At 72.2% G+C, this 57,671-nt stretch carries 53 protein-coding genes (1 of these 53 running past the window's edge); 32 read left to right on the top strand and 21 right to left on the bottom strand.

The features are described from left to right. From AB0I42_RS13835 to AB0I42_RS13805, 7 genes are all read right to left on the bottom strand, one after another. On the bottom strand, positions 1-550 hold the 5' portion of the coding sequence (locus AB0I42_RS13835) for an ABC transporter permease (protein WP_357537251.1). Its footprint begins 356 nt before the window's first position; 550 of the gene's 906 nt are visible here — the first part of the coding sequence; its start codon is at positions 548-550; its stop codon lies off the left edge, out of view. Beyond that, complete coding sequence (locus AB0I42_RS13830; RefSeq protein ID WP_357537507.1) at positions 540-1,325, bottom strand: ABC transporter ATP-binding protein; 786 nt, start codon at positions 1,323-1,325, stop codon at positions 540-542. Before AB0I42_RS13830 ends, AB0I42_RS13835 begins: the two co-directional genes overlap by 11 nt. Before the next feature lie 2 nt (positions 1,326-1,327). Further along, positions 1,328-2,386: an ABC transporter substrate-binding protein gene (locus AB0I42_RS13825; RefSeq protein WP_357537249.1), complete on the bottom strand. Its 1,059-nt coding sequence runs from the start codon at positions 2,384-2,386 to the stop codon at positions 1,328-1,330. Continuing rightward, complete coding sequence (locus AB0I42_RS13820; RefSeq protein ID WP_357537505.1) at positions 2,383-2,847, bottom strand: Rrf2 family transcriptional regulator; 465 nt, start codon at positions 2,845-2,847, stop codon at positions 2,383-2,385. The genes AB0I42_RS13825 and AB0I42_RS13820 overlap by 4 nt, the downstream gene beginning before the upstream one ends. Before the next feature lie 174 nt (positions 2,848-3,021). Beyond that, the gene (locus AB0I42_RS13815; protein WP_357537246.1) at positions 3,022-3,990 is read right to left on the bottom strand and encodes a nitroreductase; all 969 of its coding nucleotides are present in this window, start codon (positions 3,988-3,990) and stop codon (positions 3,022-3,024) included. 6 nt (positions 3,991-3,996) lie between these two features. Beyond that, positions 3,997-4,998: a nitroreductase gene (locus tag AB0I42_RS13810; protein WP_357537244.1), complete on the bottom strand. Its 1,002-nt coding sequence runs from the start codon at positions 4,996-4,998 to the stop codon at positions 3,997-3,999. 99 nt (positions 4,999-5,097) lie between these two features. Next, complete coding sequence (locus AB0I42_RS13805) at positions 5,098-6,231, bottom strand: cation diffusion facilitator family transporter (protein ID WP_357537242.1); 1,134 nt, start codon at positions 6,229-6,231, stop codon at positions 5,098-5,100. A 53-nt stretch (positions 6,232-6,284) separates the two neighbouring features. Between AB0I42_RS13805 and AB0I42_RS13800 the strand changes: the two genes are divergently transcribed. After that, complete coding sequence (locus tag AB0I42_RS13800; RefSeq protein ID WP_357537240.1) at positions 6,285-6,641, top strand: metalloregulator ArsR/SmtB family transcription factor; 357 nt, start codon at positions 6,285-6,287, stop codon at positions 6,639-6,641. A gap of 353 nt (positions 6,642-6,994) precedes the next feature. Here the strand turns inward: AB0I42_RS13800 and AB0I42_RS13795 are convergent, their stop codons facing one another. The 3 genes from AB0I42_RS13795 to AB0I42_RS13785 all read right to left on the bottom strand — a co-directional run bounded on the left by AB0I42_RS13795 (position 6,995) and on the right by AB0I42_RS13785 (position 10,933). Continuing rightward, positions 6,995-7,606, bottom strand: coding sequence for a DUF4328 domain-containing protein (locus AB0I42_RS13795; protein ID WP_357537238.1), 612 nt, complete (start codon positions 7,604-7,606; stop codon positions 6,995-6,997). 176 nt (positions 7,607-7,782) lie between these two features. After that, a complete protein-coding gene (locus AB0I42_RS13790) occupies positions 7,783-8,865 on the bottom strand; it encodes an N-acetylmuramoyl-L-alanine amidase (RefSeq protein ID WP_357537236.1) in 1,083 nt (360 codons plus the stop codon). 34 nt (positions 8,866-8,899) lie between these two features. Continuing rightward, positions 8,900-10,933, bottom strand: coding sequence for a family 10 glycosylhydrolase (locus AB0I42_RS13785; protein ID WP_357537234.1), 2,034 nt, complete (start codon positions 10,931-10,933; stop codon positions 8,900-8,902). A gap of 263 nt (positions 10,934-11,196) precedes the next feature. Here AB0I42_RS13785 and AB0I42_RS13780 point away from each other — a divergent pair, with 263 nt between their 5' ends. Further along, positions 11,197-11,733 carry a hypothetical protein gene (locus AB0I42_RS13780; RefSeq protein WP_357537232.1) on the top strand — a complete coding sequence of 179 codons (537 nt, stop codon included), beginning with the start codon at positions 11,197-11,199 and terminating at the stop codon, positions 11,731-11,733. Positions 11,734-11,789: 56 nt separating this feature from the next. Here AB0I42_RS13780 and AB0I42_RS13775 read toward each other — a convergent pair whose 3' ends face one another. Together AB0I42_RS13775 and AB0I42_RS13770 are read right to left on the bottom strand one after the other, a co-directional pair. Continuing rightward, positions 11,790-12,404, bottom strand: coding sequence for a DUF305 domain-containing protein (locus AB0I42_RS13775; protein WP_357537230.1), 615 nt, complete (start codon positions 12,402-12,404; stop codon positions 11,790-11,792). A 62-nt stretch (positions 12,405-12,466) separates the two neighbouring features. Further along, a complete protein-coding gene (locus tag AB0I42_RS13770; protein ID WP_357537229.1) occupies positions 12,467-13,204 on the bottom strand; it encodes a lytic polysaccharide monooxygenase in 738 nt (245 codons plus the stop codon). Positions 13,205-13,569: 365 nt separating this feature from the next. On the opposite strand from AB0I42_RS13770, the gene AB0I42_RS13765 reads away from it, so the two are divergent. Together AB0I42_RS13765 and AB0I42_RS13760 are read left to right on the top strand one after the other, a co-directional pair. Further along, positions 13,570-14,997, top strand: a complete 1,428-nt coding sequence (locus AB0I42_RS13765) for a PQQ-binding-like beta-propeller repeat protein (RefSeq protein WP_357537228.1) — start codon at positions 13,570-13,572, stop codon at positions 14,995-14,997. A gap of 66 nt (positions 14,998-15,063) precedes the next feature. Further along, positions 15,064-16,452, top strand: coding sequence for a PQQ-binding-like beta-propeller repeat protein (locus AB0I42_RS13760; protein WP_357537227.1), 1,389 nt, complete (start codon positions 15,064-15,066; stop codon positions 16,450-16,452). 305 nt (positions 16,453-16,757) lie between these two features. Here AB0I42_RS13760 and cydB read toward each other — a convergent pair whose 3' ends face one another. From cydB to AB0I42_RS13740, 4 genes are all read right to left on the bottom strand, one after another. Beyond that, positions 16,758-17,756, bottom strand: a complete 999-nt coding sequence (cydB, locus tag AB0I42_RS13755) for a cytochrome d ubiquinol oxidase subunit II (protein ID WP_357537226.1) — start codon at positions 17,754-17,756, stop codon at positions 16,758-16,760. Positions 17,757-17,770: 14 nt separating this feature from the next. Further along, positions 17,771-19,195 carry a cytochrome ubiquinol oxidase subunit I gene (locus tag AB0I42_RS13750; protein ID WP_357537224.1) on the bottom strand — a complete coding sequence of 475 codons (1,425 nt, stop codon included), beginning with the start codon at positions 19,193-19,195 and terminating at the stop codon, positions 17,771-17,773. Positions 19,196-19,304: 109 nt separating this feature from the next. Beyond that, the gene (locus AB0I42_RS13745) at positions 19,305-20,279 is read right to left on the bottom strand and encodes a pirin family protein (protein WP_357537502.1); all 975 of its coding nucleotides are present in this window, start codon (positions 20,277-20,279) and stop codon (positions 19,305-19,307) included. A 118-nt stretch (positions 20,280-20,397) separates the two neighbouring features. Then, a complete protein-coding gene (locus AB0I42_RS13740; RefSeq protein ID WP_357537222.1) occupies positions 20,398-20,799 on the bottom strand; it encodes a hypothetical protein in 402 nt (133 codons plus the stop codon). A 101-nt stretch (positions 20,800-20,900) separates the two neighbouring features. Between AB0I42_RS13740 and AB0I42_RS13735 the strand changes: the two genes are divergently transcribed. Further along, positions 20,901-21,356, top strand: a complete 456-nt coding sequence (locus AB0I42_RS13735; RefSeq protein WP_357537220.1) for a hypothetical protein — start codon at positions 20,901-20,903, stop codon at positions 21,354-21,356. A gap of 33 nt (positions 21,357-21,389) precedes the next feature. On the opposite strand, the gene AB0I42_RS13730 is transcribed toward AB0I42_RS13735, so the two are convergent. Then, positions 21,390-22,019, bottom strand: a complete 630-nt coding sequence (locus AB0I42_RS13730) for an NADPH-dependent F420 reductase (protein ID WP_357537218.1) — start codon at positions 22,017-22,019, stop codon at positions 21,390-21,392. 132 nt (positions 22,020-22,151) lie between these two features. Here AB0I42_RS13730 and AB0I42_RS13725 point away from each other — a divergent pair, with 132 nt between their 5' ends. Continuing rightward, positions 22,152-23,276 (top strand): acetate kinase, encoded by a 1,125-nt coding sequence (locus AB0I42_RS13725; RefSeq protein ID WP_357537216.1) that lies wholly within the window; start codon positions 22,152-22,154, stop codon positions 23,274-23,276. A gap of 3 nt (positions 23,277-23,279) precedes the next feature. Here AB0I42_RS13725 and AB0I42_RS13720 read toward each other — a convergent pair whose 3' ends face one another. After that, entirely contained in the window at positions 23,280-24,131 is an 852-nt protein-coding gene (locus AB0I42_RS13720; protein WP_357537214.1) for an amidohydrolase family protein, read from the bottom strand. A gap of 111 nt (positions 24,132-24,242) precedes the next feature. On the opposite strand from AB0I42_RS13720, the gene AB0I42_RS13715 reads away from it, so the two are divergent. The 19 genes from AB0I42_RS13715 (at position 24,243) to AB0I42_RS13625 (ending at position 46,957) form a co-directional block, all read left to right on the top strand. Then, positions 24,243-25,505: a M20 family metallopeptidase gene (locus tag AB0I42_RS13715; RefSeq protein WP_357537212.1), complete on the top strand. Its 1,263-nt coding sequence runs from the start codon at positions 24,243-24,245 to the stop codon at positions 25,503-25,505. After that, positions 25,502-26,485 carry a Gfo/Idh/MocA family oxidoreductase gene (locus AB0I42_RS13710; RefSeq protein ID WP_357537210.1) on the top strand — a complete coding sequence of 328 codons (984 nt, stop codon included), beginning with the start codon at positions 25,502-25,504 and terminating at the stop codon, positions 26,483-26,485. The genes AB0I42_RS13715 and AB0I42_RS13710 overlap by 4 nt, the downstream gene beginning before the upstream one ends. A gap of 26 nt (positions 26,486-26,511) precedes the next feature. Then, complete coding sequence (locus AB0I42_RS13705; RefSeq protein ID WP_357537209.1) at positions 26,512-27,807, top strand: extracellular solute-binding protein; 1,296 nt, start codon at positions 26,512-26,514, stop codon at positions 27,805-27,807. 56 nt (positions 27,808-27,863) lie between these two features. After that, the gene (locus AB0I42_RS13700; RefSeq protein ID WP_357537207.1) at positions 27,864-28,823 is read left to right on the top strand and encodes a sugar ABC transporter permease; all 960 of its coding nucleotides are present in this window, start codon (positions 27,864-27,866) and stop codon (positions 28,821-28,823) included. A gap of 70 nt (positions 28,824-28,893) precedes the next feature. Then, the gene (locus AB0I42_RS13695; protein WP_357537206.1) at positions 28,894-29,727 is read left to right on the top strand and encodes a carbohydrate ABC transporter permease; all 834 of its coding nucleotides are present in this window, start codon (positions 28,894-28,896) and stop codon (positions 29,725-29,727) included. 4 nt (positions 29,728-29,731) lie between these two features. Further along, positions 29,732-30,148, top strand: a complete 417-nt coding sequence (locus AB0I42_RS13690; protein WP_357537203.1) for an L-rhamnose mutarotase — start codon at positions 29,732-29,734, stop codon at positions 30,146-30,148. Between the two features lie 332 nt (positions 30,149-30,480). Next, on the top strand, positions 30,481-32,079 hold the full coding sequence (locus tag AB0I42_RS13685; RefSeq protein ID WP_357537202.1) for an ABC transporter substrate-binding protein: 1,599 nt from the start codon (positions 30,481-30,483) through the stop codon (positions 32,077-32,079). Positions 32,080-32,090: 11 nt separating this feature from the next. After that, the gene (locus AB0I42_RS13680; protein WP_357537200.1) at positions 32,091-33,101 is read left to right on the top strand and encodes an ABC transporter permease; all 1,011 of its coding nucleotides are present in this window, start codon (positions 32,091-32,093) and stop codon (positions 33,099-33,101) included. Further along, positions 33,101-33,994, top strand: coding sequence for an ABC transporter permease (locus AB0I42_RS13675; protein WP_357537199.1), 894 nt, complete (start codon positions 33,101-33,103; stop codon positions 33,992-33,994). Before AB0I42_RS13680 ends, AB0I42_RS13675 begins: the two co-directional genes overlap by 1 nt. A 2-nt stretch (positions 33,995-33,996) precedes the next feature. Further along, complete coding sequence (locus AB0I42_RS13670) at positions 33,997-36,051, top strand: dipeptide ABC transporter ATP-binding protein (protein ID WP_357537197.1); 2,055 nt, start codon at positions 33,997-33,999, stop codon at positions 36,049-36,051. Continuing rightward, positions 36,044-38,098, top strand: a complete 2,055-nt coding sequence (locus AB0I42_RS13665; protein ID WP_357537195.1) for a hydantoinase/oxoprolinase family protein — start codon at positions 36,044-36,046, stop codon at positions 38,096-38,098. Before AB0I42_RS13670 ends, AB0I42_RS13665 begins: the two co-directional genes overlap by 8 nt. Before the next feature lie 73 nt (positions 38,099-38,171). Further along, positions 38,172-39,857 (top strand): hydantoinase B/oxoprolinase family protein, encoded by a 1,686-nt coding sequence (locus AB0I42_RS13660; protein ID WP_357537194.1) that lies wholly within the window; start codon positions 38,172-38,174, stop codon positions 39,855-39,857. Continuing rightward, positions 39,850-41,529 (top strand): hydantoinase B/oxoprolinase family protein, encoded by a 1,680-nt coding sequence (locus AB0I42_RS13655; protein ID WP_357537192.1) that lies wholly within the window; start codon positions 39,850-39,852, stop codon positions 41,527-41,529. Before AB0I42_RS13660 ends, AB0I42_RS13655 begins: the two co-directional genes overlap by 8 nt. After that, positions 41,526-42,788, top strand: coding sequence for an amidohydrolase family protein (locus AB0I42_RS13650; protein ID WP_357537190.1), 1,263 nt, complete (start codon positions 41,526-41,528; stop codon positions 42,786-42,788). Before AB0I42_RS13655 ends, AB0I42_RS13650 begins: the two co-directional genes overlap by 4 nt. Next, complete coding sequence (locus AB0I42_RS13645; protein WP_357537188.1) at positions 42,785-43,204, top strand: nuclear transport factor 2 family protein; 420 nt, start codon at positions 42,785-42,787, stop codon at positions 43,202-43,204. The genes AB0I42_RS13650 and AB0I42_RS13645 overlap by 4 nt, the downstream gene beginning before the upstream one ends. After that, positions 43,201-44,196: an NADPH:quinone oxidoreductase family protein gene (locus tag AB0I42_RS13640; RefSeq protein ID WP_357537186.1), complete on the top strand. Its 996-nt coding sequence runs from the start codon at positions 43,201-43,203 to the stop codon at positions 44,194-44,196. The genes AB0I42_RS13645 and AB0I42_RS13640 overlap by 4 nt, the downstream gene beginning before the upstream one ends. 2 nt (positions 44,197-44,198) lie before the next feature. Beyond that, positions 44,199-44,537, top strand: a complete 339-nt coding sequence (locus AB0I42_RS13635) for a TIGR04076 family protein (RefSeq protein ID WP_357537184.1) — start codon at positions 44,199-44,201, stop codon at positions 44,535-44,537. Positions 44,538-44,672: 135 nt separating this feature from the next. Then, entirely contained in the window at positions 44,673-45,722 is a 1,050-nt protein-coding gene (locus AB0I42_RS13630; protein WP_357537183.1) for an LLM class flavin-dependent oxidoreductase, read from the top strand. After that, entirely contained in the window at positions 45,719-46,957 is a 1,239-nt protein-coding gene (locus AB0I42_RS13625; RefSeq protein ID WP_357537181.1) for an alpha/beta hydrolase, read from the top strand. The genes AB0I42_RS13630 and AB0I42_RS13625 overlap by 4 nt, the downstream gene beginning before the upstream one ends. Positions 46,958-46,996: 39 nt before the next feature. Here AB0I42_RS13625 and AB0I42_RS13620 read toward each other — a convergent pair whose 3' ends face one another. Continuing rightward, positions 46,997-47,614, bottom strand: a complete 618-nt coding sequence (locus AB0I42_RS13620; protein WP_357537179.1) for a cupin domain-containing protein — start codon at positions 47,612-47,614, stop codon at positions 46,997-46,999. A 239-nt stretch (positions 47,615-47,853) separates the two neighbouring features. Continuing rightward, a complete protein-coding gene (locus tag AB0I42_RS13615; protein ID WP_357537177.1) occupies positions 47,854-49,173 on the bottom strand; it encodes a condensation domain-containing protein in 1,320 nt (439 codons plus the stop codon). 132 nt (positions 49,174-49,305) lie between these two features. Here AB0I42_RS13615 and AB0I42_RS13610 point away from each other — a divergent pair, with 132 nt between their 5' ends. Further along, positions 49,306-50,157 carry a hypothetical protein gene (locus AB0I42_RS13610; RefSeq protein WP_357537176.1) on the top strand — a complete coding sequence of 284 codons (852 nt, stop codon included), beginning with the start codon at positions 49,306-49,308 and terminating at the stop codon, positions 50,155-50,157. A 15-nt stretch (positions 50,158-50,172) separates the two neighbouring features. On the opposite strand, the gene AB0I42_RS13605 is transcribed toward AB0I42_RS13610, so the two are convergent. Continuing rightward, a complete protein-coding gene (locus AB0I42_RS13605) occupies positions 50,173-50,622 on the bottom strand; it encodes an Lrp/AsnC family transcriptional regulator (RefSeq protein ID WP_357537174.1) in 450 nt (149 codons plus the stop codon). Positions 50,623-50,768: 146 nt separating this feature from the next. Here AB0I42_RS13605 and AB0I42_RS13600 point away from each other — a divergent pair, with 146 nt between their 5' ends. From AB0I42_RS13600 to AB0I42_RS13575, 6 genes are all read left to right on the top strand, one after another. Continuing rightward, positions 50,769-51,689: a tryptophan 2,3-dioxygenase family protein gene (locus AB0I42_RS13600; protein ID WP_357537172.1), complete on the top strand. Its 921-nt coding sequence runs from the start codon at positions 50,769-50,771 to the stop codon at positions 51,687-51,689. Between the two features lie 88 nt (positions 51,690-51,777). Beyond that, complete coding sequence (gene kynU / locus AB0I42_RS13595) at positions 51,778-53,061, top strand: kynureninase (protein WP_357537170.1); 1,284 nt, start codon at positions 51,778-51,780, stop codon at positions 53,059-53,061. Beyond that, positions 53,054-54,430, top strand: a complete 1,377-nt coding sequence (locus tag AB0I42_RS13590; protein ID WP_357537169.1) for an NAD(P)/FAD-dependent oxidoreductase — start codon at positions 53,054-53,056, stop codon at positions 54,428-54,430. The genes kynU and AB0I42_RS13590 overlap by 8 nt, the downstream gene beginning before the upstream one ends. 20 nt (positions 54,431-54,450) lie before the next feature. Then, on the top strand, positions 54,451-55,932 hold the full coding sequence (locus AB0I42_RS13585) for a 2-hydroxymuconic semialdehyde dehydrogenase (protein ID WP_357537501.1): 1,482 nt from the start codon (positions 54,451-54,453) through the stop codon (positions 55,930-55,932). Beyond that, complete coding sequence (locus AB0I42_RS13580) at positions 55,929-56,717, top strand: fumarylacetoacetate hydrolase family protein (RefSeq protein WP_357537167.1); 789 nt, start codon at positions 55,929-55,931, stop codon at positions 56,715-56,717. The genes AB0I42_RS13585 and AB0I42_RS13580 overlap by 4 nt, the downstream gene beginning before the upstream one ends. Positions 56,718-56,790: 73 nt before the next feature. Continuing rightward, positions 56,791-57,671 (top strand): acetaldehyde dehydrogenase (acetylating) (locus AB0I42_RS13575; RefSeq protein ID WP_357537165.1); only part of this gene is annotated, 881 nt, incomplete at its 3' end.

Raw genomic sequence — 57,671 nt, 5'->3', positions numbered from 1 at the left:
TCAGGCCGTTGGCGATCGACGGGGTGGCGCCGATGATGACCACGAACATGATCGTCGTCTCGCTGATCTGGAAGAGCAGGATCGCGAACGGGAACCAGATGATCGACGGCATGGTCTGCAGGCCGGTGATCAGCGAGCCGATCGCGGCCCGCAGCGGCCGGAACCGGGCCACCGCCGCGCCGATCAGGGTGCCGATCACGACCGCGATCAGGAAGCCGATCACGGCCCGTTGCATGGTGATGCCGATGGCCCGGGCGAACTCGGCGGTCGGGATCAGCTCCCGCATGTCCGCGAAGACGGTCAGCGGGTCGGGCAGCGCGAACGGCGGCTTCCACTCGGTGAGGTAGACGATCTGCCAGCCGGCGATGACCAGCGCGACGGCCAGGAGTTTGGGCCACAGCGAGTCCCAGACCCGGCGGCCGAGCCGGGCCGCCCGGCCCTCCTTGCTGGCCGGTCCGAGTTCGAGGGCGTCGAGACCGGCGACCTCGTCGGTGGTGGCGGTCCGGGCGGCCGGCGGCTTCGCCAGTTCCGTACGGGACTCAGTGGGCATGGCGGGACACCTCCGTACGCAGCCGGTCGGTGATCGTCGCCGCGAGTTCGGCCACCTCGGCGGAGTCGATGCGGCGCGGCCGGGGCTGGTCGACCGGGAAGTCCTCGATGATCCGGCCGGGCCGGCTGCTGAGCAGGATGACCCGGTCGCCGAGCCGTACCGCCTCGCGGACGTTGTGGGTGACGAACAGGACGGTCAGCGACCGTTCCCGCCAGATCCGTTCCAGTTCGTCGTGCAGGATGTCGCGGGTCATCGCGTCCAGCGCGCCGAACGGCTCGTCCATCAGCAGGACGTCGGCGTCCTGGGCCAGGGCCCGGGCGAGCGCGACCCGCTGCCGCATGCCGCCGGAGAGTTCGTGCGGCCGCTTGCGGGCGAAGCCGGACAGCCGCACCGTCTCCAGCAGTTCCTCGGCCCGGCGGCGGCGTTCGTCGCGGCCGACGCCGCGCAGCCGCATGGCGATCTCGACGTTCTTCGCCACGGTCAGCCAGGGGAACAGGGCCGGTTCCTGGAACATCAGCGACACCCGGTGGCCACCGGCGTCGATGCTCCCGCCGGAGGCGGCGTCGAGCCCGGCGACCAGTGACAGCAGCGTGCTCTTGCCGCAGCCGGAGGCGCCGAGCAGGCAGACGAACTCGCCACGCCGTACGTCGAGGGAGACCCGGTCCAGCGCGAGCAGCGCGGAGCGGCCCCGACCGTATGCCTTGGACACACCGTCGAGACGGACGGCCACGTCGGTGTGGCGGCCGTCCGTCCCCACGGCGGTCTGGTCGACCAGACTCACGAAGCTGTTCCCTCTCCGCTGACCTCGGGCTTGCCGCCCGCCTTGAGCAGTTCGTTGAGCGGGCCGAGGTGGTAGATCCCGGCCAGGTCGACCGGGTCGAGCAGCCCGACCTCCTCGGCGTGCTTGGCGCTGCCGTACAACGAGGGGGCGATCGGGTCGACGGTGAACGTGAGGTTGGCGAACGACGCGGCCAGGATGTCGTCCTTGAGCGCGCTGCCGGACAGGGCCTTGAGGTGCTCGTTGGCGGCGGTCGCGGCGGCGTCGCGGTTGGTGTTGACGTAGTCGACCGCGGCGATGTGGCCCTCGAGGAGCTTCTTGACCGTCTCGGGGTTGGCGTCGAGGAACTTCTTGCTGACGATCAGGTGGGTGGTGACGAACTCGCCGCCGGGCCACTCCTCCTTCTCGTCCTTGAGCACCTTCGCCCCGTGCTCGATGATCAGCCGGCTCAGGTGCGGTTCGGGCACCCAGGCGCCGTCGAGCGCGCCGCTGCCGTACCCGGTGATGATCTCCGAGTTGGGGGTCGGCAGGATCGAGACGTCGCCGCCGCCCTGGGTGTCGGCGTTGAGCCCCTGCTGCTTGAGCCAGTAGCGCAGCGCCACGTCCTGGGTGTTGCCGAGCTGCGGCGTGGCGATCTTCTTGCCGCGCAGGTCCTGCACGCTGGTGATCTCGGGCTTGACGACCAGGGCCGCGCCGCCGGAGGTGGTGCCGGCGATGACGTGCAGCGCGCTGCCCTTGGACTGGGCCCAGCCGTTGATGGCCGGGTTCGGGCCGATGTAGGTGGCGTCGATGGCGCCGGAGAAGAGCGCCTCGATCGCCGACGGGCCGGCGTTGAAGGTGGTCGTCTCCAATGTGGTGTCGCCGAGCTTGTCGGCGAAGATCCCGTTCTGCACCCCCACCAGCGCCGGCGCGTGGGTGATGTTGGGGAAGTAGCCCAGCCGCAGCTTGGTGGCGGCGGCACCGGACCCCTCCGAGTCGCCGCCGCAGGCCGCGAGGGCGGTGGTCGCCAGTATCGCGGCCGCGGTCGCGGCGAGCAGGCGAATGCTGCGCGGAGTCATTCCATCTCCTGTTTCGTCATTGGTACGGGGGTGTCGTGCCCGCCCGGGGGAGCGGGTACGGAACGTCCGGTGAGCAGGTCGGCGAGGCTGGTGCGGTCGACGATCGCCTCGATCGCGCCGTTGACCGCGAGCCAGACGCCGCCGAGACGGGCCGCGACCCCGTGGTACGTGGCGCTCTCGGCGGGCAGACCGCGCACGGTGGTCAGCGTGCCGCCGACGGCGCGCAGCACGTCGCCGACCGAGATCGCGGTGGACGGCCGGGCCAGGGTGTAGCCGCCGTCGACCCCGCGCTGGCTGTGCAGGAGTCCGGCCCGACGCAGGTCGAGCAGGATGCCCTGCAGGAAGCTCAGCGGGATGGCCTGGTCGGCCGCGAGGTCCGCGGCCTTGGCCAGGTGTTCCGGGGCGGCGGCCACGGAGAGCATCGCCCGTAGGGCGTAGTCGCTGCGGGCCGAGACATGCACGGCGCTGGGCTCCTTCTTGCGCGATGCCCGCACCGCCATGGCTAGCGCTGACATCGCATCGCCGGTCCAATCCCTGTTTTCCCTACTTGATTGATAGGAACAGTGGACTGGGTGGGTGATCGGGTCAAGAAGGCGTTCAAATGGTGGGACGGCCGGCCCGGCCGAGGGTGACCGCTACCGCTCGTCGACGACCTCGTCGACGCCGCGCCGCGGGGTCGGCCAGCCCGGCTGGCCGTACCCGACCCGCAACACCATCTGCGGCACGCCGACCCGCCCGCCGAGCGCCAGCCGTAGCTGCTCGCGGGCACCGGGCACCTCGATCGGCTGGGACAGCAGCGACACGGCCAGCCCGGCGTCGGTGGCGGTCAGCAGCACCCGTTGCAGCGCCGCGCCGGCGGCGATCTGGTCGGTCGCGGTGTCCCGGGGCGAGCCGAGCACCGCCACCACCGGCTCGGGCTCGAAGTCGCGGCCCGGCGCGCGGGTCCGCACCCCGAACGGGCGGCCGGGCAGCAGGTCCTGCGGCTCGGTGGCCGGCCCGCCGGAACCGACCGGAACCCCGTCGTCGGCGTCGGCGTACCGGGTCCAGCTCCGCACCTCGGCCGTGTAGCCGGGCGCCGCCGTCAGCACCCGGTTGGCGGTGTGCGCGATCTCGGCCAGCGCGCCGACCGGCGCGGCCCCGACGAGCAGTTCCAGCTGGGCGTTCTCGGCCCGGGCCGCCTCGACCAGCTTCCAGCGCTGCCGGGGCGAGACCGGCACCGGCCAGAACGGGGCCCGGTTGCTGTGCCGGCGCGGGACCGCGGCGAACAGCGCCTGCTCGGCGACGGTCGGCGGGCGCGGCGGGCCGGCCCCCACCCGGGCCACGACCAGCGGCTGCGCCGGGTACGGCCGCAGCCGCACCGTACCGGGACGACCCGCCACCGCCAGCGCGAGCCGCAGGTTGAACAGCGCCGCCCCGCACCCGATCCGGGCCGCCCAACCGGTCGGGTCACCGACCGGCAGCCGCCGCGCCGGATCGAGGAGCAGTTCGATCGCCCCGTCGCGCAGCCGGAACCGCCACGGCTGGGTGTTGTGCATCGACGGCGCCCGGATCGCGGCGGCCGCCGCCGCCCGCAGGTCCGCACCGGTGTAGGTCGTGGTCGGCACGGCCGCCTACCCGCTGATCTCGATGACGTCGGCCGGATCGCGGCGCGGCGTGGCCGGCAGCGGTGCCGCCTCGACCGGCAGCCCGATCCGGACCGCCAGGTACGGCGTACCGACCGCGGAAAGCAGTTCGCCCAGCAGGTGCCGGGGCCACTCCCGCTCGACCGGGTCACTGAGGACCGCCGCGGCCAGACCCGCGTCGGTGGCGGTCAGCAGCAGCGCCGACAGCGCCTCGCCGGCCCGCAGCCACGCCTCCGGCTCGTCGGTGCTGCCGAAGAGGATCCCGTACGACGCGCCCCGGTCGGTGCCCGCGCCGACCTCGAGCCCGGCCGGGTGGTGGCCGATCGTGTGGTCGCGTACCGGGACCCGGCGCGGTGCCTGCCGGACCGCCGACGCCGCCGGCACACCGTCGCCGCTGCCCGCCGGCCGGGTGGTCCACCGGATCAGTTCGGCGCGGTAGTCCGGGTCGGCCAACTCGTCGGCGGCCGCGCTGGCGGTCGCGATGGCCAGCATCGGCAACTGGTCGGGCCGGACCAGGTGCAGGTAGGTCCCGTGCAGTTCGACCGCCCGGCGCAGCCGGTCGAGCAGGACGGCCGGGACCGGGGTGTCGGCGAACGCCCGGCGGTCGGTGCGCCGGCGGCCGATCGCGTCCCGCAGCGCGGTCGCGGTCGCGCCCGGCATGCCCCGGCCGATCAGGGTGATCCGGGCCAGCAGCTCCGGGTCGCTGGCCGGGTCCGGCCGCAGCGCGATCCGCACCTGCCAGCCGTCGGCGAGCAGCGCGACGTACGCGTGGTGCAGGGCGGCACCGCACGCCAGGTGCAGCAGCCGGCCGTCCCGGTCGGTCGTGCCGAGCCGCCGGCCGGGGTCGGCGCGCAGTTCCAGCGTCCGGGCCGCCGCCCGCCATCGCCAGGGCTGGGTGTTCAGCGCCGACGGTGCGCGCAGGGCGTGCCATGCCGCGGTGGCGAGCACCTGTGCGGTGGCGCTGCCGGGAAGGTCGACAGGCTCGAACATCGTGGCCTCCTGCGGGTGGACGTGCCTCCACCATCGCGCCGGCGGCCGGTTCCCGGCAGGGCCGGAAGACCTTTCCTCGTCGTACCTCCCGGCCCCCGTTTAGTTACTCCCGGTGAGCGTGAGCCGGTCCGGGTGGTCGGTGCCGGCCGGGTGCGGGTGCACGGTCGCGGCCGTCAACCGCGGTACGGCGTGCGTCAGCGCGTGCTCGACGTCGTGCGCGATCCGGTGCGCCGCCGCGACCCGCAGTCCGCCGTCGACGGCGACCTCCACCTCGGCCCGCAACGTGTGGCCGACCCAGCGCAGCCGCAGCCCGTCGAGGCGTACCACGCCGGGGGTGGCGGTGACGGCCCGCTCCGCGGCCGCCGTCACCGCCGGGTCGACGCCGTCGAGGAGCCGGCCGGCGACCTCGCGTACCGCCGACCAGAGCACCGCCACGATCGCCGCGGTGATCCCGAGCCCGACGACCGGGTCCGCCCACCACCAGCCGACCGCGACCCCGCCGGCCCCGACGAGTACGGCCAGCGACGTGAACCCGTCGGTACGCGCGTGCAGCCCGTCCGCGACCAGCGCGGCCGACCCGATCTCCCGGCCGACCCGGATCCGCCACCGGGCCACCAGTTCGTTGCCGACGAAGCCGACGAGGCCGGCGAGGGCCACCCAGCCGGGATAGCGCACCGGCCGCGGGTCGAGCAGGCGGTCGACCGCCTCCCAGCCGGCGTAGACCGCCGACCCGGCGATGACCAGCACCACGAACAGGCCGGCCAGGTCTTCCGCCCGGCCCAGCCCGTACGTGAACCGCCGGGTCGCCACGCGGCGGCCGAGCAGGAACGCGATCGCCAGCGGTACGGCGGTCAGCGCGTCGGCGAAGTTGTGCACGGTGTCGCCGAGCAGGGCCACCGAGGCGGTCGGGATCACGACGGCGACCTGGGCCAGCGCGGTCACCATCAGGGCCGCGAACGACCACCAGAGCACCCGCATCCCGCGCCGGCTGGCGGCGAGCGCCGGGTCGACGACGTCGCCGGAGTCGTGGCTGTGCGGGGTCGCGGCGTGCCGGACCCGCCCCCACCACCCGCCGTGGTCGTGCTTGTGGTCGTGGTCGCCGGGCCGGTCGTGGTCGCCGTGCTGGTGGTGGTCGTGGTGCCGATCGTGCTTGTGGTCGCCTTGCGGGGCGGGGGCGCCGTGGCGGTCGGGGGCGGTCCGCTCGTTTGGTGCGTGGGTGTGGTCGTGGTGCATCGGGTGCCTCCCGGCGTCGTACCCGTGTGGCGACCGTGACACCATATGTGCTCATGTACGCACGCGACAACGCGGCAACTGCCAACGACGGGCATCAGGAGCCGACCGAAGCCCAGTTCGAGGCGGCGGCGACCGCCTTCCGGATGCTCGCCGACCCGACCCGGCTGCGCCTGATGTGGCTGCTCCGAAAGGGCGAACACGACGTCGCCACGCTCACCGCGGCGCTCGGTGTCGCCCGGCCGGCGGTTTCGCAGCATCTGGCGAAACTGCGCCTGGCCGGCCTGGTGGCATCCCGCCGCGACGGCCGCCGGGTGCTCTACCGGACCCGGGGCGGCCACGTCCGGGCGGTGATCGCCGAAGCCCTCTTCCAGGCCGACCACCAGCTCGCCAACCACCCCGACCACGACTGACCGTGAGCATGGCGGGGTCGGTTCATCGGTGGTGAGCTGATGCGGGTGGTAGTGGGCGTGCCCTTTGCTCCGACTGGCCTCGTGCCTTGGGCTCGACTTGTCCGCCCGGCCCGATACCACTGTCCCGCCCCACAGCGAATTCGCTGTGCGTACGCCGAATTCGCTGTGGACCACAACACCAGAGTCCTTCCCCGGCGAACCACCAGGGCACCCGTGATCGTCTGCTGTCCAGCAGTTCGACACGCCGTACCTGCAGCGGCGGAACAGCTAACGATCGCCACACACCGCCACGTCACGAGGGGCGCGCGGGTGGCGGCCGGTTGACGCGCCATAGGAGCGTCCCGCCCCCGACGTCACCGCTGCGCGGTGTGCCGGGACAGGACGACATGCATGGCGACGAACAGGCCGCCGGCGACGAACTGGATCAGGAGCAGCGGGCCGGCGCCGGCGGCCCGGCCGAGGGCGAACAGCAGTGTCGCGGCCACGAACCCGGCCCACCAGGCCCAGACCAGCACCGCCGGAAGACGGGTCCCTGACGCCCGCGTGGCGATCCGGGCCAGGGCCAACGGACCCAGCACCAGGTTCGCCACCGGGACGAGCCAGCCGAGCGGCGTGGTCCAGACCGGCCGGCGGGGATCCGCGCCCCGCACCGCGTCGACGTACCGGTGCAGCCGGTACGCCCAGACCAGGTGCAGCACGATCGCGGCGGGCCCAGCGGACACGACACCGACCGTCGCCACGGCCAGGAGCGCCATCGCGAGCCGTCGCAGGGGTGGGTTGTCGAGGAAGTCGTTTACGAGATTCCCGTGCAGGTGCGGCTCGGGCAGTAGCGTGAACGCGGCGCCCGCGACCATCGACACCGTGAGCGCCACCCCGGACGCCAGGGCGAACCGGCCGAGGATCCGTGGCGGCCGTGGCCGGGCGGGCGGGGCGGCGGGTTCGGCGCTGGGGACGGTGGCGGTCATCGGGACTCCACTTCGGACGGCGTGGTCGTGCGTACCGCACGCTAGGCACGCCCGCCCCCCGTCGCCCGGGTGCATCGGATACCGGACACCCGCCAACCCTCCCGCGATCTTGCACTTGTCGCCCGGCAGAACCGGCGAATGGAGGAGACAAGCGCAAGATCGCGGAGGAGGGTGGGTCAGTTGCGGATGCGGACGGCGTCGGCGATGACGTAGCCGGCGGCCGAGGTCCAGCGGCTGACCCCGACCACGTTGTAGTCGCCGGCGTTCAGGTGGAAGCTGCCCAGGTTGCGCCACTGGCCGCCGTTGATCTGCTGGTTCATCCGGATCGTCTGGTTGCCGCTGCTGGTGGCCACGATGTACGGCGTGGAGCTGTTGTAGCCGGCGTTCGCCGCCCACCAGGCGTCGACCTGGTACGTCCCGGCGCTGGGGATGTTCACCTTGAACCAGGCGGTGTCGCTGGCCAGCACCGGGTCGGCGAAGCGGTAGTCGGTGCCGTGCCGCTGGGTGGAGAAGCTCGACGTGCCCCAGTTGCCGCTGGCGGTGAACCGGCCGGCGGTGGTGTTGTCGACGATCGCGGTGAACCCGCCGCTCCCACCGGACAGCCGCGCCGCCACGTCGGCGCGCAGCTGCGGCAGCCGGGCGTAGAGCACGTCGCCGGGGCAGGCGGTCGCCATGAAGTCGCGGTGGCCGTAGATCTGGCTGGCCGGGATCGAGTACTGCTGGCAGGTGTAGGCGACCAGGTTGACCAGCGAGTTGTACAGGGCGGTCGTCGGGCCGACCGTCATGTACGTCCCCTCGTTCTCGATGCCGATCGACTGGTTGTTCTGCGCCCCGGCGTGGGTGCCGAAGACGAAGCTGCTACCACCGTTGAGGGTCTCGATGCTGCGGTGCCGGCCCTCCATGATGTGCCCGCCCCGGCTGACGGTGAACTGCTGCCCGCTGTCGATCCAGCCGTTGCTGTCCATGTGGAAGTTCTGCACCGCGCGGGCCAGCGACTGGGCGCGGGCCAGCGAGTAGTCGGTCTGGTTGGCGGTCGCGGTGTGGTGGATGATCACCTTGTTCGGCCGGCCGCTGATCAGGCTGACCGGGGTACGCGGCGCCCGGGCGCCCCAGGAGGCGGTGCCGTGCATCGTCGGGCGGGCGACGGCGGCGTGGGCCGGGCTCGAGGTCAGGGTGTGCAGGCCACCGGTGGCGGCACCGACACCGACCAGCACCGCGCCGCGCATCATGGCACGCCGGGACAGCGGGGGAAGGGACATCGATTCTCCTTGCCGTGGGGGTGGGGGTGGGGGATCAGACCTTGGTGATGCGTACGGCGTCGGCGACGACGTAGCCGGTGCCGGTGGTCCAGCGGCTGACGCCGACGACGTTGCGGTCACCGGCGGCGAGGGTGAACGTGCCGAGGCTGCGCCACTGGCCGCCGCCGGCGCGCTGGTCGACGGTCACCGACTGGTTGCCGGCCGTGGTGGCGACCAGGTATGGGGTGGCGCTGTTGTAGCCGGGGTCGGCCGGATACCAGACCTCGACCCGGTAGCTGCCGGCGCTGGGCAGGTTGGCCGAGAACCAGGCCGGGTCGCTGGCCGCGACCGGGTTCGCGAACCGGTAGTTGGCGCCGTGCCGCTGGGCCGAGAAGCTCGACGTGCCCCAGTTGCCGCTGGCGGTGAACCGGCCGGCGGTGGCGTTGTCGACGGTGACGGTGAACGCGCCGCCGCTGCCCGGGTTCACCACCCGGCCGGCACTGGCCGCGCTCTCGTGGTGGCGCCGGTCGAGCGCGGTCACGACGTACGTGTACGTGCCGCCGGCCGCCGCGGTGGTGTCGGTGTACGTACCGGTGGTGCCGCTGGCGCGTACGGTGGCCAGCAGGTTGCCGCCGTCGGCCAGGTCGCACGGGTCGGTCGTGGTGCCGTCGACCCGGTAGACCGCGTACGCGGCCGGGGTGGTGGTGCCGCCACGCTGGAAGGTCAGCGAGACGCCGTTGCTCACCCGGGTGGCGGCGGTGATGGTCGGCGCGGGCGGGGCGGCGCCGCCGCGACCGGCGGCGACCGGCACCAGCGCGGGCCGCCGGTAGTGGTCGTTCGCGACCCGGTCCATGCCGCCGAGCCGGTTGGCGCGGACGTCCTTGGCGCTGAAGTGGATGTCGCCGACGACCTGCGGGTGGGCGCGGTTGAGGGTGAGGTGGTTGGTGAGTTCGGCGGCGTTCTGCCACGCGGCGTCCTGCCCGGACGCGCCGACCCGGTAGGTGGCCTGCCCGATGACCAGTTGCACGTTGGTGCCGGCGACGACGTTCGACCACCAGGGCACGAGTCTGGCGTAGTCGGCGGTGGCGAACCCGATGTGCCAGTAGACCTGCGGCGCGACGTAGTCGATCCAGTTCTGCTTCACCCAGCGCCGGGTGTCGGCGTAGATGGCGTCGTACGACTGGAGGCCGGAGGTGGGGGAGCCGAGCGGGTCGGTCGAGGCGTTGCGCCAGATGCCGAACGGGCTGATGCCGAACTTGACCCACGGCTTGGCGGCCCGGATCTTCTGGCTCATCTCCTGCACCAGCCGGTCGACGTTGTTGCGCCGCCAGTCGCCGATGTTGGCGAAGCCGGACCCGTGCTGGGCGTAGGTGGCCTGGTCGGGGATCTGGGTGCTGCCCGACGGGTACGGGTAGAAGTAGTCGTCCCAGTGCACCGCGTCGATGTCGTACCGGTTGACGGCGTCCATCATGGCGTCCTGGACGAACGCGCGGACGGCGGGGATGCCGGGGTTGTAGTAGAGCTGGCCGTTGTAGGGGAAGACCCAGCTCGGGTTGCGGCGGGCCGGGTGGCTGGCGACCAGCCGGGACGGGTCGGCGTGGGTGGCGACCCGGTACGGGTTGAACCAGGCGTGGAACTCGATGTTGCGGGCGTGCGCCTCGGCGACCATGAAGGCCAGCGGGTCGTAGCCGGGGTTGCCGCCCTGGGTGCCGGTCAGGTATTGCGACCAGGGTTCGAGGGTCGACGGCCAGAAGGCGTCGGCGGTCGGCCGGACCTGCACGACGACGGCGTTCATCTTCCGCTGCTGGGCCAGGTCGAGCCAGGACCGGAACTCGGCCTGCTGGGCGGCGACCGACAGCCCGGTGCGGCTGGGCCAGTCGATGTTGGCGACGCTGGAGATCCACATCGCGCGGAACTGCCGCTTGGGGGTGGCGGGGTCGGTGGTGCAGGCGGCCGTGACGACGGTCCCCGCGGCGGTGGCGCCCTGGCCCGCGCCGGCCGGCGCCGCCGGGCCGAGCACGGTCGGGAGCATGACGGCGGCCAGTACGGCGGCCGCGAGTCGGAACGATGATTCTCGATTCGTCCGCATGGGAGGAAATCTTCATCATCGCCCCTGGCGTTGGCAAGACTTTTCCATGACAAAGTTTCGGCGCCCGCCCGACGCCGCGTCACCGCCCCGTGATCTTGCAGATATCTCCTCCCTTCGTCGGATTTGTCGGGCGACAAGCGCAAGATCGCGGGATGCCGGTGCGACACACCGATCCGGCCGGACCTGCCGACGCGTTCGCACACCTGTCGGGTAGCTTCGTCTCCGGTCTTGACCGCAGCGTTCGACAGGAGAAGTTCTTTCGCATGGGTAAGAAGACGGTTCATGTCTCCGACTTCAGTGGCGAGGTCATCCAGCCCGGCGACCGGGTGGTGTCACTCGTCGTCCTGGAGCATCCCGACCTGGTCGCCGGACCCGTGCGGTTGGACGCCCGACCGGTCGAGATCGAGAGCATCGACGACGCGGCCCTCGACGTCGCCGTCGTCGAGATCCACGACGGTCCCGAGGGCAGCGAGCCGCGCCGGATCGTACTGACCGCGAGCGAGTTCGACGAACTGGCGACCGACACCCCGATGGCGCAACTGCTGCGGACCGCCGAGCGGGTCCGGCCGGCGAAGACGACCCGCCGGACCGAGCGGATCGAATACGGCACCCTCGAACACGCCGGCAAGCCGCACCGCGGCAAGGTCACCGACGAGGAGGCCCGGCTGGTCCGCGAGCACCTGGACGAGGTCAACAAGCGGCTCGCCGACGAGGGCGTACGGCAGATCGACCCGGACGACCCGGACCTCGCCGCCCGCTACGGCTTCCCGGCCCCGCCGCCGGCCGCCGTCGTGGCCTGACCCGGTTCACGATCGCCCGCGGGTGCCTCCCCGACCGGGAAGGCACCCGCGACGGTTCAGTCCAGGTACGCCAGCATCTGCTGGATCTGTGCCGTACGCGACAGGTCGACCCGCTCGGCCAACTGGCGGGCCTCCGGGTTGGTCCCGTACTTGGTCTGGTTGCGGGCCATCTCGACCGCGTTGTGCTGGTGACCGATCAGCAGGTTGAGGAACCGCTTCTCGAACTCCGCGCCGGAGACGGTGTCCAGCGCCCCGATCAGGTCCTCGCTGGTCAGCGGCAGGCCGCCGTGGTCGGCGTGCAGATGCTCGGCCGGATCCGCCTCCGTCGCCTCGCCCCAGCCGCGCAGCCACGACCGCATCGTCTCCACCTCGGCGGCCTGCGTCACCTCGATGGCCGCGGCGAGGGTGCGTACCTCGTTCCGGGTCGCCCGTTCGACGGCGAGCCGTACCATCGTCAGGCCCTGCTCGTGATGGGTGACCAGCATCTGCAGGAACATGACGTCGGCCGCGTTGTGCGGCCCGGTGTTCGGCGCCTGCGTGGCTGCCGCCGGTGCCGACGCGGCCGGCGGTGGCGCGGCGGCGGGCCGGCCGGCCGGGGCCGCGGTGCCCATGCAGCCGGCGAGCAGCAGCAGCGCCGCGACGGCGGCGGTTCCTCGCGCGAGCGCGTACATCGGTGTCTCCTTCCGGACCGGCGAACCGGGTGGGTCCACCGTGGACCCACCCGGTCACGGGGTCAGACCTGCTGCCAGAGGGCGGCCACGTGCGGCGGCTCCCAGCCGGCGATGGCGGTGTGCGCCTGCCGGCAGCGGTAGGTGACGCCGTTGTAGGTCACCTGGTCGCCGACGCTGTAGGCGGTGCCGGCCCGCCAGGTGCCGCCGGTCTGCGGCGGGTTGGTCGGGGTCGGGCCCGTCGTGGGCGGCGGGTTGGTCGGCGGCGGCGTGGTGGGCGGCGGGTTGCCGCCACCACCGATCTGGAGGTCGACGCAGACGTAGAACGCCATCGGGGTGTCGGCGACGTTCCAGACGGCGAGCAGCTTCTGCCGGCCGGAGAAGCCGCTCAGGTTGACCTGGTGCGTCACGGTCGGACCGGGCTGCCGGCCGCCGTCGTTGAACTGGGCCACCCGGGTGTTGCCGATGTAGTACTCCCAGGTGCTGGTGGCGTGCCGGGCGGTGATGACCCAGTTGAACGTGGTCGTGCCGCTGACGTTGGTCACCCGCCAGCCCTTGCTGTCGTTGTCGAGGACGGAGAAGCGGGCGTTGCCGCCGCTGCAGCTGCGCAGGCCCTTCGGGCCCTCGACGCTCTGCGGCTCCCACTGGATGTCACCGCAGTTGGTGACGATGCCCTGCGCGCACTGGGCCTGACGGCTCGGTGGCGAGGAGATGTAGCCGTGCGCCTGGGCCGGCGCGGCGATCGCCAGTGAGGTGAGCACGGTGCCCACCACCAGGATCGGTAGTGCGATCAGTCTTCGCATGGACGAACTCCTTCTCCGCGGGGGTACGGACCCTCCTCGGCGCGGTGGCCGACGCGCCGGGAGGGCTTCCAAAGGGTGTCGAGAGCCGTTCGGCCGGAATGCGTCACCCAACCGGCTATCGATCGCCATGCATCACAACATAAAGTAAACAATCTTAACAGTAAATACCCATTTCTGTTTGCCGCCGCTGCGCTGCTCCGTGGATCGCGGGGCTCTTCGCGTTGATCAAGGAGTTGTTGTGCGGCAAAGCGGTCAGAACGGGCACGGTTGCTCCTAGATCGACGCCCGCGCCGGGCGGCGGACGGAGGGGCGGCGCGGGTGGGTGCGGCGCGGCTAGGCTGCGGATCGGGAAGGCGGAGGGCGGGATGAGCAGCGGAACTGTGATCGACCTCGGGACGCGTGACCACGAACTCCCGGCCGAGCCCGAGCCACCCCGCCCGGTGCTGCTCCGACATCTGCGTACGGCCGTGGCGGCGCTCGCCGCGTTGCTCGTGCTCGCCACCGCCGGCTCCGGACCGCTGCCGGAACCGGCCCTCGTCGAGGTCGCGGTGCTGACGACCGCCGGTACGCACCAGCAGTTCCTGGTCGGTGACCGCCTCTACGTCCTCGCCCCCGAGGCCGGCGGGGTGCGGCTGGTCCTGACCGCGTACGACCTCGACCGGGACACCGTACTGTGGACGGCCCCGGTCGGGCCCGAGGTCCGGGTCACCGACTATCCGCGGCCGGCGGCGCAACTGCGGCCGGTCGACGGCCAGCTACTGGTCCACATCAACGACGGAACCACTGCGGTCGACGACGCCACCGGCCGTACCCGCTGGTCGGTGCCACACCCGATCACCGACGTCAGGGGCGGCGGCGTGGGGCTGAGCAGCCGGCCGGTCTGGTCGTCCACCATGACTCCCGCCGACCGGCGACCGGCCGTCGTCGGGGTGTTCGACCCGGCGACCGGTGCCGTGACCGAGTCGGCGCCGCCGCCCGACGAACCCCGACGCTTCCAGCTCGACCCGGCCACCGGCACGGTGATCGCGATACCACCGGCCGGCATGTCCGTGCGCGCCTTCGACCTCGCCGACGGCGCCGAGCTGTGGACCGCCGACCTCGTACGCTCCGGGGTGCTCCTGGCCGGGGCGGCCACACCGACCGCCGCCGTGGTGACGATGGACGGCGGGATCGAGTTGCGCGACGCGCGTACCGGGGCGACCCGGCACCGGCGACCCGCCGAGCCCGACCGCCCGGCGACCAGCGCCGTCGGTGCCGGCGGTCTGGTCCTGGTCCGCGACACCTCGCCGGCCGTCAACGCGTACGACGCCGAGACCCTGGAACCCGTCTGGCGTACGCCGGTGCGCCCGGACGAGGAATGGGCCCTGGTCTGCGGCACCCGAATCTGTGTCCGCAGCGAGGTCCAGACGTCGTTGCTCGACCCGATGACCGGGGTGCTGCTCGGCCGGGTGGCGCTCGACGGGCACCTGACCAGCCGGGGCGGGCACCTGATCGCGCTCGCCTCGCTCGGCGAGGGCTTCGTGGACCACACCGTCGACCCGGCCACCGGGGAGCGCCTGGTCAGCCTGTCGGCGTGGCCGAAGCTGGCCGTGGCCCTCGACGACTCGCCGGCCGTGCTGACCAGGTTCGCCGGCGGGCCGCGGCGGCTGTGGTTCGCCGTACTCGATCCCGGCGCGACCGCCGTCCGCCCGCTCGGCGTGGTCGCGCACCGGTCGTACGGCTGCCAGTCGTCGCGTACCCACATCGTCTGCCGGACCCGCACCGACGAACTACGCGCCTGGCGCTACCGCTGACCGCCGGGGCACCGCGCGCCCGGCCCGCGTTCTAGGCTGCCCACGTCGTCGGCGGAGGGGGAGCGGATGAGCGCCGGACCGGTAGTGATCGACCTCGGGGTACGGACCAACGAACCGCCGGCCGAGCCCGCACCGTCCCGCCCGGCGCTGGCCAGACACCTGCGTACGGCGGTGACCGCGCTCGTCGTCGCGCTCGTGCTCGCGGTCGGTGGGTCGGCACCACAGCCCGGGCCGGCCCTGGTCGAGGTCGCGGCACCACCGACCTCGATCTGGCAGCAGGAACTACTCGTCGGTGACCGGCTCTACGTCGTCCACCCGCCGACGGACCGGTCGTTCCGGCGCACCGTCACCGCGTACGACCTGACCCGTGGCGCCGATCTCTGGACCACCCCGATCGGCGTCGAGACCCGTGCCCTCGGTCCCGAGGGTGAGGCGTCGCTGTCGATCGCCGGAGAGCGTCTGCTGGTCCACACCGAGGACCGGACCTTCGTCCTCGACACCGCCAGCGGTCGGCTCCGGGCGTCGGTGCCGCACCACGTCACCGGTGGCGACGCCGGAAACGTCGGCCTGGTCCGCGAGCCGATCTGGAGTTTCGTTTCCGATGACCCGGCCGTGAACGCCACCGTCCGGGTCGTCGCCGGTGCCAGCGGCGAGGTCGTGCACGTGACCGCCGTCGAGCCCGGCGAAGCCCCACGGGTCAGCGTGCAGGTCGACGGTGTGTCGGTGCGGGCATTCGACCTGGACACCGGTGCCGAGCTGTGGGCCACCGGATCGGTCACCGCCGGGGAGTTGCTGCCGGGGGAGCCGCCGTCGGTGGCGGTGCTGACCCGCGACGGCGTCCTGGAGGTACGCGACGCGCGGACCGGGGCGGTACGGCACTCTCGCGCCAGAGCCGTGGACGGGTCGATGGGCTGGCTGGGGGTCGTCGGCGACCTGGTTCTGGTGCAGACCGGATTGTCGGAGGCGACCGCGTACGCCGCCGGCACGCTGGAAACCGTCTGGCGGGCGGCGCTGCCCCGGCACGGGGCCGCTTACGACTGCGGTGCCGTGCTCTGTGTCGCGATGGCGGGCCGGAGCCTGCTGATCGACGCCGGCAACGGCCGCCCGCTCGGCGAGGTCGTCGCCAACGGCCATCTCGACAGCCGGGGCGGGCACCTGCTCCGGCTCGGCCCACGCGAGGGGGAACTTGACCACACGGTGGATCCGTACTCCGGCCGGCCGCTGGTCGACCTGTCGGACTGGCCGGATCCGGTCACCGGCGCCGAGGGTTCACCGCTCGTCCTGACCCGGCCCGACCAGCTGCCGGACCGGGCCTGGTTCGCCGTCCTCGAACCGGGGGCGACGCGGATCCAGGTGCTCGGGCCGGTGCCGCACCGGGTCTCCCAGTGCCAGTCGTCGGATACCCACCTCGCCTGCCGGACCGGGAACGGGCTCCGCGTGTGGACCTACCGCTGACCCACGCCGTTCCTTGATCGACGCGCGGCCCGCCCGTCTGTGCGGCCCGCCCGTCTGTGCGGCCCTCCGCGAGCGCTGATCAAGGAGAAAGCGTGCCCGTCTCGTGCGGATATGTCGCGCAACTTCTCCTCGATCAGCGCCGCCCGCCCGCGCCCGCGCCTACCCGCCGCCCCTGCCGCCCCGCCCCGGTCCTCCGTGAGCGCTGATCAAGGAGAAAGCGTGCCCGTCTCGTGCGGATATGTCGCGTAACTTCTCCTTGATCAACGCGGCCGGGTGCCGGCACCGCCCCGCCTGCGTTCGGGTGGTCAGTGGGTGGGGATGTGGGTGGTGTCCAGGCGCTTGCGGAAGACCCAGTAGGTCCAGCCCTGGTAGAGAAGCACGATCGGGGTGAAGACCGCCGCCACCCAGGTCATGATCGTCAGCGTGTACGGCGTCGACGACGCGTTCGCCGTGGTCAGCGTCCCGGCCGGGTCCAGTGTGGACGGCATCACCTCCGGGAACAGGGCGGTGAACAGGGTCGCCACGGTCAGCGCGATCGCGGTCGCCGTACCGGCGAAGGCCCAGCCCTCCCGGCGTACCCGGTTGGCGGTCAGGCCGGCGACCAGGGCGACGGCGGCGAGCACCGCGAGCACGACGGCGGCCGGGTTGGCCCGCAGCACCAGTGACCAGACCAGGAACGTGCCGGCGAGCAGCACCGCCACCAGGCCGGCCCGGCCGGCCAGCCGGTTCGCCCGCTCGCGGATGTCGCCGGCGGTCTTCAGCGCCAGGAACAGCGCGCCGTGCGTGACGAAGACCGCGAGGAACGTCGCCCCGCCGAGCAGCCCGTACGGGTTGAGCAGGGTGAGCAGGCCGCCGGCGTACTCGTGGTCGGCGGTCAGCGGCACGCCCCGGAAGATGTTCGCGAAGGCGACGCCCCACAGCAGCGCCGGCACGACCGAGCCGATCGTGATCGCCCAGTCCCAGCGGTCCTTCCAGCCGGCGTGGTCGCGGCCGTGCCGGTATTCGAACGCGACCCCGCGCACGATCAGCGCGAGCAGGATCAGCAGCAGGGGCAGGTAGAAGCCGGAGAACAGGGTCGCGTACCACTCCGGGAACGCGGCGAACATGGCGCCGCCGGCGGTGATCAGCCAGACCTCGTTGCCGTCCCAGACCGGGCCGATGGTGTTGATCAGGACGCGGCGTTCGCGGTCGTCGCGGCCGAGCACACGCAGTAGTACGCCGACGCCGAAGTCGAAGCCCTCCAGGACGAAGTAGCCGGTGAACAGGACGGCGATCAGCAGGAACCAGAAGGTGGACAGTTCCACGGGATGCTCCGGGGTCAGTAGGCGAAGGCGAGCGGGCGGTCCTCGTCGGCGTCACGGTCGCCGTCGTGGTCGTCGTCGGGCGGCGGCGCGACCGCCGGCAGCCCGCGCTTGGCGTACGTCAGCAGCAGCCGGACCTCGACGACGGCGAGGATCGCGTAGATCAGGGTGAACGCGGTGAACGAGGTCAGCACCTCGGTCAGCGACACGCTGCGGGACACCCCGTCGCGGGTCAGCATCTCGCCGAAGACGATCCAGGGCTGGCGGCCCATCTCGGTGAAGATCCAGCCGAAGGCGTTGGCGGCCAGCGGCAGCAGCGGCAGGACCAGGCCGGCCCGCAGCAGCCACTTCGACGACGGCGTACGCCCGCGCCGCTGGGCCCAGAGCACCAGCAGCGCCACCAGTGCCGCCGCGAGCCCGAAGCCGATCATCAGGCGGAAGCTCCAGTACGCGACCGGGATCATCGGCGCGTAGTCGCCGGGCCCGTACTGGGCGGCGTACTGCGCCTGGAGGTCGTTGATGCCGTGCACCTCGCCGTTCACGTCACCGGTCGACAGCCAGGAGAGCAGGTACGGGATCTTCAGCGCGAACACCTCGCGCCCGCCGTCCAGGCTGCCGACGGTCAGTACCGAGAAGGCGGCCGGCGACTCGGTGTCGTACAGCCCTTCGGCGGCGGCCATCTTCATCGGCTGCACCTGCGTCATGATCTTGCTCTGGATGTCGCCGGTGACCAGTACGGCCACGGTGGCGACCAGGGTGACGACCGCGCCGAATTTCGTCGCGAACCGGTGCGCCGGCGTCTCGTCGGTCACGCCCCGGCGCATCACGTGCCACAGCGACACGCTGACGATCAGCGACCCGGCGACCAGGAACGCCCCGGCGATCGTGTGCGGGAAGGTGATCAGCGCGACCTTGTTGGTCAGCACCGCCACGAAGTCGGTGAGTTCGGCCCGGCCGCTCTCCGGGTCGATCCGGTAGCCGACCGGGTTCTGCATGAACGAGTTCGCGGCCAGGATGAAGTACGCGCTCAGCACACTCCCGATCGCCGCCGCCCAGATGGTGGCCAGGTGTACGCGTTTCGGCAGCCGGTCCCAGCCGAAGATCCACAGGCCGAGGAAGGTGGATTCGAGGAAGAACGCGAGCAGGGCCTCGATGGCGAGGGGGGCGCCGAAGATGTCGCCGACGAAGCGGGAGTAGTCGCTCCAGTTCATCCCGAACTGGAACTCCTGCACGATGCCGGTGACGATCCCCATCGCGAAGTTGATCAGGAAGAGCTTGCCGTAGAACTTCGTCAACCGTAGGTACTTCTCGTCGCCGGTGCGCAGCCACATCGTCTGGAGCACCGCGACCAGCGGACCGAGTCCGATGGTCAGCGGCACGAACAGGAAGTGGTAGACCGTGGTGACCCCGAACTGCCAGCGGGCCACGTCCAACGCGTCCATGCCTTCGAAACCCCTCGTCGCGCGACCGGCCACCTGCCGGCGATCCTCAGCGATCGTCCGCGCGGCGGGCGGTCACCCGGCAGGGCCGAAGGTCACCCACCCGAGGGACTCAGGCCCCCGGTGTGCGCCCGTCCCGGTCACGGGCCTTGAGTCGGGTGGTCGGCATCTCCGGCGCGGGCAGCGGGTCGCCGGCGTATCCGTGGACGGTGCCGAAGCGCCGCCCGGCGGCCCAGTCGTCGCGGGCCGCCACGATCTCCTCGTGCGACCGCCCGACGAAGTTCCACCACATGACCAGCGGCTCGTCGAACGGCTCGCCGCCGAGCAGGAACAGCCGCGTCGGGCCGTCGGCGCCCGGCGCGTCGGCGGTCACGGTCAGGTCGCGGCGACCCCGGCCCAGGTGAAGCAGGTCACCGGGCGTCAACTCGGCGCCGGCGACGCGCGCGGTGCCGGACATCACCACGGCCGCGTACTCGAAATCCGGCTCCAACGGCAGGCCGACCCGGCCGCCTGACCCGGCGTCGAAGGTGATCTGCGCGCCGACCAGCGGCGTGTACGTCACCGCAGGCGACGTCACCCCGGCCAGCGTCCCCACCACCACCGACACCTCCGTGCCGTCCTCCCGCCACCCCGGTACCGACGGGTGGTGGGCGAAGTCGGCCGCGCCGTGCCGGGCGCTGTCCGGCAGCGCCACCCACAGTTGCAGGCCGTGCATCGACGGCGGATGGGCGGCCGGCGACTCCTCGGAGTGGGCGATGCCGTGACCGGCCGTCATCAGGTTCAGTTGCCCCGGCAGGATCGTCTGGAGGCTGCCGAGGCTGTCCCGGTGCAGGATCTCGCCCTCGACGAGCCAGCTCACCGTCTGCAGCCCGGTGTGCGGATGCGGTGGCACCTGCATCCCCGGCCGGCCGGCGACGTCGTCCGGCCCGAAGTGGTCGACGAAGCACCAGGCGCCGATCATCCGCCGCTGCCGCTGCGGAAGCAGGCGGCGCACCGTCGTGTAGCGGCCCAGCGGCACGTCGTGCCCGGGCAGCAGCACGCTGGTCGGCTCGGCGGTGTCCGCCGGGCCGGTGGGTTGTGCGGCCACCGTCGTGGCCCCGGTGAGGACGGTGCGTTCCGGCTCGCGTGGTTCGGTCACGACCCCGACTGTACGACCGATCTCGCCGACCGGGAGTCGCGCAGGCCCGGCCGGATTCGCGGTGGCCCTAGACCGTTACCCGGTAGTTGAGGTCCACCGCCGCGACCGAGGAGATCGGGACCTGTAGGGAAATTTGCAGCCACCGATGCTCGCCGCCGCGCGGATCCGGTGCGATGAATGCCCGTTCCTCGTACGGGCCGAAGGTCACGAGGTTGGGATTGCCAGTGGTTCGGATCCGCCGGAGGCTCATTTCGAGTTCGATGCTTTCCGGATCGGTCGGAAACGTGGCGCTGTCCGGCACGAAGAACGATATCGGCTGACGGTCGTCCGGTCGGACGGCGCCCCGGAAGGAAGGGTTCGCGATGAGACTCAGTACTCCGCTGTAGAACGTGTAGGAGCCGGCGCCGTCGGCGCGGACAACCTGCAGGCGCCGCCTCGCGGTCACCCCGGCAATCTCCAGATAGAGCATGGCGGGGAGTGTAGGTAGCCGGACGGTCCGGGCCGTGCCTTGTGTCGGGTTGGCTACCGGGCGCTGGCGACCATGGTGATCCGGCAGTTCAATTTACGGGCATGGGTCTGCTCGGTCGTGCCGCCGGATACTTCTGGTGCGTCATGTCGATGGCTGTCGGCGGCCTCGCGTTCCTCTTCTACGATCGCGCGGACGAAGAGTGGGTGATCGGCCCCATCGGGGTCGGCGTCGGTCTGCTGGGCATCGTGCTCATCTCGGTCGCCGGCCGGTTCGAGCGCGGCCGGACCTTCATTCTGCGGCACGGAATCGCGGGTGTGGGCACGGTCACCGCGGTTTCGAAGACCATGCGCGGTGAAACCGAAGCCCGGTATCTGAAGCTCACCCTCACGGTGGTGGTGCCCGGGCGCAGCCCGTATCAGGCGACCACCCGAAAGGCGTACGGTCTTTCCGTCATCGACCGCGTCCAGCCGGGCCTGGTGCTGCCGGTCCGGGTCCATCCGACCCGGCCGGAGAAGGTCCTCGTCGCAGGCGATCGGTACCACCGGCCGCTGGTCTAGCTCCGACGGTGGCGGGTGGGGCCCTGGGGCGGGTCAGGGGGCGGAGAGGGTGGCCTGGAGTTGATCCGCCGTCTGGTCGGCGAGGAAGGCCGGGGAGCCGGGTTGCTGCTTGCGGCCGCCGGTGGCCAGGTCGCCGGAGTCGACCGGCGCGAAGCCGATCTCCTCGATCAGCTGCTGTACGCAGCGTTTGGCCTGGACGTCGTCGCCGGCCAACGGGATCCCGTAACGCACCTGCGCCCCGGCCTCGTGGTGGTAGTCGCGTAGATGGTCCCAGCGCATCGTGTTGAACGCCTTGACCACGTGCGCGTCCCGTAGGTGTGCCTGCACCATCTCGCTGGAGGTGGTGCGGTCCTCGTCCAGTTCCGGGATGTGGCCGTCGCGGTCCGGCATGTAGTTCGTGGTGTCGATGACCGTCTTGCCGGCCAGCCCGCCGGTCGGCAGGTCGGCGTACGCGCGGAACGGCACCGAGACGACGACGACCTCGCCGATCCGGGCCGCCTCGGCCGGGCTGACCGCCTCGCCGCACCCGCGCAGGTCGGCGAGGAGCGGGTCGAGGCCGGCCGGGTCGCCGGAGTGGGCGACCGCGACGTGGTGTTCGGCCGACGCGAAATGCCGGGCCAGGGTGCCGCCGATGTGGCCGGTGCCGATGACGCTGATCTGCACGATCCGCTCCCTCCGTCCGCGGAACGGTCGACTTCCCGTGCCATCCCGCACCAAACCCGGCCGCTCGCCGGCGTCCGCCCCGGGCAGCGGACGGCCGGGCATGGGCCGGGGCCGACCGGGTACGAGCGGTCAATGACCATCGTGCTCACCGTGAACGCCGGATCGTCCAGCCTGCACCTGGCATACGTCGACGTCACCGCCGGCACCGGCGGCGCCGGCGGCATCGCCGGCGACGGTGCCGGGGCCCGGCTGGACCGGTCCACGCCGCCGGCCGACGCCGAGGCGGCGGTGCGGGACTTCGTCGCCGGCCGGTCCGCCCCGGACATGGTCGCGCACCGGCTCGTGCACGGCGGGGAACTCGTCTTCCGGCCCACCGTCGTCGACGACGGGCTGCGCCGTGCGCTGGACGACGTGGCCGCGCTCGCCCCGCTGCACCTGCCGCCGGCGCTGGCCCTGCTCGACCAGTTGCGGCGGCTGCTGCCGGACGTGCCGCACCTGGTCTGCCCGGACTCGGCGTTCCACGCCGGGCTGCCGGAGCCGGCGCGGACGTACCCGGTGCCGGCCCGCTGGCGGGAGCGGTTCGGGTTGCGCCGGTACGGCTTCCACGGCCTGTCGTACGCGTACGCGACCCGCCGGGCCGGCGAGCTGCTCGGCCGGCCGGTCGCCGACCTGCACCTGCTCCTGGCGCACCTGGGCGGCGGGGCGTCGGTGTGTGCCGTACGCGGCGGGCGCAGCGTCGACACGTCGATGGGCTTCACCCCGCTCGACGGGGTGCCGATGAGCAAGCGCAGCGGCGCCGTCGACCCCGGCATGCTGTTGTGGCTGCTCGACGGGCGGCTGACGTACGACGAGGTGTTCGACGGCCTGTACCACCGGTCCGGGCTGCTCGGCCTGTCCGGCGGCCGGTCCGGCGACACCCGCGACCTGGTCGCGGCGGCGCCCGGCGACCCGGCCGCCGCGCTGGCCATGGAGACCTTCGACCACCGGGTACGCCGGGAGATGGCGGCCGCGGCGACCAGCCTGGACCGGATCGACGCGGTGGTCTTCACCGGCGAGATCGGCTGGGACCAGCCGGAGGTGCGCCACGACGTCTGTGCCGGCCTGCGGCTGCTCGGCGTGGTGCCGCCGACCGGCGGGAACCGCGACGACGACGGGCCGGTCAGCGCGCCCGGGGCGGCGGTGCCGGTGCTGGTGGTGCGGCCGCGCGAGGAGTTCGAGCTGGCCCGCGAGGCCGCCGGGGCGCTGGTGCGGGCCTGAGGATCAGCCGCCCGCGGCGGGCAGGACCACCCGGTCCAGGGCGCGTACCAGGTTGCCGCCGTACACGGCGTCGCGCTCGGCGGGGGAGAGGGCGGCCAGGGTGGGCAGGTCGAGGGTCTGCGGGAACGACACCGCGTCGAGGCTGGGCGCGAAGTCGGACCCCCAGTAGAGCCGCCCGGGGCCGAACGAGTCGAGCAGTACCCGGACGAACGGCGCCGCCGCGGCGTGTGGCCAGGCGTGCGACGGGTCGCTGACCGCGTACAGGCCGGAGATCTTGACCCCGACGTGCGGGAGGCCGGCCAGCGCGCGCAGCGGGGCGAGGACTTCGGCGGCCCGGTCGACGGACGGCGGTTCGGGATGCGGGCCGGGCAGGCCGAGGTGGCTGAACAGCACGGTGCAGCCGTCGAGCCGGGCGACGGCGTCGGCGAGGCCGGCGGTCGCGGCGGGGGTGGCGTTGAGGCTGACCACCGCCGCGGCGGCGTTGAGCGTGGCGGCGGTTCCGGCGGGCCAGCCGGCGAGGGCGGCCGCCTCGGCGGGGCCGGGCAGGTATGCCGACAGCCCCACGAAGCCCTGCCCGAGCCGGACCCGTAGCTCGTCGACAGTGGACGGTCCGGTGGGTGGTACGTAGGCGACCGGCGCGATCCACGGCTGCCGGGCGGCCAGCGCGGCGAGGTGGTCGTTGTTGCCGACGAACCGTGGCCCGCCCTCGTAGCCGACCACGAGCGCCCGGTCGATGTCGTGGGCCTCCCGCAGCCGCAGGTACGCGGCGAGTTCGTCGCCCCCGGCGGGGGAGTGTCCGTAACGGCCGGGATAGCCCCCGGCGAAGAGGTGGATGTGCGCGTCGCTGGCGGTCATGGCCGGCAACCCTAGCCGAATCCTGAACTGGTTATTGACGCCACACACCCACTCACCTAAGTTCTGTCTTAATTAGGGCCGGATTACCGGCGAGAGCGAGGGGCGCGACACGTGGAGTTGGTTGGCGACGGGATTGACCGGCTTGTCGAGCTGCGCCGGCATCTGCACCAGTACCCCGAGCTGCGGTTTACCGAGCACGGGACGGCCAAGGTGCTGGCCGACCGGATGGTCGGTCTGGGCGAGATCCGGACCGAGGTGGCGCGTACGGGTCTCGTCGTGCACCTTCCGGGCATCGCTCCGGGGCCGGCAGTCTTGCTTCGGGCCGATATGGATGCCTATCCCGTCCAGGACACCAAGGACGTCCCGTACGCCTCGGTCCACCCCGGCGTCTGCCACGCCTGCGGACACGACGTGCACATGACCGTGGCGGTCGGCGTCGCCCGCCGCTTCGCCGCCGACCCGCCGCCGCGCGGCTCGCTGACCGTGCTGTTCCAGCCGGCCGAGGAGATCCCGTTCGGCGAGGAGTCCGGCGCCGCCCTGGTGCTGGCGGAGGAGCCGTTCGGCCGCCCCCGGTTCGACGCCGTACTCGGACTGCACTGCTGGCCGGAACTGCCGGCCGGCACGATCGGCGTCGACCGCGAGACGGCGATGGCCGCCAAGGACGCCTTCCGGGTGCTGCTGCGCGGCCGGCCGGCGCACGCCGCCACCCCGGCCCGCGGACGCGACGCCATCCTCGGCCTGACCACCCTGGTCAGCAGCCTGCACGCCGCCGTCGCCCGGTCCCGCGACCCGCACGACCTGGTCGCCTTCAACGTCGGCACGATCGCCGGCGGCCGGACCCAGAGCCTGGTCGCCGACCGGGCCGAGGCGACCGGGACGCTGCGTACCCACGACCCGGCCGTCCGGGCCCGGCTCAAGGAGGTCGTCGAGCGGGTGGCCCGCCAGCAGGCCGCCGCCTTCGACCTCGGCATCGAGTTCACCTGGGCCAACGAGATGCCGGCGATCCGCAACGCCCCCGAACTGGTGGCGCTGGCCCACCGCGAACTGCCCGGCCACGTCGAGGTCGCCGACCTCGCCGAACCGCCACTGACCACCGACGACTTCGCGCTGCTCGGCGCGCTCGGCCCGAGCCTCTACGTCAAGCTCGGGGTACGCGGCGCGGCCGGCGGCGCCCCGCTGCACTCCGCCGAGTTCGACGTCGACGAACGGTGCCTCCACACCGGGGTCACCGCCCTGGACCGGCTCACCCGCGCCGTGCTCGCCGGCGCCCTGAGCGCCGCCGCCCCGCAGGCCGGCACGCCGGCAGGAGACGGCCGGAGCGGCGGTGCCGCCGACGCCGGTGCCACCGGCCCGCTCCCGGCGGTGGGCGCGTGAACCCGGTCGCGGTCGTCGGCGCCGGCGCCTTCGGCGCCCGGCACGTGGCGGCCTACCGCTCGCTGGACGTGCCGGTCGCCGCCCTGGTCGACCCGGACCGCGCCGCCCGGGAACGGCTCGCCGCCGAGTACGGCGTACCGCACACCCACGCCACCGTCGACGAACTGCTCGCCGCCGGTCCCGTCGCCGCCGCCTCGGTCTGCACCCCCGGCCCGACCCACCGGGCCGTCGCGACCGCGCTGCTGACCGCCGGCGTACCGGTGCTGGTCGAGAAGCCGCTGGCCACCACCGTCGCCGACGCCGAGGCGATCGTCGCCGTCGCCGAGTCGACCGGCGTCCTCTGCCAGCCCGGCCACATCCTGCGCTTCAGCGCCCCGCACCGGGCGCTGCACGACGCCGTACGCGCCGGGCAGCTCGGCGACGTCCTCGCGGTCTCGTCGCGCCGCGACCGGCCCCGCACCCTGAGCCGGCTCTTCCCGGGCGAACACCCCGCCCTGCTCACCGCCGTCCACGACGTCGACCTCGCGCTCTGGTACGCCGGCGCGCCCGTGGTCGAGGTGCGGGCCACCGCCCGTACCCGTACCGGGGCCGAAGTACCGGTCCTGGTCTTCGCGGAACTGCGGCACGCCAATGGCGTCGTGTCGTCGATCCGCAACAGCTACCTGCTCCCCGAAGACGCTCCCAACCACACCTCGGACCTGGTCGAGGTGTACGGCACCGGCGGGGTCGGTCACGTCGACCTCGCCCAACCCACCCTGCTCGTCCAGGCCGAGCAGGCGCAGGCGCCCGACTGGCTGCTCTCCCCGTCCGGAGGCGGTGGGGCGCTCGCTGCCGAACTGCGGCACTTCCTGGCCCGGGTCACCGGCGCGCACCCGACGGCGGTGGTTCCGCTGGCCGACGGGCTGCACGTGGTGCGGGTGGCCGCCGCCATGGTCGACAGCGCCACCGCCGGCGGCGAGACCCGCCGGATCACTTCCTGAACCACCCTCGACAGGAGCTTCAACCGATGTTGCGACGCAAGATAGCGGGCGCGCTCGCCGCCGGTCTGGCAGCCGCCACGCTGCTGACCGCGTGCGGCGGCGACGACGCCGCCGACGGTCCGGTCACCCTCAAGGTGCTGACCTGGGAGCCGGGCGGCACCGAGTACTGGGCCCAGGTCAAGACCGCGTTCGAGGCCGGCCACCCGGACATCAAGCTGGACATGGAGGCGGTGCCGTTCGACCGCTACCCCGAGGTGCAGGGTCCGTACATCACCTCGCAGTCCGGCCCGGACGTGATGGCCAACAACGCCGGCCTCGAACTGTTCGACCGGCGCGGGGCGTACGAGCCGCTCGGCGAGCGGGCCGCCGAGATCAACAAGGATCTCGTCACCTACAGCGGCGCCTGCGAGGGCTTCGACACCAGCAAGCCCTGCTACGGGGTGCCGTTCTCCTACCAGGGCAACGTCCTCTACTACAACAAGTCGGTGCTGACCGCCGCCGGCCTCGACCCGGAGAACCCGCCGGCGACGTGGGCCGACTTCGCCGCCGCCTGCGACGCGGTCAAGAAGTCCGGCAAGACCTGCCTCGCCCTCGGCCTGTCCGGCACGTTCCCGGCGTACTGGGACTTCCCGGAGATCGCCCGCAACTACCTGACCGAGGACGACATCCGCGGCCTGCTCGCCGGCACGCTGTCGTGGACCGACCCGAAGCTGGTCGCCAGCCTGGAGAAGCTCGCCGAGATCACCACCAGCGGCTGGACGAACAGCAACGCCCCGTCGATCACGATGCTGCCCGACGGCGCCGACATCTTCCAGCGCGGCGACGCCGCCTTCGCCGGCACGATCATCTCCGACGCCGTCAACTGGGAGGCGTTCGGCAAGGCCCTCGGCGACGACAACCTCGGCGTCACCCGCTGGCCGGTGATCAACCCCGACGCGCCGCTGGCGCAGAAGTTCTCCGGCATCGAGGGCGCCGTCTACGGCGTCACCAAGTGGAGCGAGAAGAAGCAGGCCGGCCTGGAGTTCATCAGCTGGCTCGCCGGCAAGGAGAACGGCGAGCTGTGGGTCCGCTACGGCAAGGGCCAGCCGCTCAACAACACCGTCGACAAGGCGCTGCTGCCGACCTCGCCGTCCTTCCTGAAGATCCAGGAGTTCGTCGCCCAGCCCACGCTGCACGCCGGCGTGATGCTCTCCGGCCCGGAGACCGACGCGCTGGCCCGCGGCTGGCAGCAGGTCACCCTCGGCCAGTTGACCGTCGACAAGTGGGCCGAGCAGATGCAGCAGGCCCTCGAACGCAGCCCGACCAAGCGGCAGGGCAGGTGATCCCGCCGGGCGGGGCGGTCCCGCCGCCCGGCCCGGCGCCGATCGGAGGGAAGAGAATGTCGATCTCCACCGCACCGGTGGCGAAGACCGACCCGACCACCGCGACGCCCGGCCCGTCCGGCCGGGCCGCGATCCGGACCGCCCGGGTACGCCAGTGGTGGTTCGCCGCCGCCCTGGTCTTCCCGGCGGTGGCGCTCGCCGTCACGTTCAAGTTCGTGCCGCTCGGCCGGGGCGTGGCGACCAGCCTGGAGACGTCCAGCGGCTTCGACGGCACCTCGTTCGCCGGTGCCGACAACTACACCCGGATGCTCGACGACCCGATGGTCCTCACCAGCTTCCGCAACGCGCTGATGGTGGTGGCGACCCTGCCGGTGTGGGTGGTGCTGCCGCTGGTGCTGGCCCTGCTGATCCACCAGCGCACCCCGGGCTGGAAGCTGTTCCGGGCGGTCTACTTCATCCCGTACACGATCGCGCCGATCGTCGTCGGCATCATGTTCCGGCAGATCCTGGCCCCGGAGGGGCCGCTCAACGCCGGGCTGCGCGCGGTCGGGCTCGACCCGCTGGCCACCGAGTGGCTCAACGGCCGCTACAGCGCCCTGTTCTCGCTGGTGGCGGTCGCCCTGTGGAGCTTCTTCGGGCTCGGCGTGATGACCTACCTGGCCGGGCTGGCCACCATCCCCGGCGAGGTGCTGGAGGCCGCGTACCTCGACGGGGCCGGCTTCTGGCGGCGGCTGGTGTCGGTGGTCGTGCCGATGCTGCGCCCGACCGTGGCGTACTGGACCGTGCTCTGCGCGTCCGGCGTCCTGATCTGGCTGTTCCCGCTGATCTACGCGCTGACCCAGGGCGGGCCCGGCGACGCCACCATGCTGCCGGAGTACCTGGTCTTCCTGACCACGTTCCAGTTCCTCGACCGCGGCTACGGCTCGGCGATCGGCGTGGCGCTGTTCGTCTTCGTCGCCCTGATCTCGGTGTTCAGCGTGCGGCACATGTTCAAGGAAGGAACGAGGAAGGCATGACCGAGCGCAGCGAGGGAATCAGTCGGCGCGGGTCAGGGTCATGGCCGGCCGAGCGGAGCGAGGTCGGACCATGACCGGGCGTTCCGCGGCGCGGGCCGGCCGCTACCTGCTCACCTTCGTGCTCGTCGTGGTGGCGGTCGCGGCGATCTATCCGCTGCTGTTCACCATCGTCAGCTCGCTGAAGACCCAGGGCGGATTCGCGCAGGACCCGCTCGGCCTGCCGACGTCGATCACCCTCGGCAACTACGTCGAGGCGTTCAACCGGATGAACATGCCCCGGCTGCTGCTCAACTCGCTGATCGCGACGCTGGGCGGGCTGGTGCTGTCGGTGCTCGCCGCCCTGCTGGCCGCGTACGCGGTCACCAAGCTGCGGTTCCGGGGCGGCAAGCTGGTCTTCCTGCTGATCATCGTCACGCTGACCATCCCGAGCCAGGCGATCATCTACCCGCTCTACCAGACCGTGCTCGACCTCGGGATGTCCGGCCAGTACCAGGGGCTGATCCTGGCGTTCGCCGCGTTCGGCCTGCCGCTGGGGACGTACCAGCTCGCCGGCTACTTCCAGCAGGTGCCCGACGAGCTGATCGAGGCGGCCCGGGTCGACGGGGCCGGCCACTTCACGATCCTGTTCCGGCTGCTGACCCCGATCGCGGCACCCGCGCTGTCGGCGCTCGGCATCTTCAACTTCGTCTGGATGTGGAACGACCTGCTGCTGCCCCTGGTGATCATGGGCGGGTCGGACCGGAAGACCCTGATGGTCGGGGTCTCGCTGCTCACCGGCCAGTACGACGTGTCGGTGCCGCTGGTCAGCGCCGGCCTCATCGTCGCGCTGCTGCCGGTGCTGATCATCTACCTGGTGTTCCAGCGGCAGCTCGTCTCCGGGGCGCTCGCCGGCTCCGGCAAGTGAACCCGTGACCAGCGAGCCTTCACGGCCGGCCCCGGAGGACTCCTCCGGGGCCGGCCCGGCGCGTCCCGGCGTCGGACAATCGGACCCGGCCCCGGGCGAGCAGTTCTGCTACCTCTACCGGCTGCGCGACGGCGCCGGCCCCGAGTACGACCGCCGGCACGCCGAGATCTGGCCGGAGCTGTCGCGGCTGCTCGACGAGGCCGGCATGTACGACTACTCCATCTTCCGCCGCGACACCCTGGTGATCTGCGTGCTGCGTACCCGGGACGGGTTCGACCGGGCACGTACGGTCACCGCCGGCTCCGCCGTGCAGGCGCGCTGGACCGCGTCGCTGGCCGGCCTGTTCGCCGAGATCGCCGACGCCGAGGGGGAGCCGCTGTGGGCGCCCCGGGTGTTCCGGCACGCCGGCCCGCCGGTCTGACCGGCCACCCGCCGGTCGGACTGACCGCCGCCTGCCGCCCGGTCGCGGGGCGTGGTCGCGTCGCTGTGAACAGCCTCTTGTATCTCGCGTGTGAAATCTGGTGAACAACCTGCGCATCTGACCATCCCCTGTTTAGCTCTGTTCCTGGCCAGGGGGACGATTCTCGGGGTGAACAGTGGTTTCACCCTTGTTCACATTCTTGCAGCCTGATAGAACACCAGCAGGTGGGCGCGTCGTCCGCGGTCCGCCTCGTCGTGGTTCTTGGAGGACTTCCCATGGCCGGATCAGCGCGTCCGTTCGGACCCGGATCGCCCGCACTCTCCCGTCGGTCGGTGCTGCAGCTCGGGGGTAGCGTCGCCCTCCTGCTGACCACCGGCGCCTGCGCCGCAGGCTCCCAGTCCGGCTCGTCCGGCCGGTCCGCCGACCCGGCCGCGTCCACCCTGCGGATCGCGGTCTCCAGCTACCTCAGCAGCTGGGACCAGGATTTCGTCGGGTTCGACCCGACCGCGCTCATGCTCTACAAGAACATCTACCCCTACCTGGTCGACTACGGCGTGACCGAGGTCAGCGGCTCGAAGATCCTCGACACCACCAACGTGATGCCGACCTTCGCCGAGTCGTTCGAGCCCAGCGCCGACCAGAAGACCTGGACCCTGAAGCTGCGCAAGGGCGTCAAGTTCGCCAGCGGCAACGAGATGACCGCCGCCGACGTCAAGTGGTCCAAGGACCGGGCGTTCGCCGCCAAGGCCAACGTCGCCGGCGTATACCGGACCATCGGTCTCACCGAGCCCGACCAGGTCCGGGTCGTCGACGACTACACCGTAGAGTTCGCCCAGGCGTTCCCGAGCGCGCTCACCCCGCAGATCCAGGCGATCTCGCTGTACGTCTTCGACTCGGTCGAGGCCAAGAAGCACGCCACCGACGCCGACCCGTGGGCCCAGGAGTGGTTCGCCAAGAACGCCCCGACCGGCGGCTACTTCAACGTCACCAAGGCCACCCAGGGCCAGGAGATCGTGCTGGAGGCCAACAAGGGCTACCCGGGCCCGGAGCCGGCGCAGACCGGCACCATCCGGATCTCGGTCGTCCCGGCCGCCGCCAACCAGCGGCTGCAGCTCCAGAACGGCGACGTCGACATCGCGCTCGGCATCAGCCGCCGCGACATCGCCGACCTGAAGAACGCCGACGGCATCAAGGTCCTCTCCGCGCCCAGCAACGAGCAGGTCGCGATCCAGATGTCGGTCACCACCGCGCCGTTCAACGACGTCAACGTCCGCAAGGCGCTGGCCCAGGCGGTGCCGTACGAGCAGATCATCGCCAACGTCTACGGCGGCGACGCCCGGCCGACCAGCAGCCTGGTGCCGCTGGACATGCCCGGCTACGACCCGAGCGGCTACCCCTACAAGTACGACATCGAGGCGGCCAAGGCCGCGCTGGCCGCCGCCGGCCAGGCCTCGATCAGCTCGGAGCTGGTCTTCCAGACCGACAACGACACCCAGCAGCAGCTCGCCGTACTGGTGCAGTCCGAGGCACGCAAGGCCGGCATCGAACTGAAGCTCACCCCGCTCGACCCGGCCACGCTCGCCGAGCGGCGGCAGCAGAAGAACATCCCGCTGCAGATCACCTCGGGCCAGCTCTGGGTCAACGACGTCGAGTACATGCTGGCCACCAGCTTCGTCTCCGGCGCCAACCTCAACTACTCCAACTACACCAACCCGGAGATCGAGCAGATCTACGAGCAGTCGCACACCACCGTCGACGAGAACGGTCGCCGGGCGCTGTGGACCCGGGTCCAGCAGATCCTCGCCGCCGACGTGCCGTGGGTGATCGTCTGCCAGCCCAACTTCAACCTGCCGGTACGTGAGGAGGTGGCCGGCTGGGTCCAGCCGATGGACGGCCTCGCCCGCCTGCGCTACCTCAGCACCTCGGCCTGATCCCGGTACCCATGCGGATCCTTCGTTTCGTCGGCAGGCGGCTGCTCCAGCTCATCCCGGTGCTGCTCGGGGTGGTCGTCCTGACCTTCCTCCTGGTACGGGTGCTGCCCGGCGACCCGATCCGGACCATCCTCGGCCCGAACGCCACCGAGGAGGACGCCGCGGCGGCCCGGGAACGGTTCGGGCTCGACCAGCCGATGTGGAAGCAGTTCCTGGACTACCTCGGCGGGCTGGTGACCGGTGACTTCGGCACCTCGATCCAGAGCGGCGGGTCGGTCACCGCCGAGGTCGCGGTGCGGATCGGGCCGACGCTCGAACTCGTCGTCTTCTCGGTGTCGCTGGCGCTGGTCGTCGCCGTCGTGCTCGGGATCTGGTCGGCCCGCCGCGCCGACCGGGTCGGCGACCACAGCATCCGGATCTTCGCCCTGATCGGCAACTCGATGCCGGAGTTCTGGCTCGGCCTGGTGCTGATCCTGGTCGGCTACAGCGTGCTCGGCTGGTTCCCGGCCCCCAGCGGCCGGGTCGACCCGGACACCAACCTGACCCCGATCACCGGCGCCGACCTGGTCGACGCGGTGCTGACGGCGAACTGGCCGGCGTTCGGCTCGGCGGCGGCGCACCTGGCCCTGCCGGTCGCCACGCTGGCCATCGTCATCGTCGCGCCGCTGCTGCGCAGCGTACGGGCGTCGGCGCTGGAGGTGCTGCACTCCGAGGCGTACGTCGCCGCCGGCGCCCACGGGCTGCGTCCCCGTACGCTGCTGCGCGGCTACCTGACCCGGGCGACGATGGTCCGGGTGCCGTCGCTGGCCGCCCTGGTCTTCGGCACCGCGATCGGCTCGACCGTGCTCGTCGAATACGTCTACTCCTGGCAGGGCTTCGGCCAGTGGGCGCTGCGCGGCCTGCTCTACCGCGACTACCCGGTCGTCCAGGCGTCCGTGGTGATCATCGCCCTGGCCTACGTGCTGGTGTTCCTCATCGCCGACGTGGTGCACGCGATCCTCGACCCGAGAGTGAAGATCTGATGGTTGATCTGCGCGCCGCCGGCGGTCCCGGCGAATCCGCGGACACCGCGGCCCCGGTCAAGGGCCGCGGGGTCCGCGGCGGCCGGTTCGCCAACGTGCTGATCGTGGTCGGCGCGACCATCCTGACCGTGGTCACGCTCGCCGCGATCTTCGCCCCGCTGCTCGCCAACTGGGGCCCGGAGGAGATCGACCCGGCCGCCAACCTCGCCGCGCCGGGCGGCAGCCACCTGCTCGGCACCGACAGCAACGGCATGGACATCTGGAGCCGGCTGCTCTACGCCGGCCGCCTCGACCTCGGCATCGCGGTGGCGGCCGTCGCCCTCGCGGTCGTGGTCGGCACGATCGTCGGCCTGGTCGCCGGCTATCTCGGCGGCTGGGTCGACGACGTGCTGATGCGGCTGGTCGACATCTTCCAGGCGTTCCCGACCTTCATCCTGGCCCTGGCCGTGGCCGCCCTGCTCGGCAACGGCACGGTGAACCTGATCATCACCATCGCCCTGGTGAACGCGCCCGCGTACGCCCGCCTGGTCCGCGCCGAGGCCCGCTCCGTACGCGAGCTGCCGTTCATCGACGCCTCGGTGACCTCCGGCTCGTCGACGTTCGGCGTGCTGTGGCGGCACGTCCTGCCCAACAGCCTCACCCCGGTACGCGTCATCGCACCGCTGAACTGCGGCTGGGCCATGCTGACCCTGGCCGGCCTGTCCTTCCTCGGCCTCGGCGTCAGCATCCCCACCGCCGAGTGGGGCGCCATGATCAGCCTCGGCAACCCCGACGTCGTCGCCGGACGCTGGTGGACCTCGGTGCCGCCCGGACTCTTCCTGCTCATCTGCGTGCTCGGCTTCAGCCTCCTCGGCGAGGGGCTGCAGGAACGCGCCGACGCGAAGCGGAGGTAGCCATGCTCTCGATCGAGAACCTGTCGGTGGTGATCCGCCGGCGCGGCCGCGAGGTCGCCGCACTCAGCAACGTCAACCTGCGCGTCGACGCCGGCGAGGTCGTCGGCCTGGTCGGCGAGAGCGGCGGCGGCAAGAGCATGGTCGCCCGCTCCATCGTCGGCCTGCTGCCCGGCGGCGCGGACGCCACCGGCGCGGTCCACTTCGACGGCGCCGACGTGCTGCGGATGGACGACGCGGCGCTGCGTACCCACCGCGGCCACGGCGCGGCGCTGTGCTTCCAGAACCCGCGGGGCGCGCTCATCGCCACCCGCACCGTCGGCCGGCAGCTCACCGACCGGCTCACCACCCACCAGGCGATGGACCCCAAACGGGCCCGGGAGGCCGCCCGCGAACTCTTCGAGCAGGTCGGGATCCGCAACCCGGCCCGGCGGCTCGACGCGTACCCGCACGAGCTGTCCGGCGGCATGGCCCAGCGGGTGATGATCAGCCTGGCCACCGGCTGCGCGCCCGGCCTGCTGATCGCCGACGAGCCGACCACCGGCCTCGACGTGACCCTGACCCGGGAGATCCTGCGCCAGTTCCGGCTGGCCGCCGACGCCGACCGGCGCGGCGTACTGCTCATCTCGCACGACCTGGCCTCCATCGCCGCGGTCTGCGACCGGGTGGTGGTGCTCTACGCCGGCACCGTCGTCGAGAGCGGCCCCGCCGACCAGGTGCTGCGCGAACCGTCCCACCCCTACACCCGGGCCCTGCTCGCCTCGGTCCCCGACATCGACGGCCGGCCGGTCGTCGCGACCGCCGGCTCGATGCCGCTGATGCGGACCGCGCCGAACGACTGCCCGTTCGCGCCCCGCTGCGCGCATGCCACCGACACCTGCGGGCAGCGCCGCCCGCCGACGATGCCGGTCCCGCACGGCTCGGGCGACTGGACGCTGGCCTGCTTCCACCCGCAGAGCGGCCCACTGACCGCCGAAGCCGCCCCGGCCGGCCCGACCGCGCCAGGCACCGGCGCGGGCGGGCCGGCCGGTGGCACCCTCACCAAGGACCGGGCCGCCGGTGCCACGGTCCCGGCGGCCGGCACACCCGTGCTGGCGATCGACGACGCGCACGTGGTCTACCGCAGCCGCTTCGGCCGCGGCGGCCACCACGCGCTGCGCGGCGTCAGCCTGACCGTCGCCGCCGGCGAGACCCTCGGCGTCGTCGGCGAGAGCGGCTGCGGCAAGAGCACCCTGGCCAAGCTCATGCTCGGCCTGGTCGACCCGGCCAGCGGCAGCGTCGAGGTCGCCGGCCAGCGCTACGCCGGCCTGCGCGGCCGCAAACTGCGGCAGCTGCGGACCCGGGCCCAGATGGTGTTCCAGGATCCGATCGGCTCGCTCAGCCCGCGCCGCACCGTCGGTGACTCGATCGCCGAACCGCTGCGGGCCCTCGGCGTACCGGCGGCCGAACGCGCGCAGCGGGTCGGGGCCGTACTCGACCGGATGGAACTCGACCGGTCCATCCTCCAGCGGCAGCCGCACGAACTCTCCGGCGGGCAGGCCCAGCGGATCGGCATCGCCCGGGCGCTGGTCGGCCGCCCCGAACTGATCGTCTTCGACGAGCCCACCTCGGCGCTCGACGTGACCGTGCAGGCCCAGATCCTCAAGGTGATCGCCGACGTCGCCGCCGACTCGTCACGCGGCTCGGTCTTCATCTCGCACGACCTGGCCACCGTACGCGGCTTCTCCGACCGCGTCGTCGTGCTCTACCTCGGCCGGGTGGTCGAGGAGGGGCCGGTCGACGAGGTCTTCGACAACCCGAAACACCCGTACACCCGGGCGCTGCTGGCAAGTGCCCCCAGCCTGGGCACCGGCTTCGGCGGGCCGCGGGTCGAGCTGACCCGGGACCTGGAGGAGGCCGACGCCGCCACCGGGTGCCCGCTGGCCGCCCGCTGCCCGTTCGTCACCGACCGGTGCCGCTCCGACGACCAGGAACTCCAGCCGTACGGCGCGAGCCGGGCCGCCTGCTGGCGGGTACCGGAGATCCCCGCCCTGCTGAAAGGTAGTGACATCCGTGTCTGAACCGCACATCCGGCTCGCCGTCGACATCGGCGGCACCTTCGTCGACGCGATGGAGTTGGACACCCGCACCAACCGGGTGCGCTTCCGCAAGGCGTCGACCACGCCCGCGCGGCCGTGGGAGGGTGTGCTCGACGCGGTCACCGCGCTGGGCACCGACCTGTCCCAGGTGGAGCTGTTCATCCACGGCACCACGCTCGGCCTCAACGCCGTCCTCGAACGGCGCGGCGGCGCCACCGGCATCATCACCAACGACGGCTTCCGCGACATCTTCCTCATCGGCCGCGGCAACGTGCCGTCGGACCACATGTACGACTTCAAGTACCAGCGACCGGAGAGCCTGGTCCAGCGCCGCTACACCGCCGGGGTCACCGGCCGGCTGGACCACAAGGGCCGGGTCGTCACCGAACTCGACCCGGACAGCGTCCGCGCCGCCGCCCGCGAGCTGGTCGAGGTGCAGGGCGTGAAGTCGATCGCGATCTGCTTCCTGCACTCGTTCCTCGACCCGACCCACGAGCGCGCCGCCGCCGAGATCATCCGGCGCGAGTACCCGGACGTCAGCCTGTCGCTGTCGACCGACATCGTCCGCGAGTACCGCGAGTACGAGCGGACCAGCACCACCGTGCTCGAGGCGTACATCCGGCCGATCTTCGAGCGGTACGTCGACGAGCTGGAGAGCGGCCTGGCCGCCCGCGGCTTCGCCGGCCGGTTCCTCATCATGCGCTCCGGCGGCGGCTCGATGACGTCGACCGTCGCCAAGACCTCGCCGACGCACACCGTGCTGTCCGGCCCGGCCGGCGGCATCGTCGGCGCCGCCTACCTGGCGAACGAACTCGGCCGCGACAACCTGCTCACCTTCGACATCGGCGGCACGTCGCTGGACGCCTGCGTCATCGAGCGCGGCTCGGCCGTCGCCGCGTACGAGGCGCAGCTCGAACACTTCCCGCTGCTGATCCCGACGTACGACATCCGAACCATCGGCGCCGGCGGCGGCTCCATCGCCTGGCTCGACCGGGGCCTGCTCAAGGTCGGCCCGCACAGCGCCGGCGCCGACCCCGGCCCGGTCTGCTACGGCCGTGGCGGCACGAAGCCGACCGTCACCGACGCCTCGGTCGTCCTCGGCTTCGTCGACCCGGCGCGCTTCCTCGCCGGCACCATGGGCCTGGCCGACGACGCCGCCCGCGACGCGGTCCGCGAGCAGGTCGCCGAACCGCTCGGCCTGTCCGTCGAGGCGGCCGCCGCCGGCATCTACGACGTACTGCTGGCCAAGACCGTCGGCGCCGTACGGCAGATCACCGTCGAGCGCGGCCACGACCCGCGGGTCTTCTCGCTGCTCGCCTTCGGTGGCGCCGGCCCGCTGCTCGCCCCGCTGCTGGCCCGCGAGATGGGCATCCGCGAGGTCGTCGTGCCGTTCGCCCCGTCCGGCTTCTCCGCCTGGGGCATGCTGTCCGCCGACATCGTCGACGACTTCGCCCGTACGGTCATGGCCACCCTCGACGACGCCGACCTCGACCAGATCGAGGCGCTGTTCAAGAGCGTCGAGGCCGAGGCGCTGGCCTCGCTGCGCACCCAGGGGGTGGGCGAGAACGACGCGCTCCTGGAACGGCAGTTCGAGCTGCGCTACCTCGGCCAGGAGCACAGCCTGATGGTGACCGTCGGCCACGACCTCGACCCCGACGCGGTCCGCGCCTCGTTCGAGGAGCTGCACCGGGCCCGCTACGGCCACGCGATGGACAACCGGCTCCAGATCCTCAACCTGCGGGTACGCGGCATCGGCCGGACCCGTCGCCCGGAGCTGGCGACCGCGCCGGCCGGCGACGGCGACCCGACCCGGGCGCTGCTCGCCCCGCGCGACGCGTACGACTTCGGCACCCGCGAGGTCGTACCGTTCGCCGTCTACGACCGCTCGCTGCTCCAGCCCGGCGACGTCTTCTCCGGGCCGGCGCTGGTCGACGAGGGCACCTCGACCACCGTCGTCCCCAGTGGACAGCGCGTCGAGGTCGACCCGCACGGCTACCTGCTGGTGACCCTCGAGGAGGCTGGCGCATGACCGAGCGTAGCGAGGGAATCGGCAAGCTCAGTCGGGCAGGTCATGCGCCTGCCGAGCGAAGCGAGGTAGGCGCATGACCACGTTGGACGGTGCGACGGTAGAGGTCGTCCGCAGCTACCTGCTGTCGGCGGCCGAGGAGATGCGGGCCACCCTGATCCGCACCTCGTTCAACCCGGTCATCTACGAGGTCCACGACTTCGGCATGTCGATGTACGACGCCGGCCTGCGGCTGGTCGCCGAGGCGACCGGGCTCACCTTCTTCCTCGGCGCCAACGACTTCTCGCTGCGCAAGGGCGTCGAGTACGTCGGCCTCGACAACCTGCACCGCGGCGACGTGGTGCTGCTCAACTTCCCGTACTGGAACGCGGCGCACGCCTCCGACGCGACCCTGTTCGCCCCGGTCTTCCAGCCCGACCCGGCCGACCCGGACGCCGACGGCACCCTCGTCGGCTTCCTCTGCGTGCGCGCGCACTGGATGGACCTCGGCGCCAAGGACCCCGGCTACGTCCTGGACTCCACCGACATGCACCAGGAGGGGCTGATCTTCCCGGGCACCAAGGTGGTGTCGAAGGGGGTGCCGGTCCACGAGATCCACGAGCTGATCCGGTTCAACTCCCGGATGCCGGCCGAGGTGCTCGGCGACCTGCACGCCCAGATCGCCGCGCTGCGTACCGGCGAACGCCGCTACCTGGAGATCCTGGCCAAGTTCGGCCGGCCCACCGTCGACGCCGCCATCGACGCGATGATCGCCGACGGCGAGGCCCGGAGCCGGGCCGCCCTGGCCGCGCTGCCGCAGGGCACCTGGACCGCCGAGGACTGGGTCGACGACGACGGCATCACCGAGGACCCGGTGAAGATGCGGGTCACCGTCACCATCGCCGACGGCGAGTTCACCGTCGACTTCGCCGGCTCCGCGCCGGCGACCGCCGGCCCGATCAACATGCCGTACGGCGCCACCGAGGCGATCTGCAAGGTGATCCTGAAGTCGCTGACCTCGCCGGACCAACCGTCGAACGCCGGCACGGTCGCCCCGCTGAAGGTGCTCGCCGAGCCCGGCACGCTCTTCCACGCCGTCTACCCGCAGCCGACGTTCACCCTGTGGACCGGCATCGTCGCGGTCGAACTGATCCTCAAGGCGCTCGCCCAGGGCATGCCGGAACTGCTGCCGGCGTCGTCCGGCGGTGACGTACCCGGGTTCATGATGGTCGGCATCCACCCCGACACCGGGGCGATGTTCGCGGTCAGCAACAACGACCCGGTCGGCTGGGGCGCCACCACCGACCACGACGGCATGAACGCCGCCACCCACGTCTCCGGCAGCACCGGCCGGATCACCCCGGTCGAGGTGCTGGAGGCGCGTACCGGGATGTTCTTCGAACGGATGGAGTTCCGCACCGACTCCGGCGGCGCGGGCCGGTTCCGTGGCGGCGCGGGCCTGCGGCGCGACATCCGGTTCGTGACACCGGGCGAGTTCCTGTCGGTGATCAAGAAGACCCGCAGCCGGCCGTGGGCACTGGACGGCGGCCTGGAGCCGGACCCGAACCAGGTGGTCGTGTTCCCGGGTACGGACCGGGAGGCGCGGGTGTCGACGAAGCGGACCCGGGTCGAGGTGGGGGACCGGATCACGCTGTTGACCGCCGGTGGGGGCGGGCACGGCGACCCCCGCGACCGCGACCCCGACGCCGTACGCCTCGACGTCGCCGAGGGCTACGTCAGCCCGGCCGCCGCCCGCGACGTCTACGGGGTGACCGATGGGTGAGCCCGACGGCGCGACGGTGGAGGTGGTCCGCAGCTATCTCGTGTCGGCCGCCGAGGAGATGCGGGCCGCCCTGGTCCGCACCGCCTTCAACCCGGTCATCTACGAGGTCTACGACTTCGGCATCTCCATCTACGACGCCGACCTGCGGCTGGTCGCCGAGTCGACCGGCCTGAGCCGGTTCCTCGGCGCCAACGACTACTCGATCGGCAAGGGTGTCGAGTACGTCGGCGTCGACAACCTCGAACCCGGCGACGTGGTGCTGCTCAACTACCCGTACTGGAACGCGGCGCACTCGTACGACGCGACCCTGTTCTCGCCGGTGTTCCTGCCCGACCCGGACGGCGACGGCACGCTGATCGGCTTCCTCTGCGTCCGCGCGCACTGGATGGACCTCGGCGCCAAGGACCCCGGCTACGTGCTGGACTCCACCGACATGCACCAGGAAGGCATCATCTTCCCGGGCACCAAGGTCTTCCGGCGCGGCGAGCCGGCCCACGAGATCGTGGAACTGATCCGGTTCAACTCCCGGATGCCGGACCTGGTCATCGGCGACCTGCACGCCCAGGTCGCGGCGCTGCGCACCGGCGAACGCCGGCTGATCGACGTCTACACCCGCTACGGGCGCGAGACCGTCGATGCGGTCGTCGACACCGTCGTCGCGGCCGCCGAGGCGTCCACCGCCGAGGCGGTCGCCGCCCTGCCGCAGGGCTCGTGGACCGCCGTCGACTGGCTCGACGACGACGGCATCAGCGACGAACCGATCCGGATGCAGGTCACCGTGACCGTCGCCGACGGCCGGTTCACCGTCGACTTCGCCGGCTCGTCGCCGGCCGTACCCGGCCCGGTGAACCTGCCGCTCGGCGCGACGATCGCGACCGCCCGGGTCGCGTTCAAGGCGGTGACCACCCCGACCGAGCAGACCAACGCCGGCCACTTCGCCGCCCTTTCGGTACGCGCCGAGCCCGGCACCCTGTTCCACGCCGTCTACCCGGCGGCGACCTTCACCCAGTGGACCGGCACCGTCGCCCTCGAACTCATCTACAAGGCCCTCGCCCAGGGCATGCCGGACCGGCTGCCGGCGTCGTCCGGCGGTGACGTGCCCGGGTTCATGATGGTCGGCATCCACCCCGACACCGGGCAGATGTTCGCGGTCAGCAACAACGACGCGGTCGGCTGGGGCGCCAGCCCCGACCATGACGGCATCGGCCCGGTCAACCACCTGTGCCAGACCCAGGCCCGCAACACCCCGGTCGAGGTCCTCGAAGCCAAGACCGGGATGTTCTTCGAACGGGTCGAGATCCGCGCCGACTCCGGCGGGGCGGGCCGGTTCCGGGGCGGATCGGGGCTGCGGCGGGACATCCGGTTCGTGACGCCGGGCGAGTTCCTGTCGGTGATCAAGAAGACCCGCAGCCGGCCGTGGGCGCTCGACGGTGGCCTGGAGCCGGACCCGAACCAGGTGGTCGTGTTTCCGGGTACGGATCGGGAGGCGCGGGTGTCGACGAAGCGGACCCGGGTCGAGGCGGGGGACCGGATCACGCTGCTGACCGCCGGCGGCGGTGGGCACGGCGACCCGGCCGACCGCGACGTCGCCGCGATCCGCCACGACATCGCCGAGGGCTACGTCACCCCCGCCGCCGCCCGCCAGATCTACGGATTCGAGGACTACCCGTGAGTGAAGAGAAAGTTGCGGCGTCGGCCGTACTGGTGAACTGCACCGTCGTCGACGGCCGGATCGTCGACGGCGTCGGCCCGCTGCCCGACGCGGCCGTCTGGGTACGCGACGACCGGATCGCCGCCGTCGGCCCGCGCGACGAGGTGCTCGCCCAGGCCGGCGAGCAGGGCGGGTTCACGCGCGTCGACCTCGACGGCGCGTACGTCACGCCGGGCCTGACCAACATGCACACCCACCTGTCGCTGTCGCTGCCCGGCAGCGGCGGCGACGGCGTCAAGGGGATGAGCCCGCACGAACTGGCGTTCTACATGGCCGACGGCGCCCGCCGCACCCTCATGTGCGGAGTGACGACGGTCCGCTGCGTGGCCGAGAAGGACCACGCCGACTTCGCCCTGCGCCGCGCGATCACCGCCGGCCGCGTCGTCGGCCCCCGGATCTTCACCGCCGGCCGGGCCCTGGTCTGCACCGGCGGCCACGGCCACGAGAGCGGCGACACCATGGAGTGCGACGGCGCGGACGGCTTCCGGCGCGGCGTACGCAGCCAGGTCAAGGCCGGCGCCGACCTGATCAAGGTGATGATCTCCGGCGGCATCGCCGGCGAGCACGAGTCGATCCACACCCGGCAGCTGTTCACCGACGAGCTGCGCGCCGTCATCGACACCGCGCACGCCTGGGGCCGGCGGGTCACCGCCCACGCCGGGCCGGCGCCGGTCATCGCCGAGGCCGTCGAACTGGGCCTCGACTGCGTCGAGCACGGCTACCAGCTCACCCCCGAGGTCGTCGCCCGGATGGCCGAGCGCGGCACCGCCCTGGTGCCGACCCTGCTGGTCACCCGCTGCAAGGAGTTCTTCGACGAACTCGGCGTGCCGGAGTGGATGCAGTGCCGGTCGCTCGGCGCCGGACCACGGCACCTGGAGAGCTACGCGATGGCGCTGGAAGCCGGCGTCGAGGTGCTGCTCGGCAGCGACATGCCGCCGTTCTGGCACTTCGAGGGAACCAACGCCTCGGTACGCGAACTCGAATACATGTCCGAGGGCGGCATCGGCCCGGCCCGCGCGCTGTACGCCGGCACCCTCGGCCCGATCCGCTGGCTCGGCGCCGAGGCCGACCTCGGCACGGTGGAGACCGGCAAGTACGCCGACCTGGTCGCGATGGACGCCGACCCGACCGCCGAGACGTCGGCGTTCCGTGGCATCCGCTGGGTCATGAAGGGTGGCCGCGTCGTCCGCGACGACCGGTCGGGATGGAGCGCACAGTGAGCACCGAAACCGAAGACCGCGGCGGGGCCGACGCCGACCTGATCCGGGCCGGCATCGACGACCTGTACGACGCGTTCCTCGCCGGCGACCGGCGGCGCTTCGACAGCCACCTGCACGCCGACGTGACCACCTGGGAGACCCACCTGCCCGGGCCGCTGCGGACCCGCGCCGAACTCGACTCGTACCGCGACCGGCGCGACGCCGCCGGCGCCCGCCCGAACCTCGCCGTCCTGGCCGCCACCGACCTGCGTGTCGACGTCTGGGACGACACCGCCGTCGCCCGCTACGTGCTGGTCGCCGAACCGAAGGACGGCTCCGCCCAGCACAGCCGGGTCACCGACGTGCTGCGGCGCACCGACGACGGCTGGCGCATCGTGCACCACCACTCCGAACTGCTCGTGCCGGCCACGGCATGATCCGTCGACTGGTCGCCCTCCGCGACGGTGAGCCCGCCGACGTGCTCACCGTCGCGGAGGTGCCCGACGACCCGCCGCCCGGCCCCGGCGAGGTGACCCTGGCCGTGGACACCGTCGGCCTCAACTTCCTCGACGTGATGCTGTGCCGGGGCACCTATCCGGTCCGCCCCGACCCACCCGTCACCCCGGGCGTGGAGGTCGCCGGCCGGGTCGTCGCCGCCGGCCCCGGCGCCGACCACCTGCTCGGCCAGGACGTGCTCGCCTGCCCGGCGCTGCCGCACGGCGCGCTCGGCGACCGGGTCACCCTCGAGGCCGGCCTGACCGTGCCCCGGCCGGCCGGGATCGGCCCGGTCGAGGCCGCCGCCCTGCCGGTGACGTACCAGACGGCGTGGTTCGCCCTGGAACGCGCCGGGGTACGCGCCGGCGACCTGGTGCTGGTGCACGCCGGTGCCGGCGGGGTCGGCATCGCCGCCACCCAGCTCGCCGTCGCCCGCCGGGCCCGGGTGATCTGCACCGCCGGCGGCCCGGAGAAGGTCGCCCGCTGCCGGGAGAACGGCGCCAGCCTCGCCATCGACTACCACGCCACCGACTTCGTCGAAAAGGTCCGGGAGGCGACCCGGGGGACCGGGGTCGACGTCGTACTCGACCCGGTCGGCGGCGACGTCTTCACCCGGTCGCTCGACTGCCTGGCGTTCGAGGGGCGGATCGTGGTGATCGGCGCCGCCGGCGGGCCACCGCCGCCGGTCGACCCGATGCGGCTGACCGCCGCGAACACCACCGTGATCGGCCTGTCGTGGGGGTCGACGTACCCGTGGCGGCGCCCCGACGCGGTCCGCGACGCGTACGCCCAGCTCTTCGACCTGCACGCGGCCGGCGCGGTCCGGCCGCCGGTGACCCGGGTCGTGCCACTGCACGAGGCGCCGCAGGCGCTGTCCGACCTTGCCGCCGGGCGTACCGTCGGCAAAATCATTGTCCAGGTAGGAGGGAGCTGACCATGACCGAGGACGGGACGCCCACCGAGGGCGACATGGACATCTACGACCTGCGGGTCACCGTCGACCGGATCGAGGGCCGCTCGGTGTGCGGCATGGACGTCGGCGACCACTTCGACCTGACCGACAGCGCACACCTCAAGCTGCCCGAGGGCAAGCACTTCTGCGTGTACGCCCTCGCGTCGGTGCTGCCGTTCCTGGCCGCCAAGCAGCGTGACGTGCCGCCCGGCGACTGGCTCGCCCAGGACTCGCTCTTCGCCTGCCCCGACCCGGAAGAGCGGCTGATCATGCGGGTCGAGCGGACCTGCCGGCGCCGGATGAACTCCGCCGATCTGACCTGATCCCCGCCGGCCGGACCCCACCGGCCTGAACCCCGCCGGCCGTCCGGCCGCGCCGCGACGTCCCGCCGGCCGTCCGGCCACCCGCAGCGTCCCGGCGGACCGCCGTCCGGCCGCCGTCCACCAAGGAGGAACCCCGTGGCACCCGTCGAGATCGGGCTCGGCCTGCAGAGCGACAAGCGGGCCGGCGACTACGCCCGGCTGGCCCGCCGCGCCGAGGAGGACGGCTTCGACGTACTCACCGTCTTCGGTGACCTGATGTACCAGCCGCCGATCTTCCCGCTGCTGGAGATGGCGGCGGCCACCACCCGGGTCCGGCTCGGCACCGCCTGCCTCAACCCGTACTCGATGGCGCCGTACGAGATCGCCGGCCAGGTCGCCGCGCTCGACCTGGCCTCGCACGGCCGGGCCTACCTCGGCCTGGCCCGCGGCACCTGGCTCGGCGCGGTCGGCATCGACCAGCCCCGCCCGCTGGCCGCCCTGGAGGAGGCCGCGCAGGTCGTCTACCGGCTGCTCGGCGGCGACACCACCGGCTTCGAGGGCCGGGTCTTCCGGCTCGCCCCCGGCACCGCCCTGCGGTACGCGGTGCACCGCACCGACCCGCCGCTGCTGCTCGGCGCCTGGGGGCCGCGCGGCGCCGCCCTCGCCGGCCGGATCGCCGGCGAGATCAAGGTCGGCGGCAGCGCCAACCCGGCGATGGTGCGGGTCATCCGCGACCGGGTACGCACCGGCGCCGAGGCCGCCGGCCGCTCCGTCGACGACGTCGGCATCGTGCTCGGCGCGGTCACCGTCGTCGACACCGACGGCGCCGCCGCCCGGGCGAAGGCGCGCACCGAGGTCGCGATGTACCTGGCGGTCGTCGCCGACCTCGACCCGACCGTGGAGATCCCCGCCGACCTGCTGGCCCGGGTCAAGGAACTGGTCGACGCCGGCGCCGACACCGAGGCCGGCCGACTGATCCCCGACGACCTGCTCGACCTCTTCGCCTTCTCCGGCACCCCGGAGCAGGTCGCCGCGCAGGCACAGACCCTGATCGACGCCGGGGTGCGGCGGGTCGAGTTCGGCACCCCGCACGGTCTGACCGACGACCGGGGCGTGGCCCTGCTCGGCTCGGCCGTGCTGCCGTTGCTGCGCCGCGAACCGGTGTCGGCGCGCCCGGCCGCGACCGGGCCGGGGAGCGGGTCGTGACCGCGCCGTCGGCCAACCAGCCGGCCCCGCCGTACGTGCTGGTCGTCGCGGTGGCCGGCCTGGTCGCCGACCGGGACCTGCTCACCGAGGTCGCCGAGGGCGAGTTCACCACGCTGGGCGTCGCCGGCCGGTTCCTGACCGTCCCGGACGCCACCGGGCTGCGCCGCGCGCTCGACAGCGTCGGCCGCGACCCGTCGACCGTCCTCGTCGTACTGCCCGGCCCCGATCCCGCCGTACGGGCGCTCATGGCCGTCGAGGGACCGCACGCGGCCCGTACGGTCTGGTTCGACCTGGCCGTGACCGGGCCGGCACCGGTCGCCGCCGGCTCGGCGCACCTGTGGGGCCGGGGCGTCTGGGGCCTGGGCTGGGCGGTCCGGCACGCGGTGTACCGGCGGCGCGACCCGGCGATCCGGATCGCGTACGGTCCGCACCCCGAGCAGTGGGGCGACCTGCGACTGCCGGCGGGTGCCGGGTCGGCCTCCGGTTCGGATGACCCGTCGGCGACGGGTGCCGGGCCGGCACCGGTCGCGGTGCTGCTGCACGGCGGCTTCTGGCGGTCCGTCTGGGGCGCCGACCTGATGGACGCGCTCGCCATCGACCTCGCCGGCCGTGGCTACGCGGTGTGGAACCTGGAGTACCGCCGCCCGGACCGGCACGGCTGGGACACCACCGCCGCCGACGTCGCCGCCGGCCTCGACGCGCTGGCCGACCTCGACCGGCTGGCCGCGACCGGCCACGCCGGGGAGCCAACCCTCAACCTCGACCTCAACCTAAACCTCGACTTGAACTTTAGGGTCGACCTCGACCGGATCGCGGTCATCGGACACTCGGCCGGCGCCCAACTCGCGCTGCGGGTCGCCGCCGACACCCGGCGCCCCGCGCTGGTCGTCTCGCTGGCCGGGGTGCTCGACCTCGCCGAGGGCGACCGCCGCGACATCGGCTCGGGCGCCGTCGCCGGCGCGCTCGGCGGCCGGCACGACGACCTGCCGGCGGTCTACGCGGCCGCCGACCCGATGGCCCGGCTACCGGTCGGCGTGCCGCAACTCGTCGTCCAGGGCCACGCCGACGACCTCGACCTGCGCGACTTCAACCGCCGGTACGTCGCCTCCGCGCGGGCCGCCGGCGACGAGGTGGTCCACCTCGAACACCCCGGCGACCACTTCTCGGTCATCGACCCGGGGGCGTACGTGTGGCGGGCCGCGGCGGCCGAACTCGACCGCCGCCTGAACCCGTAGGAGCGCTCCCGCCCTGTTACGTGTGAGTGAACACGGCGATCAGAACAGCCGCGGCGTGACCACCGAGACGACCGTCGTCACCTTGTCGGTGTCGTTGTAGAGCCGGTGCGGCGCGTTCGACCGCAGATGCAGGCTGTCCCCCGGGTGCAGCCGGTGCTCCACCCCGTCGACCTCGTAAAGCAGCTCGCCGCTGACCACGTAGGCGAACTCCTCACCACCGTGCCCGTACGCCTCGTCCCGCCGGCCACCGGGCGCGATGTGCACCAGCATCGGCTCCAGCACCAGGTTGGGGCCCCGGTCCGACAGCATCCGGTAGGTCTGCTGGCCGGAGACGTATTCGGTGGCGCCGCTCGCCGCCCGGGTCAGCGTGAAATGGGTGGGCAGCCGGGCCGACGGCACCTCCTCGGCGGGGGCCGGACCGTCGTCGAAGAACTCCGCGACCGGCCGGTCGAGGGCCGCCGCCACACTGTTCAGCGCGGTCAGCCCGATCGATGAGACACCCCGCTCGACCTGCGACAGGAAGCCGATCGACAGGCCGGACCGGGCGGCCAGGCCGCGCAGGGTCAGGCCCCGTTCGGTGCGGAACCGCCGCATCCGTGCGCCGACCAGATCCGGTCGGGCGTCGTCCTGCCGGGTGTGGCGTTCCGATGTGTGCACGGGTCCTCCTGGAAAGGCCGGCGCGGGCGGGGGCAGCCCGGGCTAGTCTTGTTCGATCCTATCGAACTTGACCTGCGTGAGGGTATGGCCGAGTCGGTCACAACCGACCCTCCGGTCATCCGGATCCGGCCGGCGGCCGGCACCGGTCACCCCTGCCGGCCGGGTCGTGGCGACACCCGGCGCCACCGGCCCGCCGGTCGGCGGTGGAGCGTCCCCGGTGGCCGACCACCCCTGTGGCGTCAGCCCGCCTCGACGGCCTCGCCGCGCAGCCGTGCCCCGATCTCGTCGAGCAGCCGCCCGACCGTCGACGCGTCGTGGACCGCCGGGTCGTAGTGGATCGCGAACCGGACGGCGCCGTCGACGAATCCCGCCGCGACATCCAGCAGGTGCGGCCGGGCACCGGCCGGCGCGGGCTCCGGTCCGGCCGACCCGGCGACCGGCACCAGCAGGCCCGCCGGACGGGTCGCGTCGGATCCCGCCAGATAGCTGAAGCTGACCTGCGGCGCGGCGACGTCGGCCAGCCGTTCGTCGCCCCGGGTACGCAGCAGCAGGCCGTACCCGAGACCGTCGAGCGGTACGGCCGCCACCTGGCGGCGCACCTCGGCCGCCGCCGACAGACCGGTCAGACCCGGGTCGACGTGCAGGCGCAGCGGATAGCAGAACTCGAACCGGCCGATGGTCCGGCTGACGTCGATCCCCGGTACCGGAGACCGCCGGCCCGGCGACGCCACCGCGAGCGTGCAGTGTGCACCGCCCTGCCAGCGCGCCACCGTCGCGGCCACGGCGGCCAGCAGCAGATCGGCGAGATCGAGCCCGGCCGCGCCGGCGGCCCGTGCCACGGCGTCGGCCGCCGCCCTGGACAGTGTCGCGGTGAGCACTGCCCGTGGTCCGGTCGAGCCGGCCCCCTCCGACCGGTCGACCGGCACCGACTCGCGCCGCCGCTGGGCCAGCCAGAACGGGACCTGCTCGGCCAGTGCCGCCTCCGACGCGTACCGGTCCAGGGCCGCCGCCCAGATCTGGTACGGAGCGGTGGGTGCCGCCGGCCCGTTGCCGTCCAGCCACCCCTGGAGGTCGTCCAACACCAGCGCCAGGGACAGTTCGTCGACGACCAGCGGGTTGCAGATGACGAGCATCCGGTCCCGGCGGCCGCCGCCCAGCCGCAGGTGCTCGACGCGTACCGGGGCGGTGTGGGAGGTCCGGGCACCGGCCGCGACCGCCGCCACCGCCGGCTCCACCTCGTCGTCGCCGACACCGGACAGGTCGTGGCTCTCGAACGGGGGGTCGCCCGGATCGGCGCAGCTCTGCCACCACCGCGAGCCGTCGTGGGCCAGGCGCAGCCGGAGACCGTCGTGCCGCAGCATCGTCCGCCGCACCGCCGTGGCCACCCGCGCCGGCGCGATCCGCCGGGTCAGTTCCACGTGGAGGACGTGGTCGGCGTGGTCGGGACCGGACGGCGACGCGATGTCGTCGAGGAAGACGGCCTGGGCGGGGGTGACCGGGAACGCGGCGTCGCCGAACGGGTTCGCGTCGACGTACCGGTCGACGTCGGTAACGGACATGTGCACTCACCTCGCCGGTCTCGGGAAAGGCTGGTCAGCGGATGCCGGTCCGGTTCGCTGCGCAAGGGACCACCGGGTGGCTGCCCGGCTGCCGAACAATGTAGACAACCTGGCCGACCTCCCAGCGGAACTGTGTCAACGCTCCGAAAGGTGCTCGCGGCCGTCGCCCGGTCGTTCGACCGCCAGTCCGGCCGCACGCTCTACGACATTCCGCTGCCCGCCACGCAGGAGTTCGCCGACATGTTCGCGGGCCACTGCCGCGAACACGGCCTCGACGCCGCGCTGCGCCGATTCCCGCGCCGGGTCGCGCACCGTGACCGGGTCCGGCGGGCCGTCGCCGGGGGAGACTCCGACTTCCTGATGAGCGGGGTACCGGTCGTCGTCGTGGGTGGCCTGCCCGTCGACCGCCCGTTGCCGGTGACCGCGACACCCGACGAGTGGGGCTGGTGCCGGATACGTATCGAGGTCTCCACGGCCCGGGCCGCGGAGACCCGGCCGCTCGGCCCGATCGGCGTCGACTGCGCCCGGTTCGCGTTCGCCGACGCGGACGCGTTGAACGCCTGGACACACGACGACCCGATCGACGGCCGCGCCGACATCGTGTTCTGGGGCCGGGACAAGACCACCGTCGCCGCCGAACTCGGCGCGCCGTCCACCGGGACACCCGGTGACGACGTGTACGGCTGGCTCGACCTGCCGGTCGGCGAGGCCCACGCCAGGGCGGTGGAACTGGACGAACTGCGCAACCGGCCGGGCGGTCCCCGGTTCGCCTACGACTTCCGCCCGCACTCGCACCACTGGCAGGTGATGGCCGGCGTCCAGGTGTCCGAGCACGAGGCCGCGACCATCGACGTCGGCGGCGCCCGCGTCATGTTCGCGATGACGTCGGTCGGCGACGGCTTCTTCCCCGTCCACGCCGAACTCGACGCGGCGGGCGGCGTCGTCGCCGTCGAGGTGACCGTCAGCGGCGAGCCGCAGCCGTAGCGGGCCGCCGCCCGGTCACGCCTCGGGCGGCTCGGCCCGGGTCACCGGGCGCCAGCCGAGCGGCGTCGACAGCACCATCGTGCTCGACGGCTGGCCGTACGGCGCCAACCGGTCGATCACCCGCTCGAAGTGCTCCATCGAACCGGCCGCCACCTTCAACAGGCTGCACGCGTCGCCGGTGATCCGGTGGATCTCCAGGATCTCCGGCCACTTCGCCACCTCCGGGTCGCGCAGGATGCAGTGCGCCCCGTAGCAGGACATCCGGATCATGGCCACCACCGACCAGCCGGCCCGGGGCAGATCGACGTGCGCGTGGTAGCCGCCGATCACCCCGGATTCCTCCAGCCGGCGGATCCGCTCGGCCACCGCCGGCGGCGACAGGTGCACCCTGCGTGACAGCTCGCTGAAGGAGAGCCGGGCATCGCGCTGCAGCTCCCCGAGGAGCGCCCAATCCATCTCGTCCACGTTCACTTTTCCTTCGTTAAGTCAGTACCTCAATCTAGCTCCTGATCCAGAGGTCTAGCAGCGTGAACACCGTTCATCCGGTCTTCAAGATTCACCCTGATCAAGGAGATCATGGGGTAACTCAGCGCGAGGGAGGGACGCAGCGCATGAAGAGCACCGAACTGGCCGAGCCGGACGTACGCCCGGCCGACCCGTCCGCCCCGGCCGTACGGCCGGCGACTGCCGACGAACGTGAGCGGCGCGCCGCGGCCAACGCCGGCGAGCCGACGGTCGAGTTCACCGACCGCGTGCCGTACGACGCGTACGTGCATGCCAGCACCCTGCACAGCCTCCAGCAGACGTTGAGCAAGGACCCGGGCGAGATGTCCTTCCTCATGGTCAGCCAGATCATGGAGCTCTACTTCGGCCTCACCCGCTTCGAGCTGCTCGAGACCCAGCGGCTGCTGCGCGCCGACGACGTCTGGGGCGCGCTCGCCCCGCTGCGCCGCGCCGCCCTGCACCTCGAGGGACTCAACGCCTCCTGGCAGACGCTGCGCTGGATGACGCCCGCCGACTTCAACCGCTTCCGCGACCTGCTCGGCGAGGGCTCCGGCTTCCAGTCGGCGATGTACCGGCACCTGGAGTTCCTGCTCGGCCTGAAGACCCCGTCACTGGTCCGCCCGTTCCGCCGGCAGGCCGAGGTGTACGCCGAACTCGTCGAGACCCTCGAGGCCCCGAGCCTCTGGGACGACGTCATCGCCGTACTCGCCCGCCGCGGGCACGCGATCCCGCAGGCACTCCTTGATCGGGACACCGCGCAGGAGCACGAGGCGCACCCGGCCGTCGAACAGGCCTGGGTACGCGTCTACGAGCAGAACACCCCCGACAACCACCTGCGGATGCTCGGCGAAGCGCTGACCGAGGTCGCCGAACAGTTCGGCGACTGGCGTTACCGGCACCTCAAGGCCGTCCAGCGCACCATGGGCGCCAAGGTCGGCAGCGGCGGCTCGGCCGGCGTGACATGGTTGCAGCGCAGCATGGCCCGCGTGGTCTTCCCCGAGATCTGGTCCGCCCGGACCTCCATGTGACCGGAGAGAACAACATGAGCGAGCGCAGTGAGCGAATCAGTCGGCTCAGGTTGTCTCATGGCGGCCGCGAGCGTAGCGAGTGGACGTCATGAGCGAGCGCAGCGAAGAGGACGCCTACCGGCGTGACGCCGCCGACCCCGGCCACCGCGAACTGTTCCACGTCCCACCCGCCGACGGCGGCCGCTACGCCGAGGTCGCCTACTTCGCCGGCAACTCACTCGGCCTGCAACCGCGCGCGACCGTCCCCGACCTGCTCGACGATCTCGGCGACTGGGCCCGGCTCGGCGTGGAGGGGCACCTCGAGGCGGGCCGGCCGTGGCTGCCGTACCACGAGTTCCTGACCGGGACCGCGGCCCGGCTGGTCGGCGCCCTGCCCTCCGAGGCGGTCGTGATGAACTCGCTGACCGTCAACCTGCACCTGCTGATGGTCTCGTTCTACCGCCCCTCGGGCACCCGCACCCGGATCGTCATCGAGGACACCGCCTTCCCGTCCGACAGCTACGCCGTGCGCAGCCAGGCCGTGTTCCACGGCCTCGACCCCGACGAGACCGTCGTACGGCTGCGTCCGCGCCCCGGCGAGGAGAACCTGCGCACCGAGGACGTGCTGGCCTACCTGCGCGACGAGGGCGACCGGGTGGCGCTGGTGCTGCTCGGCGGTGTCAACTACCTCACCGGCGAACTGATGGACATCGAGACGATCACGGCCGCCGGCCGGGCCGCCGGTGCCGTCGTCGGCTGGGATCTCGCGCACGCCGCCGGCAACGTGTCGCTGAAGCTGCACGACTGGGACGTCGACTTCGCCGCCTGGTGCTCCTACAAATACCTGAACTCCGGCCCGGGCGCACTCGCCGGCGCGTTCGTCCACGAACGCCACCACGGCGCCGACCTGCCCCGCTTCGAGGGCTGGTGGAGCACCGAGCCGGCGACCCGGTTCGAGATGACCCCGGTGTCCCGGCCGCCGGCGACCGCCGACGCCTGGCAGATCTCCAACCCGCCGATCTATGCGATGGGGCCGGTACGCACCTCGCTGGAGATCTTCGACCGGGTCGGCATGCCCGCCCTGCGCGAACGCAGCCTGCGCCTCACCGGCTACCTCGAGGAACTGCTCGACGAGGTCACCGCGAACCGGCCGCTCACCGTGATCACCCCGCGCGACCCGGCCCGGCGCGGCTGCCAGCTGTCGGTACGCACCGGCGACGGCAGCGCCTCCGACCTGACCCGGCGGCTCCGGCACGAACACGGCGTGATCGCCGACGCCCGCGAACCCGACGTCGTCCGGTTCGCGCCGGTGCCGCTCTACTCGACCTACCACGACTGTTGGCGGGCCGCGCAGGCCCTCGCCGCGACGGTGAAGGAGTTGGGACGTGACTAGTCGATCGCGGGTCGCGGTCGTCGGCGCGGGACTGGCCGGCTGCCTGCTCGCCTGCTACCTGGCCCGGCGCGGCCACCGGGTCACCGTCTACGAGCGGCGCCCCGACCCGCGCAGCGGCACCGCCGAACGCGGGCGCTCGATCAACCTGGCGCTCTCCGAGCGCGGACTCGACGCGCTGCGCCGCATCGACCTCGACAAGCAGGTGATGGCCGACGCGCTCCCGATGCGCGGCCGCATGATCCACCCGATCGCCGGGCCGCTCGACCTCCAGCTCTACAGCGCCGGCGGCGACCGCGCCATCAACTCGATCAGCCGTGGCGCGCTCAACAACGCCCTTCTCGATGCCGCGCAGGCCGCCGACGGCGTCGAGATCGTTTTCTCGCACCGGCTCGTCGGCCTCGACCCGGCGACCGGCGCGATGACCTACCAGACCCCGGACGGCGAAGCCCACGCCGACGCCGACGTCGTGATCGGCACCGACGGCGCCGGTTCCGCCGTACGCGGGCAACTGCTCGCCCACGACCTGCTCACCGAGAGCCTCGACTTCCTCGACTACGGCTACAAGGAACTCACCATCCCGCCGGTCGACGGCGACTTCGCCCTCGACCCGGGCGCGCTGCACATCTGGCCGCGCGGCACCTCGATGATGATCGCCCTGCCCAACCCGGACCGGTCGTTCACCTGCACCCTGTTCTGGCCCACCGGCGGCACCGGCAGCTTCGCGTCGCTGTCCAGCCCGGCAGCCATCGAACGGCACTTCGCCACCCACTACCCGGACCTGCCGCCGATCGCCCCGAACCTGGTCGACGACTACCAGCACAACCCGGTCGGCCTGCTCGGCACCGTACGGTGCGGCCCCTGGCACGCCGGCGGCCGGGTCGCACTGCTCGGCGACGCCGCGCACGCCATCGTCCCATTCTACGGCCAGGGCGCCAACTGCGCCTTCGAGGACGTCGTCGTGCTCGACCGCTGCCTCGACGACACCGGCGACGACTGGGCCCGCGCCCTGCCGCTGTTCGATGAGCGCCGGCGCGACGACACCGAGGCGATCGCCCAGATGGCCCTCGCCAACTTCGTCGAGATGCGCGACAAGGTCGCCTCACCGGTCTTCCAGTACGGGCGCAAGATCGAGCACGCCCTCGAGAAGGCGCTGCCCGGCCGCTACGTCTCCCGCTACGAGATGGTCTCGTTCTCCACCACGCCGTACGCCCAGGTGCAGCGACGGGTCCGCACCCAGCACCGGGTGCTCGGCGCGGCGGTGGCCGGGGCGGCGGCGCTCCTGATCGGGGCGCTGGGTGCCGCCGTCACGAAGCGGGCCATCGGCACCAGCCGGCGCCGGCTGTCTGGCACCGGAGAGGGGGAGGCGTGAACCTCTGGCATCCCGAACTGATGTCGGGGCGGCCGTCCGGCCAGCCCGGCCTGCTACGCAACTACGTCGGCGGCGAGTTCGTCGACACCGGCAACCGGTTCCCGAAGGTCTCCCCGGTCACCGGCCAGACCATCTTCGAGGTCGCCGAGGCAGATCAGTCCACGGTGGACGCGGCGGTGGGTGCGGCGCGGTCGGCGTTGCGGGGGCCGTGGGGTCGGATGGGTGAGCGGGAGCGGGCGGCGGTGTTGTACCGGGTCGCCGACGAGTTGGAGCGTCGGTTCGATGATCTGGTGGCGGCGGAGGTTGGGGACACCGGTAAGTCGATTTCGCAGGCGCGGAGTCTCGACATTCCTCGTGGTGCGGCGAACTTCCGCGCGTTCGCGGAGATCGTGTCCACCACGCCGACGGAGTCGTTCACGACCGTGACCCCATCCGGTGGTCGGGCTTTGAACTACGCCGTGCGTAAGCCGGTCGGGGTTGTGGCGGTGATCGTGCCGTGGAATCTGCCGCTGTTGCTGTTGACGTGGAAGGTGGCGCCGGCCCTTGCCTGCGGGAATGCGGTGATTGTGAAGCCGTCGGAGGAGACGCCGTCGTCGGCGACGTTGTTGGCCGAGGTGATGGCGGCGGCGGGGGTTCCTGACGGTGTTTTCAATGTGGTGCATGGGTTCGGGCCGGGGTCGGCGGGGGAGTTTTTGACCCGGCATCCGGGGGTGGATGCGATCACGTTCACGGGGGAGTCGGCGACTGGTGGGGCGATCATGCGGGCGGCGGCGGATGGTGTGAAGGCGGTGTCGTTCGAGTTGGGCGGTAAGAACGCCGGCCTGGTTTTCGCGGACGCTGATCTGGATGCCGCTGTCGAGGGTTCGGTGCGGTCGTCGTTCACCAACGGTGGTCAGGTGTGTCTGTGCACGGAGCGGTTGTTCGTGCAGCGGCCGGTGTTCGAGGAGTTCGTGTCGCGGTTGGCGAAGCGGGCGGATGAGTTGAGTTTCGGCTGGCCGGCTGACGAGGCGACGGTGAACATGCCGTTGATTTCGCACAAGCATCGGGAGAAGGTCCTCGGTTATTACGACCTGGCCCGAGCCGAGGGGGCGACGGTCCTGGCTGGTGGTGGGGTGCCCGAGTTCGGTGACGGGCGTGATGGTGGCGCGTATGTGCGGCCGACGGTGTTGACCGGGCTTGGCCCGGATGCGCGGGTGAACCGTGAGGAGGTGTTCGGACCCGTATGCCACGTCGCGCCGTTCGACGATGAGGACGAGGCGTTCGCTCTGGCCAATGACAGTGAGTACGGGCTTGCCGGGACGGTGTGGACGCGGGATGTGGGTCGGGCGCATCGGGCTGGTGCGCGTTTGGAGGCGGGGATCGTGTGGGTGAACACGTGGTTCCTGCGGGATCTGCGGACGCCGTTCGGCGGGGTGAAGGCGTCTGGTGTGGGTCGTGAGGGCGGCACCCATTCCCTGGACTTCTATTCGGAGCTGACGAACGTGTGTGTGGATCTGTCATGACCTTTGTGGATGATGCTGCGGCGTTGCTTCGGGGCGCTTACGAGACCGGGACTCCCGTGCCTCCGTTGCGGGAGGCGGTTCTGCCGGTCGGTGATGTCGATGCGGCATACGCCGTGCAGCAGGCGCAGGTCACCGAGTGGCTGGCGGCTGGTCGTCGTCGGGTCGGGGCGAAGATCGGTTTGACGTCGCCGGTGGTGCAGCAGGCGTTCGGGGTGTTCCAGCCCGACTTTGGGGTGTTGTTCGCTGACATGGCGGTCCCGGACGGCGGCGAGGTTGACCTCGGCGGGTTGATCCAACCGAGGGTGGAGGCGGAGGTCGCGTTCGTCCTCGGTTCCGGTCTGCCGTTCGAGCGGGTGACGGTCGCCGACGTGGTTCGGGCGACGGATCACATTCTTCCGGCGATCGAGGTCGTGGATTCGCGGATCGCGGGTTGGGACATCTCGATCGTGGACACGGTCGCGGACAACGCGTCGTCGGGTCTGTTTGTGCTCGGTAATCAGCCCCGGCGTCTGTCGGACGTCGACCTTCGGGTGGCCGGGATGGTTCTCGAACATGCTGGCGAGCCGGTCTCGGTCGGCGCCGGCGCCGCGTGTCTGGGGAATCCGGTGCACGCGGTTGCCTGGTTGGCGCAGACGCTGGCCGTCGCGGGTAGCCCGCTCGCAGCCGGTGATGTGGTGTTGTCCGGGGCGTTGGGGCCGATGGTGTCGGTCACGCCTGGGGCGGCGTATGAGGCGCGGATCTCCGGCGTGGGTTCGGTGCGGGTCTGCTTCTCGGGAGGGTCGTGATGGGCGGACGGGGTGACCGGATCGGCTGGCCCGGTGTGGACTGTGCCGGCCGTGGACTAAGCGAGGAGACGTCATGACCACGGGTGTGGCGGTGATCGGGTCGGGGAACATCGGTACCGATCTGATGATCAAGGTGTTGCGGTTGTCGGAGTCGTTGCGGATGGTCGCGATGGTCGGTATCGACCCCGACTCCGACGGTCTGGCCCGTGCGCGACGTCTGGGTGTCGCGACGACGGCTGAGGGTATCGACGGGCTGCTCGGGATGCCGGAGTTCGCGGACGTGCAGGTGGTGTTTGACGCGACGTCGGCGGGTGCGCACAAGCGGCACGCGGAGTTGTTGCGTGAGCATGGCCGTCTGGTGGTGGATCTGACGCCGGCCGCGGTCGGGCCGTATGTGGTGCCGCCGGTGAATCTGGACGAGCATCTGTCCGAGCCGAATGTGAACATGGTGACGTGTGGTGGTCAGGCGACCGTCCCGATCGTCGCCGCGGTCGGTCGGGTCACGCCGGTGGCGTATGCGGAGATCGTGGCGTCGATCGCGTCGAGGTCGGCGGGGCCGGGGACGCGGGCGAACATCGACGAGTTCACCGAGACGACGGCGCGGGCGATCGAGGTCGTTGGTGGTGCCCGGGCGGGTAAGGCGATCATCGTGCTGAACCCGGCTGATCCGCCGCTGTTGATGCGTGACACCGTCTACTGCCTGTGCCCGGACCGGGACGTGGACCGGGATGCGATCGCCGCGTCGGTGGAGGCGATGGTCGCCACCGTTGCCGAGTACGTTCCCGGCTACCGACTCAAGCAGACGGTGCAGTTCGACGAGGTCGACGCCTACGTGCCGGCTCTGGGAACGGCGTTCGCCGGGGTGCAGGTGTCGGTGTTCCTGGAGGTGTCCGGGGCCGGGCACTACCTGCCGGCGTATGCCGGGAATCTGGACATCATGACGTCGGCGGCGTT

This window comes from Polymorphospora sp. NPDC050346 (assembly GCF_040655695.1).
In the GTDB taxonomy this organism is placed as follows: domain Bacteria; phylum Actinomycetota; class Actinomycetes; order Mycobacteriales; family Micromonosporaceae; genus Polymorphospora; species Polymorphospora lycopeni.
This window is presented reverse-complemented; position numbering and strand designations above follow the sequence as displayed.

Coding starts and splice junctions, on each gene's coding strand:
- AB0I42_RS13765 (WP_357537228.1), top strand. CDS start 13,570: ATGAGCAGCGGAACTGTGATCGACCTCGGGACGCGTGACCACGAACTC.
- AB0I42_RS13580 (WP_357537167.1), top strand. CDS start 55,929: ATGACCTTTGTGGATGATGCTGCGGCGTTGCTTCGGGGCGCTTACGAG.
- kynU (WP_357537170.1), top strand. CDS start 51,778: ATGAGCGAGCGCAGCGAAGAGGACGCCTACCGGCGTGACGCCGCCGAC.
- AB0I42_RS13640 (WP_357537186.1), top strand. CDS start 43,201: ATGATCCGTCGACTGGTCGCCCTCCGCGACGGTGAGCCCGCCGACGTG.
- AB0I42_RS13780 (WP_357537232.1), top strand. CDS start 11,197: ATGGGTAAGAAGACGGTTCATGTCTCCGACTTCAGTGGCGAGGTCATC.
- AB0I42_RS13660 (WP_357537194.1), top strand. CDS start 38,172: ATGACCACGTTGGACGGTGCGACGGTAGAGGTCGTCCGCAGCTACCTG.
- AB0I42_RS13670 (WP_357537197.1), top strand. CDS start 33,997: ATGCTCTCGATCGAGAACCTGTCGGTGGTGATCCGCCGGCGCGGCCGC.
- AB0I42_RS13825 (WP_357537249.1), bottom strand. CDS start 2,386: ATGACTCCGCGCAGCATTCGCCTGCTCGCCGCGACCGCGGCCGCGATA.
- AB0I42_RS13775 (WP_357537230.1), bottom strand. CDS start 12,404: ATGTACGCGCTCGCGCGAGGAACCGCCGCCGTCGCGGCGCTGCTGCTG.
- AB0I42_RS13735 (WP_357537220.1), top strand. CDS start 20,901: ATGGGTCTGCTCGGTCGTGCCGCCGGATACTTCTGGTGCGTCATGTCG.
- AB0I42_RS13790 (WP_357537236.1), bottom strand. CDS start 8,865: ATGTCCCTTCCCCCGCTGTCCCGGCGTGCCATGATGCGCGGCGCGGTG.
- AB0I42_RS13695 (WP_357537206.1), top strand. CDS start 28,894: ATGACCGGGCGTTCCGCGGCGCGGGCCGGCCGCTACCTGCTCACCTTC.
- AB0I42_RS13655 (WP_357537192.1), top strand. CDS start 39,850: ATGGGTGAGCCCGACGGCGCGACGGTGGAGGTGGTCCGCAGCTATCTC.
- AB0I42_RS13585 (WP_357537501.1), top strand. CDS start 54,451: ATGTCGGGGCGGCCGTCCGGCCAGCCCGGCCTGCTACGCAACTACGTC.
- AB0I42_RS13615 (WP_357537177.1), bottom strand. CDS start 49,173: ATGTCCGTTACCGACGTCGACCGGTACGTCGACGCGAACCCGTTCGGC.
- AB0I42_RS13810 (WP_357537244.1), bottom strand. CDS start 4,998: ATGTTCGAGCCTGTCGACCTTCCCGGCAGCGCCACCGCACAGGTGCTC.
- AB0I42_RS13680 (WP_357537200.1), top strand. CDS start 32,091: ATGCGGATCCTTCGTTTCGTCGGCAGGCGGCTGCTCCAGCTCATCCCG.
- AB0I42_RS13800 (WP_357537240.1), top strand. CDS start 6,285: ATGTACGCACGCGACAACGCGGCAACTGCCAACGACGGGCATCAGGAG.
- AB0I42_RS13700 (WP_357537207.1), top strand. CDS start 27,864: ATGTCGATCTCCACCGCACCGGTGGCGAAGACCGACCCGACCACCGCG.
- AB0I42_RS13725 (WP_357537216.1), top strand. CDS start 22,152: ATGACCATCGTGCTCACCGTGAACGCCGGATCGTCCAGCCTGCACCTG.
- AB0I42_RS13675 (WP_357537199.1), top strand. CDS start 33,101: ATGGTTGATCTGCGCGCCGCCGGCGGTCCCGGCGAATCCGCGGACACC.
- AB0I42_RS13600 (WP_357537172.1), top strand. CDS start 50,769: ATGAAGAGCACCGAACTGGCCGAGCCGGACGTACGCCCGGCCGACCCG.
- AB0I42_RS13770 (WP_357537229.1), bottom strand. CDS start 13,204: ATGCGAAGACTGATCGCACTACCGATCCTGGTGGTGGGCACCGTGCTC.
- AB0I42_RS13785 (WP_357537234.1), bottom strand. CDS start 10,933: ATGCGGACGAATCGAGAATCATCGTTCCGACTCGCGGCCGCCGTACTG.
- AB0I42_RS13760 (WP_357537227.1), top strand. CDS start 15,064: ATGAGCGCCGGACCGGTAGTGATCGACCTCGGGGTACGGACCAACGAA.
- AB0I42_RS13805 (WP_357537242.1), bottom strand. CDS start 6,231: ATGCACCACGACCACACCCACGCACCAAACGAGCGGACCGCCCCCGAC.
- AB0I42_RS13795 (WP_357537238.1), bottom strand. CDS start 7,606: ATGACCGCCACCGTCCCCAGCGCCGAACCCGCCGCCCCGCCCGCCCGG.
- AB0I42_RS13705 (WP_357537209.1), top strand. CDS start 26,512: ATGTTGCGACGCAAGATAGCGGGCGCGCTCGCCGCCGGTCTGGCAGCC.
- AB0I42_RS13635 (WP_357537184.1), top strand. CDS start 44,199: ATGACCGAGGACGGGACGCCCACCGAGGGCGACATGGACATCTACGAC.
- AB0I42_RS13750 (WP_357537224.1), bottom strand. CDS start 19,195: ATGGACGCGTTGGACGTGGCCCGCTGGCAGTTCGGGGTCACCACGGTC.
- AB0I42_RS13740 (WP_357537222.1), bottom strand. CDS start 20,799: ATGCTCTATCTGGAGATTGCCGGGGTGACCGCGAGGCGGCGCCTGCAG.
- AB0I42_RS13720 (WP_357537214.1), bottom strand. CDS start 24,131: ATGACCGCCAGCGACGCGCACATCCACCTCTTCGCCGGGGGCTATCCC.